The organism is Neisseria sp. P0004.S004 (assembly GCF_051963335.1).
Taxonomy (GTDB): Bacteria; Pseudomonadota; Gammaproteobacteria; order Burkholderiales; family Neisseriaceae; genus Neisseria.
In genome coordinates this window covers 226,480-282,382 of the sequence record NZ_JBQCUK010000001.1, presented here as the reverse complement: position 1 = coordinate 282,382, position 55,903 = coordinate 226,480, and the positions used below count along the sequence as shown (strand labels likewise).

The 55,903-nt window shown below is 50.2% G+C and carries 56 protein-coding genes (1 of these 56 cut by a window edge); 15 read left to right on the top strand and 41 right to left on the bottom strand.

Annotation, left to right across the window (positions count from 1 at the left end; all coding sequences use genetic code 11):
• From ptsP to ACTHRY_RS01370, 5 genes are all read right to left on the bottom strand, one after another.
• Positions 1-212: the 5' portion of a phosphoenolpyruvate--protein phosphotransferase gene (ptsP, locus tag ACTHRY_RS01390; protein WP_049323633.1), read on the bottom strand. It extends 1,552 nt beyond the left edge of the window; 212 of the gene's 1,764 nt are visible here — the first part of the coding sequence; it begins with the start codon at positions 210-212; its stop codon lies off the left edge, out of view.
• Complete coding sequence (locus tag ACTHRY_RS01385) at positions 212-481, bottom strand: HPr family phosphocarrier protein (protein ID WP_003747940.1); 270 nt, start codon at positions 479-481, stop codon at positions 212-214. The genes ptsP and ACTHRY_RS01385 overlap by 1 nt, the downstream gene beginning before the upstream one ends.
• Before the next feature lie 43 nt (positions 482-524).
• Positions 525-953, bottom strand: a complete 429-nt coding sequence (locus tag ACTHRY_RS01380) for a PTS sugar transporter subunit IIA (protein ID WP_003747942.1) — start codon at positions 951-953, stop codon at positions 525-527.
• 57 nt (positions 954-1,010) lie between these two features.
• Positions 1,011-1,574, bottom strand: a complete 564-nt coding sequence (locus ACTHRY_RS01375) for a hypoxanthine-guanine phosphoribosyltransferase (protein ID WP_049323632.1) — start codon at positions 1,572-1,574, stop codon at positions 1,011-1,013.
• A gap of 110 nt (positions 1,575-1,684) precedes the next feature.
• Entirely contained in the window at positions 1,685-3,214 is a 1,530-nt protein-coding gene (locus tag ACTHRY_RS01370) for an ABC transporter permease (protein WP_049323631.1), read from the bottom strand.
• A gap of 232 nt (positions 3,215-3,446) precedes the next feature.
• Between ACTHRY_RS01370 and ACTHRY_RS01365 the strand changes: the two genes are divergently transcribed.
• Together ACTHRY_RS01365 and pdxA are read left to right on the top strand one after the other, a co-directional pair.
• On the top strand, positions 3,447-3,977 hold the full coding sequence (locus ACTHRY_RS01365; protein ID WP_079453790.1) for a cytochrome b: 531 nt from the start codon (positions 3,447-3,449) through the stop codon (positions 3,975-3,977).
• A 157-nt stretch (positions 3,978-4,134) separates the two neighbouring features.
• Positions 4,135-5,139: a 4-hydroxythreonine-4-phosphate dehydrogenase PdxA gene (gene pdxA / locus ACTHRY_RS01360; protein WP_049323630.1), complete on the top strand. Its 1,005-nt coding sequence runs from the start codon at positions 4,135-4,137 to the stop codon at positions 5,137-5,139.
• Positions 5,140-5,330: 191 nt separating this feature from the next.
• Here the strand turns inward: pdxA and ACTHRY_RS01355 are convergent, their stop codons facing one another.
• The 10 genes from ACTHRY_RS01355 to galE all read right to left on the bottom strand — a co-directional run bounded on the left by ACTHRY_RS01355 (position 5,331) and on the right by galE (position 17,977).
• Entirely contained in the window at positions 5,331-6,326 is a 996-nt protein-coding gene (locus tag ACTHRY_RS01355) for a S49 family peptidase (RefSeq protein ID WP_003747953.1), read from the bottom strand.
• A 54-nt stretch (positions 6,327-6,380) separates the two neighbouring features.
• Positions 6,381-7,403 carry a lysozyme inhibitor LprI family protein gene (locus tag ACTHRY_RS01350; protein ID WP_049323628.1) on the bottom strand — a complete coding sequence of 341 codons (1,023 nt, stop codon included), beginning with the start codon at positions 7,401-7,403 and terminating at the stop codon, positions 6,381-6,383.
• A gap of 105 nt (positions 7,404-7,508) precedes the next feature.
• Positions 7,509-8,723 carry a sodium/glutamate symporter gene (gene gltS, locus ACTHRY_RS01345; protein WP_049323627.1) on the bottom strand — a complete coding sequence of 405 codons (1,215 nt, stop codon included), beginning with the start codon at positions 8,721-8,723 and terminating at the stop codon, positions 7,509-7,511.
• Positions 8,724-8,939: 216 nt separating this feature from the next.
• A complete protein-coding gene (locus tag ACTHRY_RS01340; protein ID WP_070822645.1) occupies positions 8,940-10,346 on the bottom strand; it encodes a tetratricopeptide repeat protein in 1,407 nt (468 codons plus the stop codon).
• Between the two features lie 361 nt (positions 10,347-10,707).
• Complete coding sequence (locus ACTHRY_RS01335; RefSeq protein ID WP_049323625.1) at positions 10,708-11,967, bottom strand: capsule biosynthesis protein; 1,260 nt, start codon at positions 11,965-11,967, stop codon at positions 10,708-10,710.
• Positions 11,968-12,103: 136 nt separating this feature from the next.
• Positions 12,104-14,218 (bottom strand): capsular polysaccharide biosynthesis protein, encoded by a 2,115-nt coding sequence (locus ACTHRY_RS01330; protein ID WP_049323624.1) that lies wholly within the window; start codon positions 14,216-14,218, stop codon positions 12,104-12,106.
• Between the two features lie 25 nt (positions 14,219-14,243).
• On the bottom strand, positions 14,244-14,783 hold the full coding sequence (gene rfbC / locus ACTHRY_RS01325) for a dTDP-4-dehydrorhamnose 3,5-epimerase (RefSeq protein ID WP_049323700.1): 540 nt from the start codon (positions 14,781-14,783) through the stop codon (positions 14,244-14,246).
• 53 nt (positions 14,784-14,836) lie between these two features.
• On the bottom strand, positions 14,837-15,703 hold the full coding sequence (gene rfbA / locus ACTHRY_RS01320) for a glucose-1-phosphate thymidylyltransferase RfbA (protein WP_049323623.1): 867 nt from the start codon (positions 15,701-15,703) through the stop codon (positions 14,837-14,839).
• 73 nt (positions 15,704-15,776) lie between these two features.
• Positions 15,777-16,844: a dTDP-glucose 4,6-dehydratase gene (rfbB, locus tag ACTHRY_RS01315; protein ID WP_049323622.1), complete on the bottom strand. Its 1,068-nt coding sequence runs from the start codon at positions 16,842-16,844 to the stop codon at positions 15,777-15,779.
• Positions 16,845-16,960: 116 nt separating this feature from the next.
• The gene (gene galE / locus ACTHRY_RS01310) at positions 16,961-17,977 is read right to left on the bottom strand and encodes a UDP-glucose 4-epimerase GalE (protein ID WP_440373975.1); all 1,017 of its coding nucleotides are present in this window, start codon (positions 17,975-17,977) and stop codon (positions 16,961-16,963) included.
• Positions 17,978-18,198: 221 nt separating this feature from the next.
• Between galE and ACTHRY_RS01305 the strand changes: the two genes are divergently transcribed.
• The 4 genes from ACTHRY_RS01305 (at position 18,199) to ACTHRY_RS01290 (ending at position 22,379) form a co-directional block, all read left to right on the top strand.
• Complete coding sequence (locus ACTHRY_RS01305; RefSeq protein WP_003747973.1) at positions 18,199-18,429, top strand: acyl carrier protein; 231 nt, start codon at positions 18,199-18,201, stop codon at positions 18,427-18,429.
• Positions 18,430-18,432: 3 nt separating this feature from the next.
• Entirely contained in the window at positions 18,433-19,872 is a 1,440-nt protein-coding gene (locus ACTHRY_RS01300) for an AMP-binding protein (protein WP_049323620.1), read from the top strand.
• 1 nt (position 19,873) lies between these two features.
• Positions 19,874-21,244, top strand: a complete 1,371-nt coding sequence (locus ACTHRY_RS01295; protein ID WP_049323619.1) for an XcbB/CpsF family capsular polysaccharide biosynthesis protein — start codon at positions 19,874-19,876, stop codon at positions 21,242-21,244.
• 85 nt (positions 21,245-21,329) lie between these two features.
• Entirely contained in the window at positions 21,330-22,379 is a 1,050-nt protein-coding gene (locus ACTHRY_RS01290; RefSeq protein ID WP_003747978.1) for an acyltransferase, read from the top strand.
• Positions 22,380-22,450: 71 nt separating this feature from the next.
• On the opposite strand, the gene ACTHRY_RS01285 is transcribed toward ACTHRY_RS01290, so the two are convergent.
• Positions 22,451-26,140, bottom strand: a complete 3,690-nt coding sequence (locus ACTHRY_RS01285; protein WP_049323618.1) for a CDP-glycerol glycerophosphotransferase family protein — start codon at positions 26,138-26,140, stop codon at positions 22,451-22,453.
• A gap of 18 nt (positions 26,141-26,158) precedes the next feature.
• Positions 26,159-27,262: a stealth family protein gene (locus ACTHRY_RS01280; RefSeq protein ID WP_049323616.1), complete on the bottom strand. Its 1,104-nt coding sequence runs from the start codon at positions 27,260-27,262 to the stop codon at positions 26,159-26,161.
• A 119-nt stretch (positions 27,263-27,381) separates the two neighbouring features.
• Between ACTHRY_RS01280 and ACTHRY_RS01275 the strand changes: the two genes are divergently transcribed.
• The 6 genes from ACTHRY_RS01275 (at position 27,382) to ACTHRY_RS01250 (ending at position 34,064) form a co-directional block, all read left to right on the top strand.
• Positions 27,382-28,560, top strand: coding sequence for a polysaccharide biosynthesis/export family protein (locus ACTHRY_RS01275; protein ID WP_049323615.1), 1,179 nt, complete (start codon positions 27,382-27,384; stop codon positions 28,558-28,560).
• Between the two features lie 11 nt (positions 28,561-28,571).
• Positions 28,572-29,741 carry a capsule biosynthesis protein gene (locus ACTHRY_RS01270; RefSeq protein ID WP_049323613.1) on the top strand — a complete coding sequence of 390 codons (1,170 nt, stop codon included), beginning with the start codon at positions 28,572-28,574 and terminating at the stop codon, positions 29,739-29,741.
• The gene (locus ACTHRY_RS01265) at positions 29,741-30,538 is read left to right on the top strand and encodes an ABC transporter permease (protein ID WP_049323612.1); all 798 of its coding nucleotides are present in this window, start codon (positions 29,741-29,743) and stop codon (positions 30,536-30,538) included. Before ACTHRY_RS01270 ends, ACTHRY_RS01265 begins: the two co-directional genes overlap by 1 nt.
• Entirely contained in the window at positions 30,535-31,185 is a 651-nt protein-coding gene (locus ACTHRY_RS01260; protein WP_003747991.1) for an ABC transporter ATP-binding protein, read from the top strand. The genes ACTHRY_RS01265 and ACTHRY_RS01260 overlap by 4 nt, the downstream gene beginning before the upstream one ends.
• 63 nt (positions 31,186-31,248) lie before the next feature.
• Positions 31,249-33,522: a Tex family protein gene (locus tag ACTHRY_RS01255; protein WP_049323611.1), complete on the top strand. Its 2,274-nt coding sequence runs from the start codon at positions 31,249-31,251 to the stop codon at positions 33,520-33,522.
• 200 nt (positions 33,523-33,722) lie between these two features.
• On the top strand, positions 33,723-34,064 hold the full coding sequence (locus ACTHRY_RS01250) for a hypothetical protein (RefSeq protein WP_049323610.1): 342 nt from the start codon (positions 33,723-33,725) through the stop codon (positions 34,062-34,064).
• Between the two features lie 57 nt (positions 34,065-34,121).
• On the opposite strand, the gene ACTHRY_RS01245 is transcribed toward ACTHRY_RS01250, so the two are convergent.
• Positions 34,122-35,012, bottom strand: a complete 891-nt coding sequence (locus tag ACTHRY_RS01245; protein ID WP_049323609.1) for a LysR family transcriptional regulator — start codon at positions 35,010-35,012, stop codon at positions 34,122-34,124.
• A 127-nt stretch (positions 35,013-35,139) separates the two neighbouring features.
• Here ACTHRY_RS01245 and ACTHRY_RS01240 point away from each other — a divergent pair, with 127 nt between their 5' ends.
• Entirely contained in the window at positions 35,140-35,535 is a 396-nt protein-coding gene (locus tag ACTHRY_RS01240; protein ID WP_049323608.1) for a DoxX family protein, read from the top strand.
• A gap of 15 nt (positions 35,536-35,550) precedes the next feature.
• Positions 35,551-36,156 (top strand): nitroreductase family protein, encoded by a 606-nt coding sequence (locus ACTHRY_RS01235; RefSeq protein ID WP_049323607.1) that lies wholly within the window; start codon positions 35,551-35,553, stop codon positions 36,154-36,156.
• Positions 36,157-36,255: 99 nt separating this feature from the next.
• Here ACTHRY_RS01235 and cysS read toward each other — a convergent pair whose 3' ends face one another.
• The 15 genes from cysS to rpmE all read right to left on the bottom strand — a co-directional run bounded on the left by cysS (position 36,256) and on the right by rpmE (position 48,340).
• Positions 36,256-37,677 carry a cysteine--tRNA ligase gene (gene cysS, locus ACTHRY_RS01230; RefSeq protein WP_049323606.1) on the bottom strand — a complete coding sequence of 474 codons (1,422 nt, stop codon included), beginning with the start codon at positions 37,675-37,677 and terminating at the stop codon, positions 36,256-36,258.
• A 78-nt stretch (positions 37,678-37,755) separates the two neighbouring features.
• Positions 37,756-38,247, bottom strand: coding sequence for a hypothetical protein (locus ACTHRY_RS01225; protein ID WP_049323604.1), 492 nt, complete (start codon positions 38,245-38,247; stop codon positions 37,756-37,758).
• 120 nt (positions 38,248-38,367) lie between these two features.
• Positions 38,368-39,522: a GTPase ObgE gene (obgE, locus tag ACTHRY_RS01220; RefSeq protein WP_049323600.1), complete on the bottom strand. Its 1,155-nt coding sequence runs from the start codon at positions 39,520-39,522 to the stop codon at positions 38,368-38,370.
• A 143-nt stretch (positions 39,523-39,665) separates the two neighbouring features.
• Positions 39,666-40,154 carry a peroxiredoxin family protein gene (locus tag ACTHRY_RS01215; protein ID WP_004519060.1) on the bottom strand — a complete coding sequence of 163 codons (489 nt, stop codon included), beginning with the start codon at positions 40,152-40,154 and terminating at the stop codon, positions 39,666-39,668.
• Complete coding sequence (locus ACTHRY_RS01210; RefSeq protein ID WP_003748005.1) at positions 40,151-40,534, bottom strand: acyl-CoA thioesterase; 384 nt, start codon at positions 40,532-40,534, stop codon at positions 40,151-40,153. Before ACTHRY_RS01210 ends, ACTHRY_RS01215 begins: the two co-directional genes overlap by 4 nt.
• Complete coding sequence (locus ACTHRY_RS01205) at positions 40,534-40,896, bottom strand: hypothetical protein (RefSeq protein WP_003681812.1); 363 nt, start codon at positions 40,894-40,896, stop codon at positions 40,534-40,536. Before ACTHRY_RS01205 ends, ACTHRY_RS01210 begins: the two co-directional genes overlap by 1 nt.
• Before the next feature lie 115 nt (positions 40,897-41,011).
• Entirely contained in the window at positions 41,012-41,836 is an 825-nt protein-coding gene (locus tag ACTHRY_RS01200; RefSeq protein ID WP_049359442.1) for an MlaA family lipoprotein, read from the bottom strand.
• Positions 41,833-42,111, bottom strand: a complete 279-nt coding sequence (locus ACTHRY_RS01195; protein ID WP_036493932.1) for an STAS domain-containing protein — start codon at positions 42,109-42,111, stop codon at positions 41,833-41,835. Before ACTHRY_RS01195 ends, ACTHRY_RS01200 begins: the two co-directional genes overlap by 4 nt.
• 63 nt (positions 42,112-42,174) lie before the next feature.
• The gene (locus ACTHRY_RS01190) at positions 42,175-42,765 is read right to left on the bottom strand and encodes an MlaC/ttg2D family ABC transporter substrate-binding protein (RefSeq protein ID WP_036492158.1); all 591 of its coding nucleotides are present in this window, start codon (positions 42,763-42,765) and stop codon (positions 42,175-42,177) included.
• Positions 42,766-42,797: 32 nt separating this feature from the next.
• The gene (gene mlaD, locus ACTHRY_RS01185; RefSeq protein WP_003681819.1) at positions 42,798-43,292 is read right to left on the bottom strand and encodes an outer membrane lipid asymmetry maintenance protein MlaD; all 495 of its coding nucleotides are present in this window, start codon (positions 43,290-43,292) and stop codon (positions 42,798-42,800) included.
• A gap of 49 nt (positions 43,293-43,341) precedes the next feature.
• Positions 43,342-44,118 carry a lipid asymmetry maintenance ABC transporter permease subunit MlaE gene (mlaE, locus tag ACTHRY_RS01180; RefSeq protein WP_049359439.1) on the bottom strand — a complete coding sequence of 259 codons (777 nt, stop codon included), beginning with the start codon at positions 44,116-44,118 and terminating at the stop codon, positions 43,342-43,344.
• 65 nt (positions 44,119-44,183) lie between these two features.
• Positions 44,184-44,984, bottom strand: coding sequence for an ABC transporter ATP-binding protein (locus tag ACTHRY_RS01175; RefSeq protein ID WP_049359437.1), 801 nt, complete (start codon positions 44,982-44,984; stop codon positions 44,184-44,186).
• A gap of 221 nt (positions 44,985-45,205) precedes the next feature.
• Positions 45,206-46,093 carry a hypothetical protein gene (locus ACTHRY_RS01170; RefSeq protein ID WP_239665061.1) on the bottom strand — a complete coding sequence of 296 codons (888 nt, stop codon included), beginning with the start codon at positions 46,091-46,093 and terminating at the stop codon, positions 45,206-45,208.
• A gap of 137 nt (positions 46,094-46,230) precedes the next feature.
• On the bottom strand, positions 46,231-47,889 hold the full coding sequence (locus ACTHRY_RS01165) for a membrane protein (protein WP_049359432.1): 1,659 nt from the start codon (positions 47,887-47,889) through the stop codon (positions 46,231-46,233).
• A 235-nt stretch (positions 47,890-48,124) separates the two neighbouring features.
• Entirely contained in the window at positions 48,125-48,340 is a 216-nt protein-coding gene (gene rpmE, locus ACTHRY_RS01160; protein WP_003681847.1) for a 50S ribosomal protein L31, read from the bottom strand.
• Between the two features lie 281 nt (positions 48,341-48,621).
• Between rpmE and ACTHRY_RS01155 the strand changes: the two genes are divergently transcribed.
• Complete coding sequence (locus ACTHRY_RS01155; RefSeq protein WP_036492142.1) at positions 48,622-49,155, top strand: acyltransferase; 534 nt, start codon at positions 48,622-48,624, stop codon at positions 49,153-49,155.
• A gap of 60 nt (positions 49,156-49,215) precedes the next feature.
• Here ACTHRY_RS01155 and ACTHRY_RS01150 read toward each other — a convergent pair whose 3' ends face one another.
• The 8 genes from ACTHRY_RS01150 to ACTHRY_RS01115 all read right to left on the bottom strand — a co-directional run bounded on the left by ACTHRY_RS01150 (position 49,216) and on the right by ACTHRY_RS01115 (position 55,504).
• A complete protein-coding gene (locus ACTHRY_RS01150; RefSeq protein WP_036492140.1) occupies positions 49,216-49,680 on the bottom strand; it encodes a four-helix bundle copper-binding protein in 465 nt (154 codons plus the stop codon).
• A gap of 214 nt (positions 49,681-49,894) precedes the next feature.
• Positions 49,895-50,749 (bottom strand): amino acid ABC transporter substrate-binding protein, encoded by an 855-nt coding sequence (locus ACTHRY_RS01145; RefSeq protein WP_036492138.1) that lies wholly within the window; start codon positions 50,747-50,749, stop codon positions 49,895-49,897.
• A 74-nt stretch (positions 50,750-50,823) separates the two neighbouring features.
• Positions 50,824-51,555 carry an amino acid ABC transporter ATP-binding protein gene (locus tag ACTHRY_RS01140; RefSeq protein WP_049323588.1) on the bottom strand — a complete coding sequence of 244 codons (732 nt, stop codon included), beginning with the start codon at positions 51,553-51,555 and terminating at the stop codon, positions 50,824-50,826.
• Between the two features lies 1 nt (position 51,556).
• Positions 51,557-52,225, bottom strand: a complete 669-nt coding sequence (locus tag ACTHRY_RS01135; RefSeq protein WP_003748034.1) for an amino acid ABC transporter permease — start codon at positions 52,223-52,225, stop codon at positions 51,557-51,559.
• On the bottom strand, positions 52,215-52,874 hold the full coding sequence (locus ACTHRY_RS01130; protein WP_049323587.1) for an amino acid ABC transporter permease: 660 nt from the start codon (positions 52,872-52,874) through the stop codon (positions 52,215-52,217). The genes ACTHRY_RS01135 and ACTHRY_RS01130 overlap by 11 nt, the downstream gene beginning before the upstream one ends.
• A gap of 164 nt (positions 52,875-53,038) precedes the next feature.
• Positions 53,039-54,256 carry an MFS transporter gene (locus ACTHRY_RS01125; protein ID WP_049323586.1) on the bottom strand — a complete coding sequence of 406 codons (1,218 nt, stop codon included), beginning with the start codon at positions 54,254-54,256 and terminating at the stop codon, positions 53,039-53,041.
• Positions 54,257-54,557: 301 nt separating this feature from the next.
• A complete protein-coding gene (locus tag ACTHRY_RS01120) occupies positions 54,558-54,986 on the bottom strand; it encodes a hypothetical protein (protein WP_036492127.1) in 429 nt (142 codons plus the stop codon).
• Between the two features lie 8 nt (positions 54,987-54,994).
• Positions 54,995-55,504 (bottom strand): outer membrane protein assembly factor BamE, encoded by a 510-nt coding sequence (locus ACTHRY_RS01115; RefSeq protein WP_049323584.1) that lies wholly within the window; start codon positions 55,502-55,504, stop codon positions 54,995-54,997.
• Between the last annotated feature and the right edge of the window lie 399 nt (positions 55,505-55,903).

Below are 55,903 nucleotides of genomic sequence, written 5' to 3'. Positions count from 1 at the left end.
TCGGTCGGGGCGTTTTCGGGAATCGCGCTGCGCAATTGTTCCAATTCTTTGCGCGTGGCTTTGATGGCGTTGTCGAAACGGGCGACTTCGGTATCAAGTTTGTCGGGATCGATGTCGTATTGGGGGACTTCCGTTGTGCCGCGCGTGATGAGGTGGGCGTGGCCGATGGCGATGCCTTTGCCTGCGGCCACACCGTGTAGGACGATGCTCATTATTCGCCCTCGCCGAAGTAGTCGTTGATGAGGTCGGTCAACGCCTGCATGGCGGCGGCTTCGTCTGCGCCGTCTGTTTCCAGCTCAATCACGGTGCCTTTGGCGGCGGCCAGCATCATCAGGCCCATGATGCTTTTGCCGTTGACGCGGTTGCCGTTTTTGGTAACCCAGACTTCGCTTTGGAATTGGGAGGCGGTTTGGGTGAATTTGCTGGAGGCGCGCGCGTGCAGGCCGAGTTTGTTGATGATTTCGATTTCTTGTTTGAGCATGGATTTCCCCTAATGGTTGTAAAGTAAATGTTTTCAGACGGCCTTAGCCGTTTTCTTTGCACACCAGGTCTTCGGGTGCGGATGTAATGGCGAAAATGCCCCGGATGGCGGCTTCTTTGACGGTTTCGGTGAAGTCGGAGAGGTTTTCGGCTTGTGATGAGTATTGGATGGCTTTAATCATCATCGGGGCGTTGAGGCCGGTCAGGATGGCGGATTTGTTTTCGCGCACCAGTCGGCGTGCGGCGTTGCACGGGGTGGCGCCGAAGATGTCGGTCATGATCAGTACGCCGCGGTTGTCGGGAAATTCCTGCAAGGCGGCGATGGCGTTATTGATGATGTCGTTTTGGTCTTCATTGGGCTGAACGCCGAGAATACGGACGTTTTCGGGAAAGCCGTTGGGGAAGAAATGGTGGGTCAGCCCTTGGTAGGCTTCGCCTATGGTTTCGTGCGTGATGATAAGCAGGCCGATCATGATGTGTTCCTAGTGTTGGTTTGAGGCCGTCTGAAAACCTTTCAGACGGCCTTGGTTTTATTTGTTGTTTAAGGCGTAGATTTCGCCGAGGTTGCGCCAGCAGTCGGCGGCATCCATGCCATAGCCGAAGACGTAGCGGTTGGGCACGTCCAAACCGATATAGTCGGCTTGGGTCGGTTTTTCTTTGTCGATCAGCTTGTTGGCAAATACGGCCGCACGGCAGCTCGCCGCGCCCATTTCCAACAGTTTTTCCTGAATGGCGGCCATGGTGTGGCCTTCGTCCAAGATGTCGTCCAAAACGACGACATGACGGCCTTTGATTTGCTCGGGGTCGGGCATGCGTTTCCAGTTGAACGCGCCGCCTGCGAGTTTGTCGCCGTAGCGGGAAACGTGGACGTAGTCAAAGTCCAGAGGGAAGCGCAACAGCGGCAGCAGCTGTCCTGTAAACACCACCGCTCCACCCATGACAGGCAGCAGCAGGGGGTATTTGTCGGCCAAGTCGCGGGTGATGTCGTCGGCAACTTTTTGCAGGGCCGCGCGGCATTGTTCTTGGTCAAACAGCAAGTCGGCATTGTCCAGCATGGCTTGGGTTTCAAGGCGTTTGGTTTCTAAGTCGGTCATGATAGGTCGTGTTGGTTACGGTTAAAAACAAATTATATAGCGGATTCAATCAATTTTCGATACAGGCCGCAATGGCGCATGGGAAGGGAGGAAATTGAAACCGAACGCGTTCAGACGGCCTTTTGTCCTTCTGCTTCGTCCACCAGCAAAAATGCCGCCAAAGCCAAAGCGGTCAATACGGCCGTCAACACCATCGCCCGTCCGTAATTGTCCGCACCGGCGCGCCCGAGATAATCGTAAATCAAGGTGGTCAGCGTCTGCCATTCGGGGCGCGACAGGAACAATGTGGCTGCAAATTCGCCGATACACGTTGCCGAAGCCAAAGTCAGGCCGCGCCGTAAGGCCGGTTTTAATAAAGGCGCGGTTACATAACAGGCCGTCTGAAAACCGTTTGCGCCCATGGTGTGCGCCGCCTCCGCATAATCTTTGGGCAAACCGTCCCACGCAGCCAATACGTCTTTAGCCACAAACGGATACGCCAACAGCGCGTAAGTCGCCGTCAGCAGCCACAGCGAAGCCGTCCATTGCGGATAGAGCAGCAAAACACCAAACGCGATGCACACGGGCGACACCATAAACGGTAAAAACATCAGCGCGCGCAACCACGCCATTTGCCGTGCCGCTGCCGCATACAGCACGCCCAAAACCGTCGCTGCCGCCACGGCTGCCGCAGAGAAACGGATCGTGTTCCACACTGCCGCCCACGTTTGCGCTTCCAGCAAAACCGCCCACGAAGAGCCTGCTGCTGCCGCCTTGAGCCACACCGCCGCCAAAGGCAGCAGGCAGCACAGCACCAACATGGCCAATACCGTTGCCGTCAGCCATTTTTCCCAAGCCCGTACCGGCGCGCGCGGAGGCAAAGGCGAGACCGACTTATCCACCGCCACGCGCTTGCTCCAATACGCATACAAACCACCGGCCGCCGCCGTAGCCGCCAGAACCAGCCACACCAACACCGACGCACGCGCCATGTCCAACTCGTACGCCACCAGCCGGTAGATTTCCACTTCCACCGTTGCAAAACGCTCGCCGCCGAGCAGCAAGGCCAGCCCGAAGCCTGAAAAGCAATATAAAAACACCAAGCACGCGCCGCCGGCAACCCATGCACGCACCACCGGCCATTCGACCCAGACAAACCGCCGCCACGCGTCCGCGCCCAAAGATTGCGCCGACAGCAACCGCGCCTGCGGCACACGCACAAATCCCTGATACGCCGAGCGTACCAAAACCGGCAGGTTGAAAAACACGTTGCCGTAAATCAGCAGCCACGGCGTGTCCTGCCAACCTGCCGCCAGCATGCCGTGTGCGCCAAACAAGGCCAGCACGCCCATGCCTGCCACCAAAGTCGGCATCACAAAAGGCAGCATCAGCAGGCGCAAAACCGTGCGCCGTCCGGCAAAGTCCATCCGCGCCAGCACCCACGCCGCAGGCACGCCCAAAGCCGTGACCAAGACGCAGGTCAAAACCGCCTGCGCCACCGTCCAGCCCAAGCGCAGGCGCATATAGTCATCAGCCACCACTTCCGCCCAAGCGCCCTCGCCGTCGTAAAACGCCAGCGACAGCAAAGGCGCGGCCACCATGACCGCCAAGAAACCCAAAGGCAGCAGCAACAGCGCACACCGCCGAACCCAAACCTGCATCGATGCGTACCCGAGAATAAAAACGCCTATTTTAGCCCGAGTTCGGCGCAGAAGGTGGTATTCCTGCCCTTGTTTTCAGACGGCCCGGGTAGTTGAACGGATAAAATCGTTGTTTCTTTAAAATTTTCAAATATTTACGAAATTTCTTCAAAAAGGCAACAAAATTGGTTGGGCATTTTTGATACAATCCGCCGCTTCAAAAAATCAAATAAATCAAAAACAAGGAAACATTATGACCACTACACGTCCCCAAACCTACGATACCGTCTCGCGCGCATTGCACTGGCTGACCGTACTCGGCTTCATCGGCATCCTGACCACCATCGCCATCTGGACCATTTATGACGGCGAAGAATGGGTCGGCGCACTCTTCGGCGTGCACAAATCCATCGGTTTCATCACGCTGCTGGTGATTATCGTGCGCATTGTTTGGGCCTTGATCAATGCGTCCAAACGTCCTGCCGCTGACAGCTTTGCCGCCAAAGCCGGCCACCTTGCCCTTTACGTCCTCATGCTTGCCGTTCCCGTTATCGGCATGATCCGCCAATACGGTAGCGGCCGCGGCCCGTTGAAAGTATTCGGTGTCCAAGTGATGCAGGGTTCGCCTGAAAAAATCGAATGGATGGCCAACCTCGGCAATATGGCGCATGGCAAACTCGGCTGGCTGCTCTTCGCGCTGGTCGCCGGCCACATTGCCATGGTCATCGTCCACCGCATTCAAGGCCACGACGTTTTGTACCGCATGATCGGCCGCCGTTCTTAAGTATAAAACGGTAAACAGACAAGGCCGTCTGAACACAGTTTGACCAAGCAAAAACTGTTTTCAGACGGCCTTTTTGTATTTGTGTTAATCTGCAAAAGTAGGGCAGGCATTTTGCCTGACTGTTGTCTAAATACTGTAAACCATACCGAGAAACACCATGACTGCTCCCATCCTCTCCATCACTTCCGGCGAACCGGCCGGCATCGGCCCCGACATCTGCCTTGATTTGGCTTTCGCCGACCTTCCTTGCCGCCCCGTTGTTTTGTGCGATAAAAACCTGTTGGCGCAAAGGGCCGAACAGCTCGGCAAATCCGTCATCCTGCGCGATTTTCAAGCTCAAGCGGCCGATCCGTTGCCCAAGGGCGAACTCGAAGTTCTGCATATTCCTTTAGATGCCGAATGTCGGGCGGGCGAACTCAATCCTGCCAATGCCGCGTATGTGCTCCGGCTGCTGGATACGGCGTATCAAGGCATTTCAGACGGCCTGTTTGCCGGTATGGTGACTGCGCCGCTGCATAAAGGCATCATCAACGATGCCCACGCAGGCAACGGCTTTTTCAGCGGCCATACCGAATACCTTGCCGAAAAAAGCCATACCGAACAAGTCGTCATGATGTTGACCGGCGGCGGCCTGCGCGTGGCGTTGGTGACCACCCATCTGCCGCTGAAAGACATTTCCGCCGCCATCACGAAGCCTTTAATCGAGTCGGTTGTCCGCATTCTTGAACACGACCTGCGTCATAAGTTCGGCATAGCCAAACCGGTCATCCTCGTTACCGGCCTCAATCCCCACGCCGGCGAAGGCGGCCATTTGGGACACGAAGAAATCGACACCATTATTCCGGCGCTTCATGCCCTGCAGGCCGAAGGCATAGACGCGCGCGGCCCTTATCCGGCCGATACCGTGTTCCAACCCTTCTTGCTCAAAGATGCCGATGCCGTCCTCGCCATGTATCACGACCAGGGCCTGCCGGTGCTCAAATACGCCGGTTTCGGCGAAGGCGTGAACATTACCCTCGGCCTGCCCTTTATCCGCACCTCCGTCGATCATGGCACGGCCTTGAATTTGGCAGGCACGGGCAAAGCCGATTCCGGCAGCCTGATGACCGCCGTCCGCGCCGCGCTCGATATGGCGCACAATATGCAGAAACAGGCCGTCTGAAGCGTGGAGGTTTGATCGTTTGTCGGCGTAAAGTGTTCCTGTAAGAGCATCATCAGGAAATATTTGCCTGTCGGTTGATAAAGCCGATGAGTGTTTGGACAATAATCAGCGTTTTATTTTAAAAACCATATATAACAAGGCCGTCTGAAGCCCCGATTTTTAGGGTTTCAGACGGCCTTTTGGTTTTTTGTTTACCAAATTTCAGACAAAGTTTCTTTGACTTTGGCCTTCACTTCCGCACCGAAGCGGCGGCTGAGCATTTTGCTGAAATCGTCTTGCGGCGTGTAGTTGACCAGCTCGGGGGCTTTGACGACATCGCGGGCGACGCTGTAAATGCTGCCGAAGTCGTCAATCAGGCCGACCTGTTTGGCTTCTTTGCCGGTATAGATGCGGCCGCTGAAAACGTCGGGATATTGCTTGTCTTTCAACCTTGCGCCGCGGCCGAGTTTGACGGCTTTGATGAATTCTTGGTGGATATCGCCCAACATACTTTCCCAAATTTGGGTTTGCGCCGGCGTTTCAGGTGTGAAAGGGTCGCCCATGCCTTTGTTGCTGCCGGCGGTTTTCAGACGGCGTTTGACACCGGCTTTGTCCATCAGGCCGGTAAAGTCGAAACCGCCGCCGATCACACCGATGCTGCCGACGATGCTGGAAGGATCGGCGTAGATTTTGTCGGCTGCGGCGGCAATGTAATAGCAGCCGGAAGCGCACATGTCTTCGGCAACGAGGTAAACGGGGATGTCTTTGTGTTCGGCTTTGAGGCGGCGGACTTCGTTAAAGGCCGTGTTGGACACGACAGGCGAACCGCCGGGGCTGTTGGCGCGGATGATGATGGCTTTGGCGTTGCCGTTTTCGTAGGCGGCTTCCATGCTGTCGCGCAGGATTTGGACTTGGTCGTCGATGTCGTTGCCGATTTCGCCGGTCAGGTCGATAACGGCGGTGTGTTCGCTGCGGGCTTGGACCGACGTGGTTTTTCCTTCTTCTTCCGCAAGACCGAAAATCAGGCTGAGGAAGATGAGGACGGCGACGCCGCGCCAGATGTTGCGCCAAATGCGGGCGCGGCGTTGTTCTTGGTAGGCGGCGAGAAGGACTTCGCGCAGGGTGTTGCGCTCCCAGTTGTCGACGGGGGTGGAGGCTGAAGAGGGTGTGTTTTGGGCATCGCCTTCACGGTGGATTCGGTATTGCATGATGTGATGTGCTTTCGTGCAGGCCGTCTGAATGTTCAGACGGCCTTATCGGTTTTAGTTGATGGAATAGCCGCGCAGGTATTGTGTGCGCTCGCGGGTCATGCGGGTTTCGCACTGCAGGCGCAGGTATTCTGTTTGTGCGGCGTTGTCTGCGGACGCGGCGGCTTGTTGGCAGTTGAGTTTTTTGCTTTGAATCCAGGCGCGTTGCTCGCCGAGGATTTGTTGTTTGACATCGCTGTCCAAGCCGCCCCAGAGGTCGTTGATTTCGCCGTCCGCCTGACGGTTTTGCGCGCGCGCGTTGTCGAGTTCGCTTTGGCTGAGGCCGGACGGCTCGTTGCGTTGGGTTTCATGGTCGGGGCGCAGGACTTCGTAATCTGAATCGTCGCCGTCATCGGTCAGGCCGGCAGTCTGGCTGGCGGCGTTGTTTTCAAGGATGTCTTGCGGATTGACAGTCGGCGGCTCTTCCGTGTTTTGGTTTTGCAGCAGTTTGATGGCCTGCTCTTTGGACACGGGTTTGCCGTCTATCATGACGATGCTTTTCACGCCGTAGGGCAGCAGGGTGGCGGAAAGGGTTTGGGCAGTGGAACTTAGGGTATTGTCTTCGAAAACCGGTTTGCCGTCTTTGTCGGGGGTATAGAGCAGGGTGGTGCTGAACGTGTTGTTTTCAAAGGTCAGGTTGCTGCCCATCAGTTTTTGTTCGAGCATGTCGGCCAACGGGGTGCTACCGTAAATCAGCGGGCTGTTGTCTATGGCCGTTTTGAGGATGGTGTCGGGAATACGGATTTTGAGGTTGGCGCGGCAGATGGCTTTGCCGTCGTCTTCGGTTTCTTTGGGGTCTTCAAGCAGGGTTTCTAATTCGAGGCCGGCGGCGATGATTTTGTCGGCATCGACGAATTGGCGGTTGTCATTGCGGGCGAAGGAGCGCGCTTGTTGTTTGAGGGTGTCTTCGATGGTGGTACGGATGTTTTGCAGTGTGGCCGGTTGGGCGCAATCAAGTGCGGCTTTGGGCTCTTCTTTGCTGCATGCGGCAAGCAGAATTGTGCTTAAAATCAATACGGAAGCGGTTTTTTTGTACATGTGTACTCCTGAAGGTGACGGCCTTTCAGACGGCCTGACGTGCCTATCATAGCAAAAGCACTTGCTGCAAGTAAATGCGGCAAGTGCTTTTCTATGTCGGACGTATCAGCCTTTGATGACGCTGACGAAGCCGGAGAGGATGGCGGCGTTGAGCAGGTCAACGAAGAACGCACCCACCATAGGCACAATCAGGAAGGCTTTGTGCGAAGGGCCGAAAGTTTGGGTAATGGACTGCATATTGGCAACGGCAGTCGGGGTGGCACCCAAACCGAAACCGCAGTGGCCGGCTGCCAAGACGGCGGCGTCGTAGTCGCGGCCCATGAAGACGTAGGTAACGAAGGTTGCGTACAAAATCATGACGACGGTTTGTACGGCCAGGATGATGGTTACCGGGCCTGCCAGACCGGTCAATTCCCACAGTTTCAGGTTCAGAAGAGCCATGGCGAGGAAGAGCGACAGGGAGGCGTTACCGAATACGTCGATGGCGCGGTCGAACATATTGACTTTGAAGGTTGCAGTCAGGACGTTGCGGATGACCACGCCGGCAAACAGACACCATACGAATTTAGGCAGGTCGAAGAAGGCTTTGTCGTAGCCGTCGACGATTTCGGCAAAAGCCAAACATGCGGCAAACATCGCGAGTGTTTCGACAGCGGAGTCAGCCGTAATCAGACGGGTGCGCTGTGCTTGTTCGAAGACGTCGTCGGCAGCATCGTTGTCGTCGGATTTGGCAGTTTTGACGACAGGTTTACGGCCCATTTTGTTGATCAGACGGCGTGCAACAGGCCCACCAATCAAACCGCCGAATACGAGGCCGAAGGTGGCGGAAGCCATACCCAAGCCGGTTGCACCGGTCAGGCCGAATTTGCTTTCAAAGTCAGGACCCCATGCGCCGGCTGTACCGTGACCGCCGGTCAGGGTAATCGAACCGGTAATCAGGCCGATCAGCGGATCCAGACCCAATGCGCTTGCCAAGCCGACACCGACGAAGTTTTGGACGATGATGAATGCACCCACCACGGCGGTAAAGATGACCAAAGGCAGGCCGCCCGCTTTCAAACGGGTGAAGTCCGCGCTCAAACCGATGGATGTAAAGAAGATGAGCATGAACGCATCTTGCAGCGGTTTTTCAAATTTGAAGCTGACGCCGTAGGCTTCGTGCAGGGCGAACAGGACGATAGCGGCAACTAGACCGCCGGCGACCGGCTCGGGAATATTGAAGTCTCGTAAGAATTTGATTTTTTGAACCAGAAATTTACCAACCAGCAACACGAGCGTGGCGGCAATCAGTGTGTAATAACTGTTGAATTCCCATTCCATGTTGTTTCACCTCCTAGAAATGTTTTTCCGAGTATCCGTTTCTTTCCGGATGCAGTGTGTTTCAACGCTTGGCGTTATCCGCCGAGTGTCATGGTATTGATGCGCGGACAAGGTGTTTCCGGAAAGAAATGAAAACGATGGCTTGTCCGTGAAAAATAACTGGCAAATATTAGGGGAATAGTTAAAGATTGTCAAAAAATGCGTGTGTAAATCTTTTCAGACGGCCTTTTTCCCGATGGCATGATGCGCTTCGCGGCGCCATTGTTCCAAGAGGGATGTTAATAACCCGGCCGAGGTATGCCCGTTGCCGATGGCGGCCTGCAGCCAGTAGCAGGCAGTCGGAACATGGCAGCTTACACCTTGCCCGTGATAGTAGAAACAGGCAAGGTGGTATTGGGCGGAAGGGTGGTTTTGTTCGGCAGCGATGGCGTACCAGTAGGCGGCCGCCCGAGGGTCTTGCGCCGTACCGAGGCCGTAATGGTAGATGCGGCCCAAGGCTGCCGCCGCGTTTTTATGATGGAACTCGGCCGCTTCCATGTAATTTTTGCGCGCGGCATTGTAGTCGGCAGGACGGCCGATGGCGCGGGCTTGTGCTTCAGCCAAACGGTATGCGGTCTCGGTTTGTTGCTGTTGCAGGGCGGCTGTTTTGATTTGTTCGTATTGTTGCGGATGGTACAGCGCGGCATCGCTGACGAGTTTTTGTGCGGCGGCGGCAGAACCCAGCGCGGCGGCACGGTGGTAGTAATCGTGCGCGACATGGTTGTCGGCTTTGATGCCGAGGCCGTAGCGGTAGAGGTCGCCCATGATTTTCAGGGCTTCGGGATGGTTTTTCTCGGCGGCGGCTTTGGCGTAGCGTGCCGCTTGGAACGGGTCTCGTTCGGAAAGTTCGCCGGTCAGGGCATATTGTGCCAGCTTGGCTTGAGCTTCCGCTTGTTCCTTGTCGGCGGCACGACGATACCATTCCAAGGCTTCGGGTCGGCGTTGGGCGGCAAGAAGGTCGGCCAGCAGGGTTTGTGCGGCGATATGGCCGGCTTGCGCGGCTTGTTCGAGGTATTGTTCGGCTTGTGCGTGGTCGGGGCTGATGCCTGTGCCGTAGAAGTAGATTTGACCGAGTTGCCAACAGGCGGCAGTCACGCCGAGGGCGGCCGCTTTTTCGTATTGTTCGACGGCTGTCGCAACGTCGCCTTGGCGTTGATGATGGCGTGCCAGATGGTAATACGCGGGCGCGGCATATCGGGCGGCGGCAAGCTCTGCCCAGTAGAGCGATTGTGGATCGTTGCGTTGCGCGTGGTAACGCATGAGGATTAATTGGGCTTCAGGGTGTCCCTGCTCACCCAGCCAGGCATATTCGTTAAGGAGCTGTCCGGTCGGGGTGCCGTTGTGTTCGCGCTGTTGCAGCAGGGTAAAGAGCGCTTTGGGGTGGCGTTGGGCCGCGGCGGCTTCCAACCATGAAAGTGCCTGCTCCGGTTGGCCGTTTTGCAGCAGATGGTTGCCCAATACGAAAGCAGCTTCCGCATAACCTTGCTCTGCCGCCTGTTGCAACAGGGGCAGGGCTTGGGCGGTATGGGATTGTTCCAAAAGGGCGGCGGCTTGCCGGTAGAGGATTTCAGGAGCGGCGGTCATGGTTTGCGGGCGGATAAAGTGGAAGACGGGTGCTGCGGCATATAGGCGGCGATGCCGGTCGATGGCTTTGTAAAAAAATAGGGTTCGGCACAGTTTTGCAGTTGCCTTACCGGCCTGTCTTTAAAGATGTTCGGCTTGTTGTATTATTTTCCTGGGGAAGCATCTCTATTCAGTGCGTTACAAAGCTTTCGGTTTGAGTCGGCATGCGTTCATGACAGCTTGGTCATTATACTGTTTTTGTAATTTATTGTTAATGATAAATGCGGTTTTTTATGGTTTGTTTACATGACGGCGGCTGGGATGTTGATTGTTTCAGGCCGTCTGAAATGTTTTTCAGACGGCCTGAATTATTTTTGCTAAGTCAGGTTGTCGGAGTGGAAGAGTCAGAGGTTTTTTTGTTGGGAAAAAAGACCTGACTGTAGAAGTTGCCGTTAATTTGGGTTACGTTGAGGTGGTACATACGGTAGGCATGGAACAGGTCGCTGTCAGGCGGCGTCGGATGATTCCAAAATTCTGCCAAGGTATTTTGGTCGGTTATGCCGGGAATGTCGTAATGGGCGCGGCCGAGGACTTTGACTGGCATGTTGTGGATCAAGCCGGACAGGCCGCTGGTGCTGTTGATGGTAACCATGCCGAGGCCGTGACGTAGGAAAACGGGCAGGGGGACATCATGGACGTAAGTGATACGGCCTTTGAGTTTGGGGTGTTTTTTGATAAAGCGTTTGATGTCGCGCGAGTAGTCGATAAAGCCGCGGTCCATCGGATGATGCTTGATGATGAGGTTGGTATCGGCAGGCGCGTGCGCGGCAAAGGAGGCCAAAACATGGAGCAGGAAGCTGCGGACGCTGGAAAAGTCGCAATGGATGCGGACTTGGCTGTCGTTGAATACCTGCAAGGGAACAATAAAAAACTTGCCGTATTTGCCCGCCTCCACGCGTTTGGCGATTTGGATGTCTTCAATATAGTAGTTCAAACGCTTGAGGATGGAGATTGACCACAGTTTGAGGTAATGGCCGACATTGGATGCGCGGTGGTGGATGTAGTTCGAGTATTTGTTCGAGTTGCGGAACAATTCGATATAGTAACGGACGGCGTTTTTGGCCATGGGCGTAAACCCGCCGCGTACCGGTGTCGGCGCTTTGTATTCTTGCCGGGCCAGCTTGGGGAATTGTTCCAGAAAAAAGTCGGCACGGCGCGGCAACGGAGAAAATGCGTTGACGCCGTCTTTTTCTAAGGTGATGTAGTAGGGGCGGAAATAGCCTTCTTCAAACGCCCAGAAACTGGCTTGGTTTTCGTTTGCAATTCGTTTGGCCAGGAGATGGTAGGGACGTGTGTCGCCAAAGCAGACAACGGCCTGGATGTGATGTTGAACGATGTATTCTTGCAAAAATTCAGGAAAGGCATCGTAGCTGTCGTTAAAAGCAACGGTATGCGCTTGAGTAGGCGGATAAAAATAGTCGTCGCCTGCATTAAAGTTGAATTTATGCACGGTTTTGCCGTTTGCGGTCAGCCAGTCGGCGAGGCGCTGAAAAAAGTTGCCGACAGGGCCTTGAAGCAGCAGGATGTTTTCTGCGCTTTCAAGTAAGTTTTGCAGGTTGTTTTGGAGGACGGGCTGTTTCATGTCGCAATGTGATTTTGTTTTTTGTGTAATAGTTTTGGGTTGAACTTTTAAGCATACGCCAAGCGTATTAACGATGCAAAGGCAATGATGCCGTAATTGAGGCCGGTTTATGATGCATTGTTAATTTTGATGGCATTTATTTAAAAGATCGATATAGTTGTTTGATTTTACCTAATTTTTTGGCAAAGTACCCGCGATGTAATCCGTTGTTGTTTTTTTGCATATTTTTTTGCCGTATCAGGATTTGGGCTGCAGTTTCCGCATTGATGGCCTGATGGGTTTCGGGATGGATGTAGTCGGGATAGTGGATGAGCGTGCCGGCGATCAGCTGCCAAAGTTCAAGTCTGCGGCTGCGGCGCGGAATGGGGAGCAGATCTTGGGTAAGTCCCCAACCTGCGTAAAAAGGCAGGCCGTAGCAGCTCACTTTTTTGCCGCGCAACAAGGCTTCAAAACCGGTTAGCGAAGTCATGGTATGTACTTCGTCTGCGTATTGGAGACAGGTCAGGATATCGGCTTGTTCGGCGGTTTGGTCGGCATATCGTGCAGCATCTTCAGGGGAAATATGGCCGATACGGTTACCGCTGACTACATCGGGATGCGGTTTGTAGATGATATAGGCATCGGGGTTGCGTTCGCGTACGGTACGGAGCAAATCCAGATTGCGATAGATTTGGGGCGAACCGTAGCGGATAGACGCATCATCTTCAACCTGACCGGGAACGAGAATTACGGTTTTGTCGGTTGATGGGGCGGTAAAGTCCGAGCTGCCAACGTTGTATTTGCTGATGTGGTTTTCGGTCAGCATTTTTTGCAGCTTCAAGGCAGTCTGAAAGTCTTGATTGTCAAAGTCTTGGTTTTGCAGGATATGTTCAAGACGGGACGGGGTTTCGGCGTTGAAATAAATGCCCATATCGTCGGTAACGAGCGACAGCGGCGGGACTAAATTAGAACCGAGTCCGACCGAACGGATAAAGCCGTCTTCCATACGCAGCAGGGGGATGTGGCGTTGTTCGGCAAAACGGACGATGGCCTCTTTGCCGTTGCCCCAGGCAAGGATGCGTGCATCGTCGGACAGTTTGACCCCGTCCAGTTTTTGGGTGGAGGAGATAAATTTCAGACGGCATGAGGGTACGTTAAAGAACGGTTTGGCAACTGCGCGTTTCCACAAAGACATGCCGACGCAATACAACTCGCCACGCAATTTGTCGTTTTTGCGTTTGACCGTCGCCAGATAGTCGATGACATCAAAGAGGCTGCCTGCTTCACCAGTATTGGGGTTGAGGTAGCGGCTGTATTGCAGATAGGCTGCGGCGAAGAGTTGTAGCAAGTTGCGGGTGGCGCGGCGCTGGGTTTGGACAAGGCGGTTGATTTCAGGATGGCGGTCGTCGCTTACGCCCCATCCGGCATACCACGGCAGGCCGAAGGTGGTCAGCGGTTTACCGCACAAAAGCGCCTCAAAACCCATTTGCGAGGTAACGCAATAAACTTTATCGACGTTTTGCAACAAAGAAATCGGATTGATGTCTTCTGCCAAAAGATGGACGCGGTGTTGCTGCGCCAGCCGGGTCAGATAGCCTTGTTTTTTGCCGCACAAAACATCGGGATGGGTTTTAACCCAGATATCGGCTTGCGGGTTTTCATTCAAGACCGTCTGAAACATCAATTCAAACGTAGAGGCGTCTGCACCGCCATATTGGATGGCCATATCGCCGAAGGTTTGGTCAATGATGAGGACGGTTTCAGGTTTGGATGGGGAACGTAAAGGATGATCGTCTGAAAGTTCGGGCGCGTGGTTGTATTTGGATAGATGATGTCGCAGGATGAAATCCATCGCCTGTCGCGCTTGAGCCAAGGTTTCAGACGGCATGGTATCGGCGGCGAGAAGCAGTTGCTCCAAACGCGAAGGACGCGTGGTGTCGTAGTAGATACCGATGTCGTCATAGACGATGGAGTAGGGCGGATAACCGGCGACGCCCAGGCCGAGCGAGCGTAAAAAGCCGTCTTCCAAAGCAATAAAGGGAAGCTGGTGTTCAGCGGCGAAAGCACGCGCTTTGTGTGTCGTCGGGCGCAAACCCCAACCGACGACAGCCTCCGCTCCTTTTCCGTCTTTGCAGATATGAAATTCAGGCAATAGGGTGGAGAGATGGGGGATTTTGCGGATGCCGCGAGAGGGGATATAGGCGTTTTTCACAATGCGTTTTCGTCGATTATTGTTATTAATGGATTGTAGGCCGTCTGAAAAGAGGAACATTCTTTCAGACGGCCTGAATTATTTTTTAAAACGTGACGGCTTCGGCCAATACTTTGCCTGCCAAGTCTTTAGGCGACAGGTTCGGCTCGCCTTGTAGCGGCCAGTCGATGCCGACGCTCGGATCATTCCAAATCAGCGAGTGTTCGGCTTTGGGGTTGTAATAATCCGTGCATTTATAGACGAACTCGGCTTCGTCGCTCAGTACATAGAAACCATGTGCGAAACCTTCGGGTACCCACAGTTGGCGTTTGTTTTCTGCGGACAGAATTTCGCCCACCCATTTGCCGAAAGTGGGGGAGTCTTTACGCATATCGACGGCTACGTCGAATACTTCGCCGACAACCACGCGCACGAGTTTGCCTTGTGTGTTTTCAGTTTGATAGTGCAGGCCGCGCAATACGCCTTTGCTGGATTTGGAGTGGTTTTCCTGCACGAAGGTGCGGTCGCAGACTTGGGTTTTGAACCACTCGTCGCGGAAGGTTTCCATAAAAAAGCCGCGCGCGTCGCCGAAGACTTGCGGCTCAAGCAGTTTTACGTCAGGAATGGCGGTATCAATGATGTTCATCGTTTTATCTTTCATCTAAAGGCCGTCTGAAATATTTCAGACGGCCTCAAACATTATTTTTTCAACAGGCGCAGCAAATATTGGCCGTATTGGTTTTTTGCCATCGGGCGCGCCAGCTCTTCCAGTTTTTCATCGGAAAGCCAACCGTTACGCCAAGCGATTTCTTCCAGGCAGGCGATTTGCAGGTCTTGGATGTTTTGCACGGTTTGCACGAATGAAGCGGCTTCGTGCAGGCTCTCGTGGGTGCCAGTGTCCAGCCATGCGAAACCGCGTCCCAAAAGTTGTACCGACAATGAACCGTCTTCTAAATACATTTGGTTGAGATCGGAAATTTCCAATTCGCCGCGGGCGGACGGTTTGATTTGTTTGGCGAACTCGATGACGCGTTGGTCGTAGAAGTACAAGCCGGTTACCGCCCAATCGGATTTGGGCTGTTGCGGTTTTTCTTCGATGGATAAGGCATTGAAGTTTTCATCAAATTCAACCACGCCGAAACGCTCGGGGTCTTTGACCTGATAACCGAATACGGTTGCGCCGTGGGTCTTGGCGGCGGCCTGTTTCAATGTTTGCGTAAACGATTGGCCGTAGAAAATATTGTCACCCAAAACCAAGCAAACATTGTCGTTGCCGATAAATTCTTCGCCGATGATAAATGCCTGTGCCAAGCCGTCCGGACTGGGTTGCACGGCATAACTGATGGAAATGCCGAAATCGCTGCCGTCGCCGAGCAGGCGTTTGAAAGAGGCGTTGTCTTCGGGCGTGGTAATCACCAAAATATCGCGGATTCCTGCCAACATCAATACGGACAGGGGATAGTAAATCATGGGCTTGTCGTATACGGGCAGCAGTTGTTTGGATACGCCGCGCGTGATGGGGTAGAGGCGTGTGCCGCTGCCGCCGGCGAGGATAATGCCTTTCATGGGTTTTCTCCTGAGTAGTGTGTGTTTGCGTGATTTTCAGACGGCCTAATATGGGAACAGGCCGTCTGAAAACTTATTTTCCAGTGCCTAAACGTTCCAAACGGTAGCTGCCGTTCAATACGTTTTGCCACCAGGTTTTGTTGTCTAAATACCATTGCACTGTTTTGCGGATACCGGATTCGAATGTTTCCTGCGGTTTCCAGCCCAGTTCCCTGCCGATTTTGGCGGCATCGATGGCGTAGCGCACGTCATGGCCGGGGCGGTCTTGTACGAAAGTAATCAAATCTTCATAACGCGCCACGCCGGCTGGTTTTTCAGGAACAAGCTCTTCCAGCAGGGCGCAGATGGTTTTGACCACTTCAATATTGGCTTTTTCATTGTGGCCGCCGATATTGTAGGTTTCGCCGACAACGCCTTCGGTAACAACCTGATACAGCGCGCGCGCGTGGTCTTCGACAAACAGCCAGTCGCGGATTTGCATTCCGTCGCCGTAAACGGGCAGCGGTTTGCCGTCGAGCGCGTTCAGAATCATCAATGGAATGAGTTTTTCCGGGAAATGGTAAGGGCCGTAGTTGTTGGAGCAGTTGGTTACAATGGTCGGCAAACCGTAAGTACGCAACCATGCGCGGACGAGGTGGTCGCTGGACGCCTTGGAAGCGGAGTAGGGGCTGGACGGCGCATATGGCGTGGTTTCGGTGAACAAATCGTCCGTACCGTGCAAATCGCCATAAACTTCATCGGTGGAAATATGGTGGAAGCGGAAGGCTTCGCTCTTTTCAGACGGCATTTGTTGCCAGTAGGCGCGTGCCGCTTCAAGCAGATTGAATGTGCCGACGATATTGGTTTGGATAAACTCGCCTGCCGAATCGATAGAGCGGTCGACATGGCTTTCCGCAGCCAAGTGCATCACGGCATCCGGCTGGTGTTGTGCGAATACGCGGTCGAGTTCGGCGCGGTTGCAAATATCCACTTGCTCAAAAGCATAGCGAGGATTATCGGCTACCTCGGCCAAAGATTCCAAATTGCCGGCATAAGTCAGCTTATCGACATTGACGACAGAGTTTTGGGTGTTTTGGATAATATGACGGACAACGGCAGAACCGATAAAGCCCGCGCCGCCGGTAACAAGGATTTTTTTCATAAGTTTCAGAGGATAGTCAAAATAATATAAACGGATTATAGCAGACAGAATGTGTGTTTTTCAGATAAAGAGGCCGTCTGAAAACATCTCTTTCAGACGGCCTGTATCAGGTCAACTCAATCGTCGTAGCCATTTGGGTTATTGCTGACCCAACGCCATGAGTCTTCCATCATCTGCGCCAAATCACGCTTGGTTTCCCAACCGGTTTGTGCTTTGGTGTAGGCAGGGTCGGCGTAGAAACAGGCCAAATCGCCATCGCGACGCGGTTTGATTTGGAACGGAATAGTCAAACCGGAGGCCGCCTCAAAGGCACGGATGATTTCCAATACCGAATAAGCACGTCCCGAACCCAAATTAAACAGGTGTACGCCCGAAACATCGCTTTTCGCCTGCATCGCCGCCACATGGCCTTCCGCCAAATCCATCACATGGATATAGTCGCGCATACCCGTACCATCGGGAGTAGGGTAGTCGTCGCCGAAAACTGACAATTGCGGCAGCTTGCCTGAAGCCACTTGGCAGATATAAGGCAGCAGATTGTTTGGGATACCGTTTGGCTGCTCGCCGATCAAACCGCTTTCATGCGCACCGATAGGGTTGAAATAGCGCAACAAAATCACGCTCCAGCGCGGATCGGCCTTTTGAATATCCGTCAAAATGCGCTCCACCATAGACTTCGACGTACCGTAAGGGCTGGTCGTATCTCCCGGTTGCATATCTTCCGTATAAGGCACTTTACCCGGATCGCCGTAAACCGTAGCAGATGAGCTGAACACAATCTTAAATACACCGGCACGCGCCATTTCTTCAGCCAAAACCAAGCTGCCCGACACATTGTTGTCATAGTATTTCATTGGCTCGGCCACGCTTTCACCGACTGCCTTCAAGCCGGCAAAATGAATGACGGCATCAATATCGTGTTCGGCAAAGATTTGACGCAACACTTCACGATCACGGATATCCCCTTGGTAAAAAGGCACAGACTTGCCGGTAATCTTTTCCAAGCGCGGGAGGATGTTGGCAGACGAATTGCACAAATTGTCCAAAATCACGGCATTAAAGCCTAATTTCAACAGGGAAACAACGGTATGGGAGCCGATGAAGCCGGTACCGCCGGTAATAAGAATAGTCATTGGTTTTCCTTAATTAAAATTGTGTTTGGAAGTCGTGAAACCGGTTGGCTGAAAATACAAACGCTTTCAGATGACCTGATGTAAATGTTGTCAAAGAGGGATTGCTTTATTTGGATATTGTATATTTAGTTACCTGAAAAGTAAAAAAATATGGGATAATCACAGTGTTATGCACAGGGTGCAAAGCGTTATCATTTCAATTTTAATAAAAGGATCTTACCATGTCAGTATCTAACGAAGTTTTGGCGTTGATTTCACAAGTTGCACAAAAACAAGTGTCAGCAAATGAAGAATTGTTGTCTACAGGACTTATTGATTCCGTGAGCGCAATGGATTTGGTTATGGCCATCAAACAAAAATTTGATGTTGATTTGCCGTTTGAGCAATTGGTTGATATTTTGGCAAATTCAGCCAATATCATTCAATATGTTGAAAATAATTACAAAGGCTAAATCATGAAACAATTAAATGAATTCCAAAATCTTGATGATTTTTTGGAATACCGTTTCAACCAAACTTCGGGAAAAGCGTTAGTTAATGATACTCAGGAATGTTCTTGGGAAGAGTTGCGCGTAAAAATAGCCACATTTATCGAGGCTTACAAAAGCATAGCAGATATTACCAAAAACATTCCTTTGGTGTTGCACGGCCATAAAGAAATTGATTTTGCAGTGGCAATTTATGCCTGCTTATTAAACAAAATCCCTTTTATTCCGGTGGATAGTATTTATCCTGAAAGCCGTCTGAACAATATCTGCCAACTGTCGAAAGCACGCTTTGTGTACCGTTCGGCAACGCAAACTTTTGAAAAGCAGACTGATGAAGAAGTAGAGCTGGCTGAAAAAGATTTGGCTTACATCATGTTTACTTCAGGAACAACCGGCGCACCTAAGGGTGTGCAAATCGGTCGTGAAGCTGTATTCAACCTGATGAAATGGATGAAAGAGCAGCTTAATTTAGCCGCACCTAATGTGTTTATGAATCAGGCTCCGTTTGCATTTGATTTGTCAATGTACGAAATCTTTGGCAACTTGGCTTATGGTGGTTGTATTGTCATGAACAGTCGTGATGCTATTTCTAATCCTGCCACCTGGATTGATTTTTTGGCCAAACAACAAATTACTACTTGGGTTTCCACGCCTTCTTTTGCCATGCAGCAGCTGCTTAACCCTAAATGTAGTCAGGCTACTTTACCGAGTTTGAAAGAATTTTTGTTCTGTGGCGAAAAACTTGGCAAACCGGTAGTAAATATGATTTTTCAAAAATTTCCCGGTGTCCGTGTTATCAATACCTATGGTCCGACTGAGGCTACTGTAGCAACAACTTACGTTGATATTACACCTGATATGCTGGCGGCAGAAGAAGAGTTGCCTGTAGGCGTTGCCGTGCTTAATTCCAAATTAGTGATTGTTGACGAAGAGATTTGGATTAGCGGTAACCATGTGATGCGTGGCTATCTGAACAACGAAACTGAAAATGCCAAACGTTTGGTCGTACACAGTGCAGATAACCGTACTTATAAAACAGGTGACTACGGTTTTGAAAAAAATGGATTGTTCTATGTACAAGGCCGTAAAGACGAGCAGATTAAGCTCAATGGCTACCGTATCGAACTTTCAGAAATTGAAGAAAAAATCCTTAACCTTAAGGAATTTGCCTTTGATAATGTGGCAGTAGTGGCTTTGAAACGCAACACAGGCGCAGTATTGCGTTTGGTGTGTTTCTATACAGCCAAGCAAAGTGGAGATACTCAGGCGATCAAAGACGCATTAGTACAAAATTTACCGTCTTACATGATGCCGTCTGAATTTATTCACATTGATGAAATTCCAGTCAGCACCAACCACAAAACCGACAAAAAAGCATTGTTGGAAAAATATCAACAGGGTTTATAAAATGGATTTATATAAAATTCAGCAAAACATCTTACGAAAAGCCAAGATTGATCCTCAAAAGGTTAACGCTTGGATTTATAACAATCAAAGTATAGTGTTTGATTTTCTGTTGAACGACTATTTTGTCAGCGTCAGTTATACGGCAGTAGGTCAAACTTTTAACTTTATTGAGCGTAATAAGAGCAAAGTTTCTAAGATTTCCGGCTTCCATAAATTTCTGAAATATATTTCAGAAGTTTATGGAAGTTACCCACAATCGGTTAATCAAGAAAAGACAGTATTGTCTTTTAAATTTGCTGAAGCCGATTGGGCAAAAATCGAGGATAAATTTAGTGAGATTTTAGAAGTTACTTCCATTTATCTTGGCAGCGAACTGTGCTACATCCTGAATGTTGAAAAAAATAAAGGCATTAATTTAGCCGAGTACTTGGATAAGCCGGAAGTTGAATACATTGGTGTTAAAGGCGACAGTAATGAGTTTTTCCTAAGCTATGCTCGGAATCATGGTCTAAGTGATTATGTTTATGAGCTAAATAATAGAGGCTTTTTGGCTGTTGAACACAAAATGGGCGTAAGTGTGTTCCGTCGTGTGAATAAGCACAGTTATAAAGATCTTTTGGCTTATTTCCCAGACTCTTTCCATGAGTTGGAAAATGTCATTTATACTGTTGAAGCACCGAAAGTATTGAGTGCCAACAAGAAAAACCTATTGGTGTTGTTCTCTTATACCAATAAGAGCAATGAGAATATGGTTGACCGTTATTATAGCCACCCATTTCCATTTATCAGCAACAGTATTATGCCAAATACTTACATTATCCGTATGGCTGATGTATCGGACGCGTTTGGCAGTCATGGGTTGAATACAAAGTTTGATGAAAATATCGAAGACAATATCCAGCGTTTCATTAAGAGCCTGATGAGTATTTATGGCGTAGATAAGAAAAACGTAGTCATTTGCGGTGCATCATCAGGCGGTACAGGGGCGGTATATCACGGCTTAATTGGTGGGTACAAAACCTTTGCAATCGACCCATTTTTGGGCAACCATAAATACTATGGTGGCAAAGATCCATTGTATCTGCATTCTATCCGTACGCCGATTTTGGAGACTTTCAAAAAGCTACCAGATGTAATTGATCATAACCTTGAAAATCAAGTGGTCATTTCATCGGCTAAGGTATCAGAGTTTTATCCGGATATTAAAGAGTTGAAAGAAGCATTGCCTACAGTTGTATTATGCGAGTTTGACTTTGAAAAAATTCAAAAGCACATAGATTTTTCAGGCAACACAGTATTCTTGTCCAATACCATTATCAATAATTTGCTGTTGGACATCCATATCACTGATTCGGACATTAATCTGAACTAAATGCGAAGTAAATAGACAGTAAGTTTTAAATTTACTGTCTATTTTTTTAAGATTTGAACCATATTTATCATGTTTGGGGAATGTAATGGTAGATAAAACGACTGAAGAATTTCAGCAAGAAATTCTTAAAAATATCAAATTAAAAAATACGTCTGTTGATATTTATTATCAGCAGAATGTGTACTGCAATTTCAAATCTGACCGTGAAACACCATTTTCTGTCAGTTTAAATTTAGTTTGGCAAAAGATTTTCCTGTTTTATCGTAATAAAAGTGAGATAGATAATATCGGAGAAATGTTTCCAAACTTCAGTTTATCTAAGCAGGATGGGGATAATGTATACATTTATGATGTCAGTGCTTTGGATTTTGCCCAAACCTGTGCGGTCTTTATCAAATTGGCCGAACGTGCGGAACAATATTTTTCTGAACGGCCAGTAGTTAACAGCCGTAAAAAAGAAGTGATGTCAGGTAATTATATCGACACTTCCGGAAATAAAATTACTGCACCTGATAATCTGCGAAACTGTCATTTCCAATTTCTAGGAGGAGGTGGGAATGAAGTTGTTATCCACCCTAATGCAAACTTGCGTAATGTATTTTTAGAATTTTTAGGCAAGGATAGCAAAGTCTATATTGGAGAAAATGTTTCTATGCAAGGCCAATGGTGTTTGGGAGTAGGCTGTACGATTAACATCGGCAGTAAAACTACTAGTACCAATCCGGTTTATATTACTGTTGCCGAACATACAACCTTGTCCATTGGTGAAGATTGTATGTTTGCCACTAATAATCAAATCCGTACTGATGATGCACACCCGATTTATGATGTTCATACTGGAAAACGTTTAAATGTTTCTAAAGACGTTACCATTGGAGACAGAGTGTGGGTAGCCTATGGCGCAACAATTTGGGGTGGTACAAAGATTGGTAGCGGTAGTATTGTTGGTGCATTTTCGGTAGTGAAAAAACATTTTCCTAATAACTGCGTTATTGCAGGTGTGCCGGCTAAAGTCATACGCAAAGATGTATTTTGGGAACGCAATAATGTTTTATATACAGATATAGATGAAGGTAAGGATTTGGCAGAAATGAATCATGTCACCTATATCAATTCAACAGTGGAACTTGATTAGTGCATCTAACAGTAAAGGCCGTCTGAAAACATAAAAGTTTTCAGACGGCCTTTTTTAAGATAAGACAAAGGTTATTCTAAACAAGCCAATTGTTTTTTCAGACACTCAGCCTGTAATGCCTTGTCACCTTTAGCTTCGGCTATTTCAGCTGCCAGTTTCCAATATGCTGCTGTGTCTTGTAGAGAGAGACTGTCAAAATAACGTTGTGCTGCCTGATGGTTTTTCAGACGGCATAAAGCAGTTGTATAAAGATACATCGTTTCCGGTGAGGCTTGTGCAAAATCAGCCAATATTTTGGTGACAGACTCCCAATCTTGGTTTTGGGCAAGTTTTTCAGCTTCATACAAGGCCAAAGACGGATTCTCGGGATATTTTTGGCGCAGTTGAGCCAATAGATATCTTTCACCGTCAGTGTTACCGGCAGCGTACATTTTTTTCAGATAATCGACTGTTAAATCTTCAGGAATTAAGAGCAGATTTTCTTCAAAGGCACGGTTAAGCTGGGTAAATAGTTTTTCAGAATCACCGCGTAATTTTGCCAGTCTTGCAATGGCGATACGGCAACTTGGATCATTTTGAGTATGTTTTTCAAAAGCAACCAAATACTGATGCGCGCCTTGTAAGTTACCAAGTTTCATGCAGAGGTAAGAAGCCAACAGCTCGGGTTTGAGATAGCCTTTTTGGCGATCGTCCAAGCTATCAATATACGTTTTCAGTAAAGCCAATGCTACAAAATAATTCTGCTCCGATAGCTTTTGTGCTACGGTCAACAAAGGTTGATATGAATCGGGTAAGTCTGTACCTATCCGGGCAAACAGTTTTTCAGACGGCCTTTTTGCTTGGTGAAACGAGGCTGCAAGTAATGCGACAAGTAAATCATTTTGCGTTCCTATATGCTCGTTTTCAGCAAAAAATTCCGCCCCTTTAACGGCATTACCGATATATAAGTCCATTTTCGCATACCAGTAACCTGCGGTATCGGGATAATCAGGTAACAGGTTTTGCAAAGTATCAAACTGGTTGCTCTCAAATAAAGCGTTCAGATAACGATGGCGATAATCAGCTGTTTCTTCCGCATTCAGACGGCCTGTATCAAGCAGAGTTTGGATACGGCTTGCAGCCAAGTCCCATACCTGATGATTTTCTGCTTGCTCAATCATATTGATTAAAATCGGCAGATTGTCAGCGGTTTCGGCATGGTCAAGAGCAGTAATAGCTTGATACACACGTTCGCAGTTGCCACCTTCCTGGAAGGGGAAAGTATCGCGGATGCGAGCAAGATATTCGGGTTTGGCATGTCCTGATTTTAAAATGCTTTCTAATTCAGTCAGCGTTTCATGCTGATTGATGGTAATAGGGCCAAATCCGTCAGTTTCGTAAGAGAAATAGCCTTTTTGATAGGTGTGCGTACCTGAAAAGAAGGCTTCTTTATCAAATTGATAGTAAATAATTGCCTTATTCAGATAGGCCATGTCAAATGCTACTGATGAGTAGTCGGTAATCAATACGGCACAACGTCCGAAAAGATACTGGATACTTTCAGTTTCACGCAGTCCACTCCAGATTTTTATATAGGTAGGGACATTCATTACTTCCAAATAGGGCTCGATATTTGGGTGTGGTGCAAAAATTACTTCGTAGCCGTAGGTTTCTGCCATTTCCTTCAGGCGCTGGTCGTGAAGCAGAGCCTGCCAGTAACGGGCATAGTCAGTTTCCATAAAAGCGCTGTTGAGCGTACGAGTATTGCTACCTGTACCGATATTTTGACCGACAATGTTATTGCGCCAAGTTGGCATAATCAGGATCTTGCGACTGTCGGGCTTATTTTTTGATAGTAAGGAGTCGTAGCGTGGAAATCCAGTTAGTGCTACTTCTTTTTCGGTCAGCTTGTAGGTATTGAAGTCAGCCTTAATCGAGCGACTTTCTGGCTCAGTAGTGGTAATGAAACAGTGTAGGTTTTGTTTGCTATTTGTCCATGCAGAAAGATTGTCTTTGGTTACTCCGTGCTGAAGAAAGACAAATTTTTTGCTGTGTTCGTATAAATCCCCAAAATAATTGTTGATGTGTTTTTCCAAATGACTGGAAATGATTTTTTCAGCTTTACGCAAATGTCGTTCATATTCACTACCGCCGAATTCTACAAGTTTGAAGCCTTCTTGTTCGAGACGGTTCCAGTCTGGGGCAGTTTTGTTAAGTACGAAATAGCAAGTTTGTTCAGGGTGGTTCTGCATCATATAACGATAAAAATGCTCGGCGTTGTCATCGGCTTTGGTTTCCCTGTCCATCAAGAGCCAACTGCCGTCTGAAAGGTATTTTTCAGACGGCGTAAATAAACCGGTAAGTTCATTTAATGCGATGCCGTGCATAAAGGTTTTACCTTTAATCGAAATTCGCATTGCTTTTTTGTTGAGTAGGATATTAATTTTGGCGTTGTCTGCAACGTCACCATAGGGAATCCACAAACGTTTTTCGTAAACAAATAATTGTTCATTTAGCTTATTGACCACGCTTTTTGCATAGACAGGAATAAGATCACGCCCATCGGCTTGCACAGAATATGGCTGGTCAAAATAGGTAAAATAGCTGATAAGGAACTGTTTGCGTTCACGATCGATATTTTCGACATAGGCGATTTGGAATGGTGGCTCGCTCTGTTTGAACATTCCAAGCATACCAACTTTATGGAATAGCCATACTCCCGCCAAGCCAAATTCCATAATATTTTTTTGATCAATATAATTAAAAACCTGCTGCATTAGATCATAAAAATGTGATTTTTGTTTAGTATTTAACAAATCTAGACGTTCAGGTCTATTAAGCAATTGTTGGATATACCAAGCCATATCATATAATGCGGTTTTTTGTATTGAGGAGGGTACATGCCCTAAGCGGTTTTTATAGTTTTGAAGCATAGGCAAGAAGCCATACTCAAAAACATTAGAAAACTTTTCTACTTTTTGCCAAGAAGTATCTAAAGTGGATGTGCCACTTTCACGTTTGCGATAGAAATAGACGGCATCTCTGTCAAACACAGCTTTTGCGTCCTGCAAATCTAATAAATAGTCTGCAATAAATTTGCCATCTTCAAAGTTTGGCTTAACATTGTGGTTAAACACCAAATTCTGTTTTTTAATATGGCTGACTCTGAAAAAGGTTGAGGCAGCAGACATATTGATAAATTTATCGAGCTTAGCAACATCAATAACGTGGGTTTTGTTAAAACGGAATCTTAGAGGATGACTGTCTTTAATGATATTTTGATTTTCAAAGAAAAACTTCATGTTAGTAGCTACAGTTACCGCCGACGGATGTTGGCTAATTTGAGTATCTACTGATTTGAAGTAGTCAGGGTGAAGATAATCGTCAGGGTCAGTAAATACTACCCATTCAGTTTGTGTATGTTGCAAACCCAGATTGCGTGCCGAGGCCTGGCCGCCATTTTCTTTGTAAAAATAATGGATATTTTGGGGAAACTTGGCTTGCCATCGTTTGATGATTTCTGCCGAATGGTCGGTTGATCCATCATCTACTAGAATGATTTGAATGTGTTTTTTGAAATTCAAGCTTTGTTTGACGATACTGTCAAAGTATTCATCAAGGTATTTTTCGACGTTATAAACGGCCGAAACGATTGTAAATTGATTATTACCTTCGTATTTTAAGGGAAGGTATTTTTTGAGTTTCATTACGCGTTTGGCGTACATGTCGCGGAAAAAGAGTTTAGGGTCTCGTAAGAGCTTCCGAAATTTTTTATTGTTCATTTTTTTGACCTTTTATTTTTATTTGGTTTTGAAGTAATTTTCCAGCATTTGAATCAGTTTGTCCTGGTAGTTTTCAATCTGTTGCTGGCTGTGAAAATCGTTGGCACAAAAAGAGTGTGGCTGCCGCCCATTTTTTTTATTTTCTAAGAGCTTGATATATTGTGCAGGCGCTTTGTTGGAGCGGATATTAAAATAATAACATATTTCATTACCTACTGTAGATTTCCTGTTTAAAAACATCAGCCAAGGTACGAGGAAGGTGGCAAGATTGAGATCGTGGTTAGAACGGAAACGGTTGGATAAAAAGGCTTCAATCTCAGTACGGTAGTGCTGCCAAGCAAATTGAAAGCTGCTTTTATGCAGTGGGATATAGGTGTGTACTAACGGACGGTCGATGCGGCAGTCGTAGTGCTGTTGTAATAGTGCGATACAGTTTTTTGAGGCGGAAAGAGTGGGTGTATCGGTTCCTCTTTCGGACATTTGTTTTAGGCTCTTGTCTGCAATAAAAAGTGAGGCAATGCCGTTGGCGTGAAAGAAGTGTTCCTTCGGTAATGGACGGGCAACAAATACATCATCGTTAAAATAGATGAAGTGTTCATTTAGATTGGGAATGTTGTGCAGGTGTGCTTCGATTACATGCGAATTGAAGGTGGGCAGGTATTGCGGGTCAATGATTTGACTGTGATCTATTATGCTGACGTTGGGATAGTCGACAGGATTGAGCCAATCGGGGCGTTGGTTGTCGGTAATGATGTAGATATGGTTAACCCACGGCAGGAAGGTACGCACGCTGTGAAGTGAATAGTAAAGTTCGTTGTGGTTGCTGAAACGGGCTTCGTCATTATTGTGGAGTGCGTCTTGTTCGGCAGTAGGGCTATGTTGGCGGCGGCGTTGCTGCCATTTGGGATCTTGATTATTTACCCATGTGAAAACGACATCAACTTTAATAGGGGTAAGGTTGATACTATTTTCAAGTTCGGCTAAATACAGGGTGTTGTCGATAATGACCGGTTCGTCAGACTCTGTTGTACGCTGTTCGGCGTTGCGGACAGGGTATCTTTTGTTGAGATAGTCGCGGAAGAATACACCTGGTTGTCGAATCAGTTTTTTAAGTTTCCTCATGACGGTATTCGCTGTAATGTGATGTTTTTTGATACTTATGTCAGGTTTTCAGACGGCCTAATATTTCATCAGGTGTTATAATGGTCGTGCTTAATTAAAAGTATAGTGAGATTTAATCGATGTTGAAAGCAGAATGTCTTACCCGCAGGGGCATGTTATTGTTGTGTGTCAGCCTGTTAGCCGCATGCTCTTCTCTTCCTAATTCCGGCCCAAGTACACGAAATGTTGTTGCTTTGGGGCAACAGCCGGCTACAGCCGAAGTGCCGGAGGTGGAATTAATTGATGTGAATGGCGCGGTGGCTCAGTCACTATATCAAGCGCAAGTTAATCAGTCATTTGCTCAGTTGGGCGATGGTACATCATCAATAGGGGCTATCAATATAGGTGATGTACTGGATATTACGATTTGGGAAGCTCCTCCGGCTGTGTTGTTCGGTGGGGCTTTGTCGTCTACCGGTTCGGGTAATGCGCAGCAAACGAAGCTGCCTGAACAGATGGTCAGCTCTTCAGGTACGATTTCTGTGCCGTTTATCGGCGATGTGTCTGTCCTCGGTAAAACACCGGTTCAGGTGCAAAATATTATCAAAAGCCGTCTGAAAAAAATGGCGAACCAGCCGCAGGTAATGGTGCGCATGGTGCAAAATAATGCGGCGAATGTATCGGTTATCCGCGCGGGTAACAGTGTGCGTATGCCTTTGACGGCTGCAGGCGAGCGTGTGTTGGATGCGGTGGCTGCGGTGGGCGGTTCGACTGCGAATGTTCAGGATACGAACGTACAGCTGACACGTGGCAATGTTGTCAGAACGATTGCTTTGGAAGATTTGGTGGCGCATCCGCGTCAAAACATTCTGTTGCGTCGCGGTGATGTGGTCACAATGATTACTAATCCGAGCACATTTACTTCTATGGGTGCGGTCGGTCATACGCAGCAGATTGGTTTCTCTGTGAAGGGCTTGTCTTTGGCTGAGGCTGTGGGACGTATGGGCGGTTTGCAGGATTATCGTGCAGATGCGCGTGGCGTATTTGTATTCCGCTATGCGCCTTTGTCCGAGCTGCCCCCTGAGAAGCAATCCAAATGGGCTGAAAAGGGTTATGGCGATCGTGCGGAGATTCCTGTGGTCTACCGTTTGAACCTGGCAGATGCGAATTCTATGTTTTGGATGCAGCGTTTCCCTGTGAAGGATAAGGACGTGGTGTACGTATCGAATGCGCCGATGGCTGAAGTACGCAAGTTCTTGTCATTTGTGTTCTCGCCTGTGGTTAGCGGTGCGAACAGTATTAATAATTTAGTGAATTAATGGGGAAAATAATGTCTGAGCAAGTTTCTGCAAATGTGGATGTGAAACCGGAACAACCGGCTCCCGAAAAGAAAAAAGCCAAGAAGTCTTGGTTGCGTAAGATTAATCCGTTGCTTTTGGTAACGGTTGTCGTGCCGACTTTGTGTTCCGGTGTGTATTACGGACTATTTGCTTCTGATCAGTTCACATCCCAGTCCAGCTTTGTGGTGCGTTCTCCTAAGAGCCAATCGTCTTTGAACGGCTTGGGCGCTATTTTGCAGGGGTCTGGTTTCTCTCGTGCGCAAGACGATATTTATACCGTGCAGGAATATATGCAGTCGCGTTCGGCTTTGGACGCGTTGCGTAAGAAAATGCCCGTTCGTGATTTTTATGAAAAAGAAGGCGACATCTTCAGCCGTTTTAATGGTTTTGGCCTGCGTGGCGAGGATGAGGCCTTTTATCAATACTACCGCGATAAGGTAGCCATCCATTTTGACTCTGTCTCAGGCATTTCCAATTTGAGCGTTACATCGTTCAATGCCGGTGAATCTCAAAAGATCAATGATGCTTTGCTCAAACAGGGTGAGGTATTGATCAACCAGCTGAACGAGCGTGCCCGTCAGGACACGATTCGTTATGCTCAGGAAGTGGTCAATTCGGCTGAAGAGAAAGTTAAAGAAGCTTCGGCTCAATTGACGAAATTCCGTGTGTCCAACGGTATTTTCGACTTGAAGGCGCAATCTGATGTGCAAATGGGTTTGGTATCCAAATTGCAGGACGAGTTGATTGTCATTCAAACCCAGCTTGACCAGGTAAAAGCCGTTACTCCTGAAAACCCGCAAATTCCGGGTCTGATTGCGCGTGAGAAGAGCTTGCGTAAAGAAATTTCGCAACAAATGAAAGCGATTTCCGGCGGCGGCGAGGGTTCGTTGTCCAATCAAGCGGCGGAATATCAACGAGTTTATCTGGAAAACGAATTGGCCGAGAAACAATTGGCTGCGGCGATGACTTCTTTGGAAAGTGCAAAAGCGGAAGCGGATCGTCAGCAGCTGTATTTGGAAGTGATTTCCCAACCGAACAAACCTGACTTGGCGCATGAGCCAAACCGTCTTTACAACATCGTGGCAACGTTTGTCATCGGTTTGATTGTCTATGGCATTGCCGTGTTGCTGTCTGCAAGTATCCGTGAGCATAAAAACTGATGAAAGAGCTACATAAAACATCGTTTTTGGAGTCGCTGCTTATCCAAAAAAGGGTAATCGGCGCACTCTTAATGCGTGAAATTATTACTCGCTACGGTCGTAATAACATTGGTTTTTTGTGGTTGTTTGTCGAACCTTTGCTGCTGACTTTGGTTATGGTGTTGATGTGGAAATTTTTCCGCATGCACAACGTGTCAGCTTTGAATATCGTGGCATTCACGCTGACAGGCTATCCGATGATGATGATGTGGCGTAATGCTTCCAATCGTGCTATCGGTTCGATTTCGGCCAACACAAGCCTGCTGTATCACCGAAATGTACGCGTTTTGGATACCATTTTTGCGCGTATGTTGTTGGAGATTGCCGGCGCCACCATTGCGCAGGTCGTGATTATGTTCGCATTGGTCATCATTGGTTGGATTGATGTACCGGCAGATATTTTCTATATGTTGTTGGCTTGGCTTTTGATGGCAATGTTTGCCGTTGGATTGGGGCTGGTCATCTGTTCGGTCGCGTTTCACTTTGAGCCGTTTGGTAAGGTTTGGAGTACCATCAGTTTTGTGATGATGCCTTTGTCCGGCGTGTTTTTCTTCGTGCACAACCTGCCTCAGCAGTTGCAACATTATGTGCTGATGATTCCGATGGTGCATGGTACAGAAATGTTCCGTGCCGGATATTTTGGTGACAGCGTCACGACTTACGAAAATCCTTGGTATATTTTGTTGTGTAACTTGGTTTTGCTGCTGCTTGGTTTGGCGATGGTGGCGAGATTCAGCAAAGGGGTTGAGCCGCAATGATTTCAGTTGAACACGTTTCCAAACGGTATCTGACCCGCCAAGGTTGGCGGACAGTCTTGCACGATATCAACTTCAAAATGGAGAAGGGCGAGAAAATCGGTATTCTCGGCCGTAACGGTGCAGGTAAATCGACGCTCATCCGTTTGATCAGTGGCGTTGAGCCGCCGACTACGGGCGAAATCAAGCGTACGATGAGTATTTCTTGGCCTTTGGCATTCTCCGGTGCGTTCCAAGGCAGTCTGACCGGTATGGACAATTTGCGTTTCATCTGCCGGATTTACAATGTCGATATCGATTATGTGAAGAACTTTACCGAAGAGTTTTCCGAGCTGGGTCAATATCTTTATGAGCCGGTCAAGCGTTATTCTTCAGGTATGAAGGCACGTTTGGCATTTGCTTTGTCGTTGGCGGTAGAGTTTGACTGCTATCTGATTGACGAAGTGATTGCAGTTGGCGACTCGCGCTTTGCCGATAAATGTAAGTACGAGTTGTTTGAAAAGCGCAAAGACCGTTCTATCATCTTGGTGTCGCACAGCCACAGCGCCATGAAGCAATATTGCGATAATGCGATGGTGCTGGAAAAAGGGCATATGTACCAGTTTGAAGATATGGACAAAGCCTACGAATATTATAATTCGCTGCCTTAAAGCGATTGTTTTTAAATCAGGCCGTCTGAAATTTCAGACGGCCTGTCCGTTGGAATTCTATTGATGAACATTACTCAAATTCTTTCCCAAGAACTCTCCGCTACCGCCGCGCAAATCACCGCCGCCGTCGAGCTTTTGGACGACGGCGCGACTGTGCCGTTTATCGCCCGCTACCGCAAGGAGGCCACGGGCGGGCTGGATGATACGCAGTTGCGCCAGCTTGCCGAGCGGCTGCAATATCTGCGCGAGTTGGAAGAGCGTAAGGCTGTTGTGTTAAAAAGCATTGAAGAGCAAGGCAAACTTTCAGACGACCTCAAAGCGCAAATCGAAGCCGCCGACAACAAAACCGCGCTGGAAGACCTGTATCTGCCCTACAAACCCAAACGCCGCACCAAAGCGCAAATCGCGCGCGAACACGGGTTGCAACCGCTGGCGGACGCGCTGCTTGCCGAGCAGCCGCAGGACGTGGAAGCCACCGCACAAGGCTACCTGAACGAAAACGTCCCCGACACCAAAGCCGCACTGGACGGCGCGCGCGCGATTCTGATGGAACAGTTTGCCGAAGATGCGGAACTCATCGGCACGCTGCGCGATAAGTTGTGGAACGAAGCCGAAATCCACGCGCAAGTCGTTGAAGGCAAGGAAACCGAAGGCGAAAAATTCAGTGATTATTTCGACCATCGCGAACCTATTCGCACCATGCCCAGCCACCGCGCGCTGGCGGTATTACGCGGCCGCAACGAAGGCGTGTTGAACATCGCGCTCAAATACCAGCCCGACGACACGCCGATTACGCAGCAAAGCGAATACGAACAACTCATCGCCCGCCGCTTCAAGGTTTCAGACGACCACAAATGGCTGCGCGACACCGTGCGCCTGACTTGGCGCGCGAAAATCTTTTTGTCGCTGGAACTGGAAGCCTTAGGTCGTCTGAAAGAAGCCGCCGACACCGACGCGATTACCGTGTTCGCCCGAAATCTCAAAGACTTGCTGCTCGCCGCGCCCGCCGGACGGCTGACTACTTTGGGTCTCGACCCCGGCTACCGTAACGGCGTGAAATGCGCCGTGGTGGACGACACGGGCAAGCTACTGGATACCGTCATCGTCTATTTGCATCAAGAAAACAATATGTTGGCAACGTTGTCGCGCCTGATTAAACAGCACGGTGTGAAGCTCATCGCCATCGGCAACGGCACCGCCAGCCGTGAAACCGACAAAATCGCGGGCGAACTGGTGCGTGAAATGTCGAAAATGGGGCTGCATAAAATCGTCGTTTCCGAAGCTGGCGCGTCGATTTATTCCGCGTCCGAACTGGCAGCGCGCGAGTTCCCCGACTTGGACGTTTCCCTGCGCGGCGCAGTATCCATTGCCCGCAGGCTGCAAGACCCGCTTGCCGAGTTGGTCAAAATCGACCCCAAATCCATCGGCGTGGGCCAGTATCAGCACGACGTGAACCAAAGCCAGCTTGCCAAATCGTTGGACGCGGTGGTTGAAGACTGCGTGAACGCCGTCGGCGTGGACGTGAATACCGCCTCCGCCCCACTCTTGGCACGGATTTCCGGTTTGAATCAAACCCTTGCTCAAAACATTGTCGCCTACCGCGATGAAAACGGCGCGTTCGACAGCCGCAAAAAATTGCTGAAAGTACCGCGTTTGGGTGAAAAAACCTTCGAGCAGGCGGCAGGCTTTTTGCGGATTAACGGCGGCAAAGAGCCGCTGGACGCGAGCGCCGTCCACCCCGAAGCCTATCCCGTCGTCGCTAAAATGCTGGCGCAACAAGGCATTACCGCCGCCGAACTCATCGGCAACCGCGAGCGCGTGAAGCAAATCAAAGCGTCCGACTTCACCGACGAACGCTTCGGCCTGCCGACCATTTTGGACATCCTGTCCGAGCTGGAAAAACCCGGACGCGACCCGCGCGGCGAGTTTCAGACGGCCTCCTTCGCCGAAGGCATCCACGAAATCAGTGACTTGCAAGTCGGCATGATACTCGAAGGCGTGGTTTCCAACGTCGCCAACTTCGGCGCGTTCGTAGACATCGGCGTCCATCAGGACGGCCTGGTGCACATCTCAGCCCTGTCCAATAAATTCGTCCAAGACCCGCGCGAAGTGGTGAAAGCCGGCGACGTGGTAAAAGTGAAAGTGCTGGAAGTCGACGCCGCACGCAAACGCATCGCGCTGACCATGCGTTTGGATGACGAACCGGGCGGCGCAGCCAAAGGCAACAGGCTGTCTGAAACCCGACATCAAGAACGCCGTGACCGCAAACCCCAACGCAACGACTGCGCCCCGACCAATTCGGCAATGGCAGATGCGTTTGCGAAGTTGAAGCGGTAAGGTAGAAAACCAATTAAAGGTCGTCTGAAAAGTGATGTTCAGACGGCCTTTATCGTATGGGGCGAATTAGATAATTGATGGAGTGGAGATAGTGATGCGTCTATTGAATGTTACCGATACATTTTGTAGTAGGCACATGCAAACAAGCGTATAGTTCCAAATATTACAAACTCATCATCACAACCTTAGGAGTTCAAACCATGAAACCTGTTTTGTTTGCCGCGCTGATTTCCTGTTTCTCCGTTGCGGCCTATGCAGCTTGTACCGACAGCCAGCAGCAGTGCGTGATTTATAAAAACGGTAATGTTGCGACAGAAGGCGGCTGTACAGTCAATAAGTGTCAGAATGCTGATGCGCAAGTGTTGAAATGGAAGCTGAAAAACGATAAAGGCGTAACCGTTGAAATCGGTAAAAACGGTAAGGTTTTGGTGAATAAGAAACCGGGTGCGAAAGCGAACAACAGTAATGCGTCAGGCATGGGTTTGACATGCTATGCCGCCGATGCGGACAAACGTGAACAATTCTGCTCGACCAATTATTGATTGGATTGTTGCTTTGATTAAAGGCCGTCTGAAAAGTGTTTCAGACGGCCTTGATGTTTATCCTTCCGATATTTTTTCATTGAAGAAGTCGATAAAGCTGCGCACTTTCGCGCTGAGAAAGGCCCTGTCGACATAGGTGGCGTTCAGTTGGTCTGTCCAGATGGTGTAATCGGGCAGGAGTTGGACCAATGTGCCGTCCTTCAATTCCTGCTGAACTGCCCAAAGGGGCTGATAGCCTATGCCTGCTCCTGCTTTAATCAGCTCGCGTATCATCAGTGTGTTGTCGCTGCGGATAACCGGGGAGAGATGGAGAATGGCTTTTTCTCCGGTAATGCGGTGGGTAATCTCCCAGTTTTGTTGACTGGTATAGGAAGGCAGGATGGCTTGATGCTGCATGACGGCTTCGGGCGTATCGGGTGTGCCGTGTCGGGCCAGATAGTCGGGAGCGGCAAGCAGGACGAACTCGATTTTGGCCAGCGGTTTGACGATCAGCGAAGGGGAGGGGGTTTTGGAAACGCGTAAGGCGAGGTCGAAACCTTCGGCAATGAGGTCGATATGGCGGTTGTCGAGGACGAGGTCAAGCGTGACTTTGGGATAACGCTGGCGGTATTCTGCTAGCCATGCGCTCATATTGCCGCCTGCAAACCATAGGGGCATGGTAACGCGCAACATACCTTGCGGCGTGTCGGTACCGCCTGCCGCTTTTTGGGCAGCGGTGTCCAAGGTATCCAGCGCGTAGCTGCACTGGCGGTAGTATTCTTCGCCTGCTTCGGTCAGGTGGAGGTTGCGGCTGTTGCGGTGTAAGAGCTTGGCTTGAATGGTGTTTTCCAGATGGCTGACGTGTTTGCTGGCCATGGCGGTGGAGATGTCGAGCTGATCGGCAGCACGGGTAAAACTGCCGCTTTGAACCACTTGGCGGAAAACTTTTAGGCTAAATAGGGTATCCATGATTTCTTATTAGGAAACGTTGTATCAATAATTCGAGTATATATCTCTTACTGGGAATTATCTATACTGCACTTATTGAAATTGCTCCCTACCTCTTCAGGTAGCCATTAAAATAAGGATTATTAAGATGTCAGCCCTCAAATCATTCCAACCTGTTGTATTGTCTGTCTTGCGTATTGTTACGGCGTATTTGTTTTTGCTGCATGGTACGGCCAAGTTTTTCAGTTTTCCGATGTCTATGGGCGGTGCGCCCGAAGGCTTGATGCTGGTGGCCGGTGTTTTGGAAATTGTCGGCGGTATCTTATTGATATTGGGCCTGTTTACGCGTCCGGCCGCGTTTATTTTGTCAGGTCAGATGGCAGCCGCCTACTTTATGGCGCACGCGTCTTCTGGTAATGTTTTGTTCCCATTGGCTAACCATGGTGAATCTGCCGTTTTGTTCTGCTTCGTGTTTTTGTACCTGGCAGTAGCCGGCGGTGGAGTGTGGGCTTTGGATAACGTTTTTGGTAAAGATAAAGATTAATTTAAGGAAAAGATCATGACTTATTCTGTTTTGCAACAAGCTGCTGAAACCCGTCGTTCTATCTATGCATTGAACAACACCCTGCCTCTGTCCAATGAGGAAGTAACCAAAATCATCGAACACGCCGTTTTGCATACGCCGTCTTCTTTTAATTCGCAATCTGCCCGAGTGGTCGTATTGTTTGGCGAAGAACATACCAAAGTGTGGCATTTTGTCGAAGAAGCTTTGCGTGCGGTTGTCCCTGCCGAGCAGTTTGAAGCCACTGCACAAAAACTGAACTTGTTTAAAGCAGGCGCGGCGACAGTTTTGTTCTTTGAAGATCAAGATGTTGTCAAAGGCTTGCAAGAGCAGTTCCCATCTTATGCGGCCAATTTCCCGATCTGGGCGGATCAGGCAAATGCCATGGTTCAATATGCCGTGTGGACAACATTGGCGGCTGCCGGTATCGGCGCCAATCTGCAACACTACAATCCGCTGCCTGATGCGGCCATCGCCAAAGAATGGAACCTGCCGGAAAGCTGGTTATTGCGTGCGCAAATGGTGATTGGCGGTATCGCGGCTCCAGCCGGTGAAAAAACCTTCCAACCAATCGAAGGCCGTCTGAAAGTATTCGGCGCATAAATGAAATGATGTTTTAAATAAAGGGTGTTTTTTGAAATACCAAAATTAAAAAGGCCGTCTGAAAACAGTTTCAGACGGCCTTTTATCTATGCCATGAAATCAACCGCGGCGCCAAGTTGTACCGCCGGCGTTGTCTTCCAGAATGATTTTGTGTTCGTTCAGAAGGTCGCGGATGCGGTCGGATTCCGCCCAGTTTTTATCCGCGCGCGCCTGTTTGCGGCGGGCGATTAAGTCTTCGATTTCTTCGTTGGAGAGGCCGTCTGAAACCGCGCCGCCTTGCAGAAACTCAATCGGATCGCGTTGCAGCAGACCGATGATGCCGCCCAAGGCTTTCAGGCAGCCCGCGAGGTGCGCATCATTGGTTTTGTTTACTTCGCCTGCCAGTTCGAATAACACGGCAATGGCTTCGACCGTACCGAAATCGTCGTTCATGGCGGCGTAGAAGCGGCGAGTGTAGTCGTTGGCGTTTTCAGATAAATCAAACTCAGCCGCTGGTGTGTTTTTCAAGGTGGTGTACAGACGGGTCAGTGCGCCTTTTGCGTCGTCCAGATGCGCGTCGGAGTAGTTCAGCGGGCTGCGGTAGTGGGCGCGCAGGATGAAGAAGCGCACGACTTCGGGGTCGTATTGTTTCAACACTTCGCGGATGGTGAAAAAGTTGCCCAGCGATTTGGACATTTTTTCGCCGTCCACGCGGATGAAGCCGTTGTGCAGCCAGTATTTGACGTGGCTGGCAATACTTTGCCCGTGGTGGGTTTGCGCGTGGTCATGGCCGCAGGTATGCCCTGTCGCGCCGACACTTTGGGCGATTTCGTTTTCGTGGTGCGGGAATTGCAAATCCGCGCCGCCGCCGTGGATGTCGAAAGTATCGCCGAACAGGTTTTCACTCATGGCAGAGCATTCAATATGCCAACCCGGACGGCCATTGCCCCACGGGCTTTCCCATGCCGGCTCACCTGCTTTGGCTGCTTTCCACAACACAAAATCAAGCGGATCACGTTTGAAACCATCCACTTCCACACGCTCGCCTGCGCGCAGGTCGTCCAACGATTTACCTGATAATTGTCCGTAAGCGGCAAACTCGCGCACGGCATAGTAAACGTCGCCGTTAGCGGCAGGATATGCCTTGCCGTTTTGAATCAGGGTTTCAATCATGGCAATCATTTGCAGAATGTTTTCCGTCGCCTTCGGCTCGATGTCGGGACGCAACACACCCAAAGCATCGGCATCTTCGTGCATAGCCTGAATGAAACGCGCAGTCAGATCGCCGATGGTTTCGCCGTTTTCAGCCGCACGGGCGATGATTTTGTCGTCGATGTCGGTAATATTGCGCACATAAGTGAGCGGATAACCGCACTCGCGCAACCAACGGGCAATCATGTCAAACACAACCATCACACGGGCATGGCCTAAGTGACAGTAGTCGTAAACGGTCATACCGCAAACGTACATACGTACGTTTTTAGGGTCGATGGGGGTGAAGGGTTCTTTTTGACGGGTAAGGGTGTTGTAGATGGTGGTCATGGTGTTTGGTATTGGATAAAAAAGTTATGCATTAGGGCATTAGAAGTATGCTTTATTGAAATGGGAAAAACAGATAATTTATTGTTTCTTTGTTGGTAATGTGATTTTTTCAGTCGGCACATTATGCTTTTGTGCATATTCGCACGCAATAGCATGTGATTTTTTTTTCAATGATAATGGTAGTTTAGATTCTGTTAGCGTAGAGTTACCTCTGAGTAAAGGTTGCTCATATTGCGTAGCTAATCCTCCTAAAGAGGTTAGCTGTGGTTGTTGGCAATCTTTGATAATCATATGGGAAGATAAAGAATGGATTTTTCCTCCCTTATTAAAATGCGTAATAACTATTCCACTTAAATAAACAACTGTTTTATTGTTTGGTAGAGTGAGTACGGATTTTTCTAGGCTTTCCGAGAGTAAATATGCAGGTAGATTGTCATGTGTATCAATCAGTATCCAGTTTTTGGGTGTTACAAAAGTATCGCCGTTGGCTTGATATGAATTTGTTTGTGAGATAGTTGAGCAAGCAGCTAATAAAGTTATCGGAATAAAAATAGAAATTTTGTTTAACATAGTTTTCCTTTGTTAAATGGCTTGGGCTGTTATACCTCATTAAGTAATCTTTTTGTATCTTACGATACGGTTGATATGTTTTCAGACGGCCTTTCTATCCAACAGGCCGTCTGAAAACATTTATTCTGCTTTAAACACGCTCATATCCGTTTTAGGTTGCTGCTCGACAATTTCGGCTTTTGCGGCTGCCTGCTCCGCTTCGGCTTTCTCCGCTTCGATGCGTTTTTTCTCGGTCAGGTATTGGTTGATTTGGTGTACCAATTCCTGCGTGCCTTGGTGGGTCAGGGCACTGATTTGGAAGAGGCGCGGGGTTTCCATGTCGAATTGGAAGCGGTCGTCTGGTTTGGGGTAATCCCAGCCGATGGCTTCGAGGAAGGCGGCGGTACGCGCTTGGGCTTCTTCTTCGTCGAGCATGTCGAGTTTGTTCAGCACCAGCCAGCGCGGTTTGTCGTAGAGTTCTTCGTCGTATTTGCGCAGTTCGTTGATAATAGCGAGGGCTTCTTCGGCGGGATTGACGGTTTCGTCGAAGGGGGCCAAATCAACAACGTGCAGCAGCAGGCCGGTGCGCGATAGGTGTTTGAGGAAGCGGTGGCCGAGGCCTGCGCCTTCTGCCGCGCCTTCAATCAGGCCGGGGATGTCTGCCATGACGAAGCTGTGGTTTTCGTCGATGCGCACGACGCCTAAGTTCGGATGCAGGGTGGTGAAGGGGTAGTTGGCGATTTTGGGACGTGCGGCGGATACGGCGGTAATCAGGGTGGATTTTCCGGCGTTGGGCATGCCTAACAAGCCGACATCGGCGAGGACTTTAAGCTCAAGTTGCAGGGAACGGGTTTCGCCTTCTTCGCCGGGCGTGGATTGTTTGGGCGCGCGGTTGACGGATGATTTGAAGTGGATATTGCCCAAGCCGCCTTTGCCGCCTTTGGCGAGGCAGACGCGCTGGCCGTGGTGAGTGAGGTCGGCGACGATTTCGTCAGTGTCGAGGTCGCGGATGAGGGTGCCGACGGGCATTTTGAGGACAATGTCGTCCGCCCCTGCGCCGTAGCGGTCGGAGCCGTGGCCTTTTTCGCCGTTTTTGGCTTGGTAGCGTTTGACGAAGCGGTATTCGACGAGGGTGTTGGTGTTTTCGTCGGCCTCTGCCCAGACGCTACCGCCTTTGCCGCCGTCGCCGCCGTCAGGGCCGCCGCGGGGTACGAATTTTTCGCGGCGGAAACTGGTTGCGCCATTACCGCCTTTGCCTGCGGCGACTTCGATTTTTGCTTCGTCGATAAATTTCATGGTGTTCTCTTATGGGTATTCGATTGTTTCAGACGGCCTTTGTTAATAGAGGAGCTTGGTGTCTGAACGGATAAAATGTTGCTTATTATAAAGGATATTTCGGTTTTAGGCCGTCTGAAATATGGTTTCAGACGGCCTTGGATTTATTGGGCGAGGGCTTGGTCGATTTCTTGATAGAGTTGGGTGAAATTGGGTTCGCCAACGTAGGTTTTGAGGATGTTGCCGTTTTTGTCGATCAGGACGGAAGTCGGGTAAACCTGTGTGCCAAAGGCTTTTGCAGCAGTTTTGTCGGCATCGTACATGACGGTGAAAGGAAGCCCGTATTCTTTGACGTACTGATGGACGCTTTCGATAGGGTCGATGGGCTGGGCAATGCCGAGGACTTGGAAGTTTTTGCCTTGATAGTCTTGGGCAGTTTTGATGATTTTAGGCATTTCGCTCACGCAGCCGGGGCAGGAGGGAAACCAGAAGTTGATGAGGGTAACTTTGTCTTTCAAATCGGCATTGGTAATGGTTTTGCCTTGCAGGTCGGGCAGTGCGAAATCAGGGGCGGCTTTGTTGCTGGGAATAAGGACGAAGGCAAGAAGCGCGCCAATCGTGGCAACGACAAGGAGTGTGAGTATTTTTTTCATGATGTAAGGTTTTGAATGGCGTGAGCTAAGGTTTGGGGAACGCTGATGCTGCGGCCGCTTTCGCTGCTGACGGGCATAAGGGTCACTTCGGCTTCGATGGCGGCTTTGCCGTTGGGCAGGGTCGCGGTTTGGCTGAGGATGATGTGGCGTGTGCCGATGTCTTTCAGACGGCCTGTAAAGGTTAAAACATCGCCTTCGAGCGACGGGCGGCGATAGCGGATATCAACGCGTGCAACAACGAGCATGATGCCTTTGAGTTCGGACAGAAGGTCATGCTCTTGAAAAAACGTCCAGCGCGCTTCTTCAAGAAATTCGAGATAGCGCGCATTGTTGACGTGGCCATAGCCGTCGAGGTGGTAGTTGCGGACGGTCAGTTTCATCAGTTGAGATTGATGGGTTGGAACTCTTCGCGTGCGATTGGTTCGTGTTCGAGGTCGGTAATCACGGTGGAGAGTTGGATGTCGAACCATTCGTTGAAAATGTCGGCGTCCAAATCCGGCCATTCGCTTTCGTCTTCGCACCAGTCGGCCAATTCGGCAGCAAAAATGTCTTCAAAACGCGCTTCGATTTCGTCCCATACTTCGTCGGCAGTTTCGCACGGGCGAACGAGGTAGGAATTGGCATCAGCTTGGATATCTTCAAGCGTCAGGCCGTCCAAGTGATTGCCGGGCAGGGATTTCAGCCAGTTCCAAAAAGGATCGAGGGGGATAAGCAGGAAGACGCTGCGGTTGACTTCGTACATGATGTTTTCCTTGGTTTCTGTATAATTGAATGATATAGCAAAGGTGGGGGGACTGGCTATCTTTTGGGGGATAAAGGCCGTCTGAATTTCAGACGGCCTTTATTTTTGGAAACAATCAGGGATTTTCTGATGGTGTTTGATACAGGGTTTGGGGATTGGCTGTATCGGGAATTTCTGCCGGAGCGGATTGGGGTGCTACCGGTTCGGAAGTGGTGTTGCTGTCCACCAAGTCGTCGATGTCGATGTTGTCGTCTTCGCTTTGAGGGAGTGTGCCGCCTGTTTGTTGGGAGCGGACTTTCATGTAAAGGTCGCGTGTGTAGCTGTATTTGTCGATGGCTGCGCCTTCGAGGCTGTCGGTCAGGTCGAGCAGTTCTTCACGGGTATTGATGGCTTGCTGGCCGGTTGTGCCCCAGCGTCCTGCTCTGGTGTGGAAGACGGCGTTTTTAACCGGATAGACGGTGGTTACGGCGTTGCCGACGGTATCGCGTACGGTCGACGGGCCGAGTAGGGGGACAACGAAGTAGTTGCTGTTTTTCCAGCCCCATGAGGCGAAGGTGTCGCCGAGGGTGTTTTTATTGCTGGGTACGCCGCCTGCACCGGCTACGTCGATTAAACCGCCAAGGCCGAAGGTGGTGTTGATGCCGACGCGGACGAGGTCTTCGCTGGCGCGTTTGACGTCAAGGCGCAGAACGTTGCTGCCGAAGCTGACGACATCGCGCAGGTTGTTGAAGAAGTTGCTCACGCCGGTACGCACTGGTTTGGGCGTTATTTTGCGATAGCCGCGTGCGACAGGGGAAAGGACGTATTTGTCTGCTTTGTCGTTGAACTTGGAAACGGTACGGTTGTAGCCTTCGTAAGGGTCGGCCGGATTGCGTTCGGCCAGTGCGGGAGCGGAGGCTATGCTGATGAGGAGGCAGAGTGAAGCGGTGGTTTTTTTCATGATTGCAACCAGTCTTTGATTTCGTAAAGTTCGGCCAGTGCGCGGACGGAATCGGGAATGTTTTGAATGGTCGGTTTTTTGTCTGTCCGGCGCAGAGCGTTGAGCAGCAGGGAAACACAGGCGGAATCTGCTTTGCCTACTTGGCTGAAGTCTATGCTGTCTGTTTCTTTCAGACGGCATTGTTGTTCGTAGCGCGCAAAGGCGGAGGCAGTCAGGGTTTTGACGGTAACGTCGCCGCTGATGTAGAGCGTGCCGTTGCGGATTTCTGTTTGCATGGTGTCTTTATGATGTAAGGCACCATGCCGTCTGAACATCAGGCGGCATGGTGTGTGGGTGGATTATTTACCGCCGTTTTTGGCTTTCAAGTCGGCAATCAGGCCGTCGATGCCTTTGGCTTTAATGGTTTCGCCGAATTGGTTGCGGTATACGGTAACCAAGCTTGCGCCTTCTACTGCGACATTGTATGCGCGGTATTTGTTGCCGCTTTGGTAGGTGGTGAAGTCCATGTTGACCGGTTTTTGGCCGGAAACGTTGATTTCGGCGCGGACAACGATTTCTTTACCGCCTTTGTTTACGACAGGGTTGTCTTTGATGTTGACCTTGGCATTTTTGAATTTCAGCATGGTGCCGGAGTAGGTGCGGATCAGCAGGGTTTGGAACTCTTTGGTCAATGCTTGTTTTTGTGCGTCAGTCGCAGTGCGCCATGGGTTGCCGACGGCCAAAGCGGTCATGCGTTGGAAGTCGAAGTAAGGGATGGCGTAAGCTTCGGCTTTTTGGCGTGCGGTGTTGGCATCGCCGCTGTTGAGGATTTTCAGCACTTGAACGGAGTTTTCACGGACTTGGTTGACTGCGTCGGCAGGAGAGGCAAATGCCATGCTGATGCTCAATACGCCGATGCTCAATGCGCTGATGAAGGATGTTTTTTTCATGGGAGTGTCCTGAATATTGGGTTGATATGTGTTTATTGTTCGTTTTGACCGGCAGATTCACTGTCTGCGTTTTTCTCGGCAAAGCTGGTCATGAATTTGCCGATAAGGTTTTCCAAAACCATGGCGGAGCTGGTGACGGTAATGGTGTCGCCTGCCGCCAAAGAATCGGTATCGCCGCCTTGTTGCAGGCCGATGTATTGTTCGCCTAATAATCCTGAAGTCAGGATTTGTGCGGAAACGTCGCTGCTGAACTGATATTGGCTGTCCAGATTGAGGGCGACTTTTGCCTGATAGGATTTAGGGTCGAGCTGAATGGAGGCAACACGGCCCACCAGTACGCCTGCGGATTTGACCGGCGCGTTGGTTTTCAAGCCGCCGATATCGCTGAAATCGGCATAGACGGTGTAGGTTTGTGATGATTTGCCGAACGATTGTCCGCCGGCGGCGCGGAAGGCGAGAAAGCCGATAGCGGCCGCGCCCAGTAAGACAAACAGTCCTACCCAAAATTCCAAAGCATTTTTTTTCATGTGCTATTGTCCTTGTTTCATTCTTTTTAAGTGTCGTTTCAGACGGCCTTTAGTCGGTAAACATCCATGCGGTCAACATGAAGTCGACAGCGAGGATGGTCAGGGCGGAAGACACTACGGTGCGTGTACTGGCGCGCAAAATACCTTCGGAAGTCGGTACGCAGTGGAAGCCCTGATGTACGGCGATTAACGTAACGGCTACGCCGAAAGCGGCGGATTTGATTAAGCCGTTGAGTACGTCGTAATGGAAGGTAATGTTGTTTTGCATTTGAGACCAGAAAATACCGCCGTCCAAACCCAGCCATTCGACGCCGACCAAATACGCGCCGTAAATGCCGGCAACGTTGAAAATCGAAGCCAGCAAAGGCATGGAAAACACGCCCGCCCAAAAGCGCGGCGCAACCACGCGTGCCACGGGGTCGACCGCCATCACGTTCATTGCTTCAAGCTGCTCGGTGGTTTTCATCAAGCCGATTTCGCTGGTCATGGCGCCGCCTGCGCTGCTGGCAAACAGAATGGCCGCCAATACGGGACCCAATTCGCGCAACAGGGAAGCGGCAACCATATAGCCTAAAATATCGGCGGATTTGAATTTTGCCAGCTGCGTATAGCCTTGCAAGCCCAATACCATGCCGACAAACAGGCCGGACACGGCGACAATCAGGACGGACAACACGCCTGCAAAGTAAATCTGGCGGATGCTCAGGCGCGGACGGGCAAACGCCGTGCCTGATTTGGCCAGGATCTGCAGGAAAAACAGCGTAATGCTGCCCAGCGATTGGATGAAGCCGAGGGTTTTTGCCCCGACGGAACGGATAAAATTCATAGGTTTCAGTTGATTGGTTAAATGGTTTTCAGACGGCCTTGTTTAAGTTTCAGGCCGTCTGAACATCAGCCCAGCAAGTCTTGTTTTAAAGTCGTTTGCGCCGGATAGCGGTAGGCGACAGGGCCGTCTGCCAAACCGCCGACAAACTGGCGTACCCAAGGCGAGTCGAGTTCGCGCATTTCTTCGGGCGAGCCGGAGAACATGATTTCGCCGTGTGCCAGGAAAATGACTTGATCGACGATTTCCAGCGATTTTTCAATATCATGCGTTACCATCACGCTGGTTGAGCGCAGGGCTTTATTGGCACGGCTGATGAGGTGGGCGATAACGCCCAACGAAATCGGGTCAAGACCGGTAAAAGGCTCGTCGTATAACATGATTTCAGGGTCGAGCGCAATCGTACGCGCGAGGGCGACGCGGCGCGACATACCGCCGGAAAGCTCGGAAGGCATCAGGTTTTCAACACCGCGCAAACCGACTGCATTCAGTTTCAGCAATACTAAATCGCGAATGACCGCTTCGGGCAAATCCGTCAGCTCGCGCATGGGGAAGGCGATGTTGTCGAAGACGGATAAGTCGGTGAACAATGCACCGTGTTGGAACAAAACGCCCATGCGGCGGCGGTGTTCGTACAGCTCCTGCGCCGAAAATGCGGCCAAATCACGCCCTTCAATCAGCACTTTGCCCGATTGCGGGCGGATTTGACCCGTAATCAGGCGCATCAGCGTGGTTTTGCCGCTGCCCGAACCACCCATTACGGCGGCGAAATTGCCTTGTGGAATGCTGAAGTTGATGTTGTTCAGAATAGGACGGTCGCCATATGCGAAGGCAACGTCTTTCATTTCGATGAAGGGTGTGGAACTCATGCAGGAGGGGAGTGTCGAAAAATGTATTTTAATTACGGGTATTGTAAAGGGTATTGGATATTCGGGCAATTTTCAGACGGCCTGCGCTTAGGAATAACGGGTAAAAACGTGTGAAAGAATGCAGAAGCGTTGGTGCTACGGTCGTTTGTTGTATGTTGTGTCAAACATACAGACAGATGTGTAGGTAAATAAAGAGGCGGGCAAACATGCCCGCCTTGTTTTTAATATTTCTGCAAACCTTCTACCTTAATTTCTTTGGCATTGGCATGGATGAAGGCTTGAGTCGCTTTCATCGTGGCTTGGATGCGCGGATCGTTCCAGCGCACGATTTGGTTGTTTTCATCGCGCTTGTCCGACCAGATAATCACGCCGTCGGTGTATTTTTTACTGATTTCAAGCATTTTGCGCCAGCGGACGGGGTCGATGAACTGTTTGAAATAAGGGCTGTTGGTGGCCGAATAATATTGCGGCCAGATGTAGCCGATGATTTTTTTGTTGGGAAAGCGTTGATGGATGTCGTCAACGGCGGTTTTCACGTCTTTTTCCCATTGCACCAAATCGGGGGAAGTGATGTAGAACACAGGATTGGCATAGTCGCTGATGGCGGCGGTGGGCGCACGGCGTTTGCTGACTTGCCGCCATTTGGCCAAGATGGCTTCGTTGTCAACGTTGGGGCGGTAGTGGCGGATGCCATGCAGGTGTTCGGAAGGCATGCCGTAGTTGCTGATGAAGGCGCGCGGGTTTTCTTCTCTGAAGATTTGATACATCCGTGCGAAGTCGGTTCTCAATTCGTCAGGGGTTAGCAGTTGACCGTCTTTTTCGGCAAACCAGCTTTCGATGTCGGTAGAAATGGTGTGGTAGCCTTCGCGGCGCGATTGTTTGGCCAATTCGCGGATACGCGCTTCGTTGAGTACGCCGTGTTTGCGTTTGCCTGTCGGATCGGGTTTGACCAGCTCGCTTTCGTAAACCAAGAATACTTTGGAGAGTTTGTCGGCAGTCAGGTCGGGTTTGCCGACGTAGTCCATGCGGTCGTAGATGATGAAATCTTTGGCATGAGCGGAGAGGGCGGTTAATAAGAGGACGAGGGGCAAAAGGCGGTTGGGTTTCATGTTTTTAGGCAGATAAGGGAAAAGGGCCATTGTACGGGAAGCGGCGTTAAAGTAAGTCAAAGGCCGTCTGAAAGGATAAAAGTTCTTTCAGACGGCCTTTGTTGAACTGGGATATTCGGTTTTGAGGCTGGTGCGGTTTACTGCGCCGCAGTTTTTTCCAGTAATAGGAAAGTCTCGGCTTTGTTGCGCGGTCTTGCGCCTTGCCACAAGGTTTGCCAGCCCGAAGGTGCGCCGATATTGGCGGCTTGGCGGATGAGGCGGTAGCGACAGGACGGGTTGTCGGTCGTGGTTTTAATATGGCTGTATTGTGTCCACGCGATGCGTGTGCGCTGGTCTTGGCCGTCGATATTGATACATTCGAGGCCGTCTGAAAGCTGCTGTTTCAATTCGGAAGAAAGCGCGGCTTCCATTTGGTGCACTACCGGCGCATGGCTTTTGGCGGCGTTGAGCCACGGTAAAAACAGGGTCATCAGCAAGGCCCAGGCCAAAGTAACGCCAGCTGCCCAGTTGGTGACGGCTTGGCGGCCGCGGATGTTTTTACGCGTAATCGCCCAAAGCCATAACGGGGTAAACAGCAGGGCGACGGCCATCGGAATCGGGTCGATGTCGGGGATGTAATACGGGCTGAAATAGGCGGCGCGTTCGGCCAGTTTGGCAGGCCAGCCGTAGTTCATGGCGAAGAAGCCCAGCCACAGGAACACGGCAATCAAACCGAATGCCATGATGCCGAACCAGTTAATAAATGCCGCTGCGCCGCGACGCAGGCCGTCCAGTTGTGCTGCGCCGAGCAGGGCGAGCGGCGGCAGCAGCCAAACGAGGTTGTCTTGCAGGCGTTGCGGATTGATGGCGAGCAGGGCTGTCATGATAACCAGCCACGACAGGCTCAGAATGCCCCAGTTTTTATCGTGGATACGCGTGCGGCTGAGCGTCCATGCCGCCAGCGGCCAAGCAGGCAGGGCAAACCACAGCAGGTTTTTCAGATAATAGGGCAGGTTGAAGGCCGTCTGAATCTGATGGAAGCCGCCGAATACGCCTAAGGAATAATGGTTGAACCAAATATCAAACCATTCGGGATGGGTTCTGGATAAAACCAGCGGATACAGAATCAGCAGGGGCAGGGAAACGACGATGGCGCCAATCAGGGTCAGCAGATAGCGTTTGCTCTGCCAAGTGGGATGGAACGACAGGGCAAATGCTAAAAATATCATGGCCGCGGTCAGCAGATAGCCTGAGGAAAGGGAGAGTAAAACCCAGCCGCCGCACAACAGCAAAATGGCAATAATGACGCGGCGGCGTGCCAGTGAAAAACCGCACAGAATCAATCCAAATGCGGCAAAAGCGGCCGACATGGGATTGAGGAAGTGGGCGATGGGCAGCAAACCGATACTGCCGATAAGGATTAAGACAACGCTGCGACCGTGGTGTCTGCCGAGAAAGTTGAAACCGGCAAAACCGCAGGCGGTCAGTCCGACGGCGGTGAATACCACGCCGGCAAAGCGCGCGGCATCATAGGCATCGGCCGCCCAAGGCGAAAACAGGGTTTGGAATGCGGTTGCCGCCCACAAAAAAGCCGGGGAGATGGTAAAGTCGGGTTGGCCGAAGATTTGCGCAACCAGCAGGCTGCCGCCGTTTTTCATGGATTCGGAGGCGGTAAAGAGGGAGGGTTCGGCAGGGTTCCACAAGTCATGCGAGAACACGCCCGGCCACAGCCAGGCAAAGGCCATCAGCAGCAGAAGCCACGGTTTTTCATGGGTTTTTTGGGGGCGGCGCGGATCGGGCGGTGTGTAAGTCAGCATGGAAGGTCAAAAAACGGTTGGTTTGAATAGCAATGGTACAGGGTTTGACGGGTTTGCGCGATATGCCGGACCGGAGAGCTTTGTAAAATAATGCTTACGGCTCGTTTTTATCGGGTGTTTGGAATGATATGGCATTCGGTTGACGACAAAAAGCTCAGGCCGTCTGAAAGAAAGGTTTCAGACGGCCTGAATGCAAAAAAGACTGCACGAAGCAGTCTTTTTGACAAAGCGGCAATTAGCGTTTGAACAGGTTGCCGAATTTGTTGTTGAATTTGTCCACGCGACCGGTAGTGTCGACGATTTTTTGAGTACCGGTGTAGAAAGGGTGGCACAGAGAGCAAACCTCAACGTTGAAGCTATCTTTTTCCATTGCGGATTTGGTCACGAATTTGTTGCCGCAAGAGCAGGTAACGTTGATTTCGTGGTAGTTCGGGTGAATACCTTGTTTCATTTGATTTCCTTTCGATTAAGCGGGCACAGGGGTTTTGCCTGTACTTCAGTTAAGCGTGGGATTTTCGCTATTTTTGGCTGTTTCGTCAAGCGGATATTTTGCGTAGCGGGCAGTTTCGCAACAGGCGAGAACAGTTTAGAATAGAGTTTCAAACCAAATATTGTGTAATCGGGCTGTAATTCAACTGAAAAGAGGATGTAAAGCCTCTTCTAGATGTGAAACTTTAAGAAAAATAATAGTCTGATTAATATTTACGCTTTTACGAACAGGAGACGGAATCCATGCAAAAAAGGATATTGACGCGTATTTTGCGTGTCTGGGGAGGAATGTTGCCTCCGTCTTATTGCAAACCCTTCGGCCGGATTGCGCAAAAATTCCGCGCCGCTTTGGCTGCGTGCATTTCCCCAAACATCGGCAAAAACGTCAATATTGAAAAAGGCGGATATGTTTTTCCGGATACGGTAATCGGCGACAATTCGGGTATCGGCGTCAATTGCGAAATCTGCCACGGCCTGACCCTCGGCAAGAACGTGATGATGGGACCGGAATGCCTGTTTTATTCGACCAACCACAAATTCAACCCTGAAACCCGCCGCTTTGAAGGCTATACGGACATCCGTCCGATTGTGATTGAAGACGATGTCTGGATTGGTCGACGTGCGATTATCATGGGCGGCGTTACCATCGGCAAGGGCGCGGTAATCGGCGCAGGTTCGGTGGTTACCAAAGATGTGCCGCCTTATTGCGTGGCCGCGGGCAATCCTGCGGTTGTGAAGAAAAAGCTGTTGGATGAGCAAGAGCTCGCAGCAGAATAGCGTGAACGAAACCAAAAACAAAAGGCCGTCTGAATTTCAGACGGCCTTTTTTAATATTGATTAAGCGGCAATTTTTTCGCATTCTTTAATGCAGGCCAAGCAAGATTCGTAGCAGGCTTTGCATTCTGCGTGGTGGCCGGCGTGTTCTTTGCAGGCGGCGGAACATTGTTTGCAGGCTTCGATGCACACTTTCGCCAAAGACGGGGTCAGGCGTGAATTTTGGGCGGCGAGGTTTTGCAAGGTGCCGCACAGTGCCAGCATTTGATTGACGCCGGCTGCGCAGTCTTTCATGGAGGTATCGCCTTCGCTCAACAGGGCGATGCAGTGCGCCAGGCAGATTTGGCCGGCTTCAACGCAATGTGCGGCGGCTTTACGCGCGGCTTCGTAGGCACGGGGGGCGGAATGTGCGTGTTCGCCGTGGCCGGCATGGTGTGCATGGCCTGCGTGGTCGTGTGCACGGGCGAATGAGGCGGCTGCGGTGAGGGAGACGGCGGCTGCGCTGCCGATAAATTGACGACGGTTCATCATAGTTTCCTTTTTGCTTTGTAGAAATATCGGACGAATTATTTCATCCGTTATTAAAAGGTTATCATGTTATTCGTTTTTAAACAACGGGCCGTCTGAAGGTGTCGAGAACACGTTCAGACGGCCTGTCGTTGGATATGATATTTGTTAAATGAATCACAAATCGAATGGCTGAAATACGGGAAAGTGACTTTTTGCCGAGAAAATAGTCAGTTTATTCCGCTAACAATTCTTCCGGTTTGACTTTCTCGCCATACACGGGCAAGAGGGTTTTTTCATAGGCGGCTTTCAGACGGCCGTCTTTTTTCATGGCGGCGATTTCGCCGTTGACCCAGTTCAGGAGGTCGGTGTTGCCTTTTTGAACAGCCGGGGCGATGAATTCGGCAGGGCCGAGGTTGCCGATGGCGACTTCAAAATTCGGGTTTTCTTTTGCCCATGCCCACAGCAGGGCGTTGTCGTGGGCGAGTGCTACGCCGCGACCGTCTTTCAGTGCGTCGAAGGTTTCGGTATTTTGGTCGAATTTCAGCAGTTTGACTTCAGGATGGCTTTTGGTGAAGAAGGCGTCGGCGGTGGTGCCTTTGTTGACCAGCAGGGTTTGGTCTTTCAATTGCGCAACGTCGGTAATCGGTTTGTCTTTTGGGGAAACCACACCCAAGGCCACTTTCATGTAAGGATCGGCGAAATCGACGGCTTCGGCGCGTTCGGGTGTTTTGGTGAAGTTGGCGAGGATGAGGTCGACTTTGCCGGAACGGACGTATTCGACACGGTTTGCGGCCTCGGTCAGGACGAATTCGACTTTGTCGGGGCTGCCGAGCAGGTCTTTGGCCAGGTCTTTGGCGATTTCAACGTCAAAGCCTTGGTTTTTGCCGTTGGCGTCAACATAGCCGAACGGAGGCTTGTCGCCGAATACGCCGATACGGATGACGCCTTTTTCTTTGATGGCGGCAACGGTTGCCGCGCCGCTGCTTTGTGAAGATTGGGCATCGCCGGAGCCGCCTCCGCAAGCAGTCAGGCCGACGGCGATGGCGGCGGAGGCGAGGAGGGCTTTAAATTTGGCGTTCAATTGCATGAGTGTTTCCTTTTCAAATGTTTGGTTGAAAGTGGAGGCCGTCTGAAAAAGGGTTGGACGGCCTGAAAATAAAATCAGTAGTCCATGCCTGCCAAGAATTGGCGGGCGCGTTCGCTTTTGGGGGCGGAGAAGAAGGTCTCGGGGTCGGTCGATTCGACGATGCCGCCTTTGTCCATGAAGACGATGCGGTCGGCAACTTTGCGGGCAAACCCCATTTCATGTGTTACGATGAGCATGCTCATGCCTTCATGGGCGAGTTCTAAAACCACTTCCAAGACCTCGCGCACCATTTCGGGGTCGAGTGCGGCGGTGATTTCGTCCAGCAGGATGACTTCCGGATTCAGGCACAGGGCGCGGACAATGGCGATGCGTTGTTTCTGTCCGCCGGAGAGTTCGCGCGGATAGGCGTTTTTGCGGTCGAGCAGGCCGACGCGTTCCAACAGTTTGTCAGCTTGTGCCTCTGCTTCGGCACGGTTGCGGTTTTGTACTTTCACCGGGCCTAAGAGGATGTTTTCGATGACGGTCATGTGGGCAAACAGTTCATAGCTTTGAAAAACCATGCCGACTTTTTGCCGGGCGGTTTGCCAGGAAACGTCTTTGCCGAATTCGCCGACCCCATCCATCACGATGCTGCCGCCTTGGTGCGGCTCCAAACCGTTGACGCAGCGCAGGAGGGTGGATTTGCCGCAGCCGGACGGGCCCAGCAGTACGATGACTTCGCCTTTTTCCAAGTCCAAGTCTAAGGATTGAATGGCGGTTACGTTGCCGTATTGTTTGTGCAGGTTGCGGATGCTCAGTAAAGCCATGTCAGTGTTCCCATTTTTGTTCAAGTTTTGCCGCCAGCAGCGACAGCGGCCAGCAACAGAAGAAATACAGCATAAAAATCAGGCCGTAAACCCAAAATGAAGCATTGGGTTGCGTCAGCAGCGAGTTTTCGATGATTTGCTGGCCGACTTTGACGACTTCGATGACGCCGATAAGGGAGGCGAGCGAGCTGGTTTTGATCATGCGCGTAAACAGATTGACGGCGCCGGGCAATACGCGGCGGATGCTTTGCGGCAGCTCGATGTAGCGGAATACCTGCCCGCGGCTCAAACCGAGTGCCAGGCCAGATTCGACCTGGTGTTTTTCAATCGATTCCAATGCGCCGCGGACCAAATCGCCCATTTCGGCGATGCCCCACATGGTAAATACCCAGACGCAGACCCAAAATCCGTCGATGTGGATGCCTGTCCAGACGGATAGGCCGAAATACAGGCCGAACAGCCACACCAAAATCGGCACGATTCGGATGGTTTCGAGATAAAACCGTCCGATAAAGCGGATGAGCCGGTTGGGCGAACGTAAAACCAAGCCGAACAGCGTACCCAATACGCAGGAGGCGGCAACGGAGGCCAGGGAAATCTGCGCCGTCAGCAACAGGCCTTCGCCCAAGCGTGCCGCGTTTTGTCCTTCAAACAGCCAGTCAAACACCATATTTTGCACTCCGTACGCGGTTTTCGGCCCAGCGCGCCAGAAGCGAAACGGGCAGAAGGATGATCAGGTAGCTGGCAAACAGCAGGAACAAGGCTTCGTTGGTTTTGTAGTCCATGCCGATGATGTCTTTGGTAACGAACAGCAATTCCGCAATGCCGACCGCGCTGACGATAGATGTTTCTTTCATCAAAAACAATACGTTTGCGCTGATGGCGGGAACGGCGACCGCCCATGCCTGAGGCAATTCGACATAGCGGAACACTTGAAAGCGGCTCAAACCGATGGCCTTGCCCGCTTCGATCTGCCCTTTGGGGACGGCCAGAATACCGGCACGGATGGCTTCCGCCATGTAGCTTGCGCCCAAGAAAACCAGTGCGATTACGCCGCAGGTAAAACCGTCCCATTTAATGCCCATTTTCGGCAGGCCGTAATACAGGAAAAACAATTGGATCAGCAGGGGCGTATTGCGCGACAGCTCGATATAGGCGCGTGCCAATGCGTAGAAGGGGCGGATGCGGTATGCCGTAACCACAGCAACGGGCAGGCCGAACAGCAACGACAAAACGACGCCATATACCGACAATTCCAGCGTCAGCTTTGCCGCATCGACGAATTTGGGGATGGCATCGATCAGATAAGACCAGTTCATCAGAGTCAGACAATCAGCATGATAAAGGCAGTATTTTAACGGGTTTGTAAGGGAGTGTTAAATAATGGATAGGAATATCGATTGTGGATAAAACACAAAAAATGGAATAAGGCAAAGGCCGTCTGAAACGTTTCAGACGGCCTTGAAATGCCAAGGTTTCCGCATCAGGCGGCAGCCGCTTTCCGTTCATGAATCAGTAAATTCAACAGGGCGGCCGCACCTGCCAAGACTGCGTCGGCGTACCACATCCAGCCGTAATCGTTGAAGCGCGTGATGACGATGCCGCCGATGTACGAACCCAAAAAGCCGCCGATTTGGTGGCTCAACATGGTCAACCCGAAGAGGGTGGCCAAGTAGCGCGTGCCGAAAAGTTTGCCGGTGATGGCGGCGGTGGGGGCGACGGTTGCCAACCAAGTGAAACCGAGTCCGGCGGCGAAAAGATAGAAGTTCAAATCGGTTTTAGGTGCGGCCAGATAAATCAATATCATGGCGACACGCGAAGCATATAAACCGAAGAGGACGTATTTGCCCAAAAATCTGCCGGTACACCAGCCTGAAAAAATACAGCCGGCGATGTTTGCCAAACCAATAATGGCAATAGAGGTCGAAGCGACCGTAGCAGGGAGGCCGCAAAGTGAAATTTCGGTCGGCAGATGAGTAACCAAAAAGGCGATGTGGAAACCGCAGGTAAAGAAACCCAAATGCAGCAAGATATAGCTGCGGTTGGCGAAAGCCTTGCAGATGGCCTGCTTCAGGGTTTGGCCGTCATCGTCGGTATGGACGGTATGAGCAGCATGTTTGCCGCCGGCCAACCACCAAGAAATCGGCAAAATCAAGATGGCTATGACTGCCCAAACATAAAATGTCCCCGTCCAGCCGACGTGGGGCAGGGCAATCAAACCTTGAACCAGCGGCGCGAACAAAAATTGCCCTGCGGACCCGCCTGCATTGACCAAGCCGGAAGCCAAGCCGCGCCGATGAAGCGGCGTTTTGGCAGCGACCTGTCCCATAATGATGGAAAATCCGCCCGAGCCCGTACCGAATGCCAACAATAAACCTATACCCAGCATCAGCCCCCAATAAGTTGGCATTTGCGGCACCATCAGACAGGCGGCAATCAACAGAACTGTACCGCCGGCTAAAACCTTAAACGCGCCGAAACGGTCGGCCAACGCGCCCGACAAGGGTTGCGATATGCCCCACATCAATTGGAAAACGGCAATAATCAGGCTGAACTGGGTCATGCTCAACTCGGTCGAGTTGACGACGGGCAGGACAAAAAGCCCTAAAGTCATCCTCATGCCGATGGTAATCAGCAGAATGGAGGCGGCAGCGGCAATCAGCAGCCACAAATTGGGTAGTTTGGCAGAAGAATCGGTCATGATGTTTGTGTGTGTAAGGGGCAGGGAATAAAAGCTATTTCTGCCGCTATATGATTTATTTGATTTCTCGGCGGGCCGATATATAAACGCGCGATTCTAGCATTGGGCAAGAAACGGCATAAATAACCGTTGGTTCTTTGGATATGGTAAAAAAGTGATATGGCTTGAGGATGAGTAGAGAATGAAGCGGCCAAATATTCTTTGTTTGGTACTGACGGAGCAAGCAAATACCGTTGAATTTTCGTTTGAGAAGAAAGGCCGTCTGAAAAGTTTCAGACGGCCTTTGTTTGACTGACTTACATCAGATGATTTCCAAAATGAAATACTGACGCAGTTTTTCGTACACATTATTTTGTACGTTGATACAACCATTGGTTATGATGCGATCGGCCACATTGGGAGAAGCGATGCGTTCCATGCGCCTTTCCTGCGGCTTGAGCGTCCATACCCTGTGTAACGCAAACAGAAAGTCATTTTCTTCTTTGAAGCCGATAACCTCGCCACCGTAACCCGGTTTGCTGGTCATCATCGGCGTCATATTGAATTTGCCTTTCGGTGTGGTCTTACCGATCAATACCGGATGGCACTGACCGTCATCGGCAAAGCAAAGCTCCGCCTTGGCTGTATTGACCACGACTTTTTTGCGTTGGATATAGTCGCTGACAGCATCGGCAGCGGCCAAAGAATTCAGGCCTGCTGCCAAGGCTATACCCAATAGGATCCGTTTCAAATTTGTCCTTATTGACGGATGCGTTTAGGAGCTTCTTTAATGATCTCGCGGATGATCACTTGAGGCTCTTGTTTAGGTGCAGGAGGAGGACATACGGCATCTTTAGGGAATACCGGATTCCAGAAGAAGCTGCGTGCAAATTTGTCTTTGTCGAAGATCACTTTGTATTGGCAAGTAGTGATGCCTTCAACGCCGGAAGTGTTTTCAGGGTCAACGCCTACGCCTGGGGTGTAGAAGTGGAACAGGTAGTCCCATTCACGCACGCCGACCATGCCTTCGTCGTAGTGAGGACGGCCAAGGATTTTGTAGATGTCGTCTTTGGTCAGGCCGGGACGCATTTGATCCAACTCGTCAAAAGTCGGGAATGTACCGCGGTCTTTGTTGAAGGTCAGGGAGTAAGGTTTAGGGAAGCGTGGCTCGTCGGTAGTGCCTTCAGGAGTGATTTTGCTCTTAGTAGCACAGGCGGCCAGCAGGCCGGTAGCCAGCAGGGCAAAGCCCACTTTTGCGATTTTTTTCATGTGATAATCCTTTTATTGATTTTACTGGCCGAACTTTTCAGACGGCCTGTTAGTGCCGGCAGCGAGTTTGCCGGTTTACCCAAATAATGTTGTGCTTCTTAAAGATGTACCCGACGGTTTGACAAACAGAACATCGGCACATTCCGGCAGGGCATTGCGCCTTATCTCCGTTGTATCCGCCTGAATCGGCAGAACCGTTCAGACGGCCTGACTGACATTTATTGTCACTTTGTAACAATTTCACTGCGAGTAAGGCTTGGGGTTTGGAGATGTCCGGTTTTCGATAAATCAGGTTGTATTGCGTAATACCTTGTTATCTTTGTGCTTTAGTTCATTTTGGCATTTGCCGGAGATTAGGTACTTAATCTTTCGGGTGTTATCCCTGCAAATTGTATGCCA

Excerpts from the sequence above, each read along its gene's own strand:
- ACTHRY_RS01385 (WP_003747940.1), bottom strand. The coding sequence starts at position 481 with ATGCTCAAACAAGAAATCGAAATCATCAACAAACTCGGCCTGCACGCG.
- ACTHRY_RS01380 (WP_003747942.1), bottom strand. The coding sequence starts at position 953 with ATGATCGGCCTGCTTATCATCACGCACGAAACCATAGGCGAAGCCTAC.
- ACTHRY_RS01375 (WP_049323632.1), bottom strand. The coding sequence starts at position 1,574 with ATGACCGACTTAGAAACCAAACGCCTTGAAACCCAAGCCATGCTGGAC.
- ACTHRY_RS01370 (WP_049323631.1), bottom strand. The coding sequence starts at position 3,214 with ATGCAGGTTTGGGTTCGGCGGTGTGCGCTGTTGCTGCTGCCTTTGGGT.
- ACTHRY_RS01365 (WP_079453790.1), top strand. The coding sequence starts at position 3,447 with ATGACCACTACACGTCCCCAAACCTACGATACCGTCTCGCGCGCATTG.
- pdxA (WP_049323630.1), top strand. The coding sequence starts at position 4,135 with ATGACTGCTCCCATCCTCTCCATCACTTCCGGCGAACCGGCCGGCATC.
- ACTHRY_RS01355 (WP_003747953.1), bottom strand. The coding sequence starts at position 6,326 with ATGCAATACCGAATCCACCGTGAAGGCGATGCCCAAAACACACCCTCT.
- ACTHRY_RS01350 (WP_049323628.1), bottom strand. The coding sequence starts at position 7,403 with ATGTACAAAAAAACCGCTTCCGTATTGATTTTAAGCACAATTCTGCTT.
- gltS (WP_049323627.1), bottom strand. The coding sequence starts at position 8,723 with ATGGAATGGGAATTCAACAGTTATTACACACTGATTGCCGCCACGCTC.
- ACTHRY_RS01340 (WP_070822645.1), bottom strand. The coding sequence starts at position 10,346 with ATGACCGCCGCTCCTGAAATCCTCTACCGGCAAGCCGCCGCCCTTTTG.
- ACTHRY_RS01335 (WP_049323625.1), bottom strand. The coding sequence starts at position 11,967 with ATGAAACAGCCCGTCCTCCAAAACAACCTGCAAAACTTACTTGAAAGC.
- ACTHRY_RS01330 (WP_049323624.1), bottom strand. The coding sequence starts at position 14,218 with ATGTTCCTCTTTTCAGACGGCCTACAATCCATTAATAACAATAATCGA.
- rfbC (WP_049323700.1), bottom strand. The coding sequence starts at position 14,783 with ATGAACATCATTGATACCGCCATTCCTGACGTAAAACTGCTTGAGCCG.
- rfbA (WP_049323623.1), bottom strand. The coding sequence starts at position 15,703 with ATGAAAGGCATTATCCTCGCCGGCGGCAGCGGCACACGCCTCTACCCC.
- rfbB (WP_049323622.1), bottom strand. The coding sequence starts at position 16,844 with ATGAAAAAAATCCTTGTTACCGGCGGCGCGGGCTTTATCGGTTCTGCC.
- galE (WP_440373975.1), bottom strand. The coding sequence starts at position 17,977 with ATGACTATTCTTATTACCGGCGGTACCGGCTTCATCGGCTCCCATACC.
- ACTHRY_RS01305 (WP_003747973.1), top strand. The coding sequence starts at position 18,199 with ATGTCAGTATCTAACGAAGTTTTGGCGTTGATTTCACAAGTTGCACAA.
- ACTHRY_RS01300 (WP_049323620.1), top strand. The coding sequence starts at position 18,433 with ATGAAACAATTAAATGAATTCCAAAATCTTGATGATTTTTTGGAATAC.
- ACTHRY_RS01295 (WP_049323619.1), top strand. The coding sequence starts at position 19,874 with ATGGATTTATATAAAATTCAGCAAAACATCTTACGAAAAGCCAAGATT.
- ACTHRY_RS01290 (WP_003747978.1), top strand. The coding sequence starts at position 21,330 with ATGGTAGATAAAACGACTGAAGAATTTCAGCAAGAAATTCTTAAAAAT.
- ACTHRY_RS01285 (WP_049323618.1), bottom strand. The coding sequence starts at position 26,140 with ATGAACAATAAAAAATTTCGGAAGCTCTTACGAGACCCTAAACTCTTT.
- ACTHRY_RS01280 (WP_049323616.1), bottom strand. The coding sequence starts at position 27,262 with ATGAGGAAACTTAAAAAACTGATTCGACAACCAGGTGTATTCTTCCGC.
- ACTHRY_RS01275 (WP_049323615.1), top strand. The coding sequence starts at position 27,382 with ATGTTGAAAGCAGAATGTCTTACCCGCAGGGGCATGTTATTGTTGTGT.
- ACTHRY_RS01270 (WP_049323613.1), top strand. The coding sequence starts at position 28,572 with ATGTCTGAGCAAGTTTCTGCAAATGTGGATGTGAAACCGGAACAACCG.
- ACTHRY_RS01265 (WP_049323612.1), top strand. The coding sequence starts at position 29,741 with ATGAAAGAGCTACATAAAACATCGTTTTTGGAGTCGCTGCTTATCCAA.
- ACTHRY_RS01260 (WP_003747991.1), top strand. The coding sequence starts at position 30,535 with ATGATTTCAGTTGAACACGTTTCCAAACGGTATCTGACCCGCCAAGGT.
- ACTHRY_RS01255 (WP_049323611.1), top strand. The coding sequence starts at position 31,249 with ATGAACATTACTCAAATTCTTTCCCAAGAACTCTCCGCTACCGCCGCG.
- ACTHRY_RS01250 (WP_049323610.1), top strand. The coding sequence starts at position 33,723 with ATGAAACCTGTTTTGTTTGCCGCGCTGATTTCCTGTTTCTCCGTTGCG.
- ACTHRY_RS01245 (WP_049323609.1), bottom strand. The coding sequence starts at position 35,012 with ATGGATACCCTATTTAGCCTAAAAGTTTTCCGCCAAGTGGTTCAAAGC.
- ACTHRY_RS01240 (WP_049323608.1), top strand. The coding sequence starts at position 35,140 with ATGTCAGCCCTCAAATCATTCCAACCTGTTGTATTGTCTGTCTTGCGT.
- ACTHRY_RS01235 (WP_049323607.1), top strand. The coding sequence starts at position 35,551 with ATGACTTATTCTGTTTTGCAACAAGCTGCTGAAACCCGTCGTTCTATC.
- cysS (WP_049323606.1), bottom strand. The coding sequence starts at position 37,677 with ATGACCACCATCTACAACACCCTTACCCGTCAAAAAGAACCCTTCACC.
- ACTHRY_RS01225 (WP_049323604.1), bottom strand. The coding sequence starts at position 38,247 with ATGTTAAACAAAATTTCTATTTTTATTCCGATAACTTTATTAGCTGCT.
- obgE (WP_049323600.1), bottom strand. The coding sequence starts at position 39,522 with ATGAAATTTATCGACGAAGCAAAAATCGAAGTCGCCGCAGGCAAAGGC.
- ACTHRY_RS01215 (WP_004519060.1), bottom strand. The coding sequence starts at position 40,154 with ATGAAAAAAATACTCACACTCCTTGTCGTTGCCACGATTGGCGCGCTT.
- ACTHRY_RS01210 (WP_003748005.1), bottom strand. The coding sequence starts at position 40,534 with ATGAAACTGACCGTCCGCAACTACCACCTCGACGGCTATGGCCACGTC.
- ACTHRY_RS01205 (WP_003681812.1), bottom strand. The coding sequence starts at position 40,896 with ATGTACGAAGTCAACCGCAGCGTCTTCCTGCTTATCCCCCTCGATCCT.
- ACTHRY_RS01200 (WP_049359442.1), bottom strand. The coding sequence starts at position 41,836 with ATGAAAAAAACCACCGCTTCACTCTGCCTCCTCATCAGCATAGCCTCC.
- ACTHRY_RS01195 (WP_036493932.1), bottom strand. The coding sequence starts at position 42,111 with ATGCAAACAGAAATCCGCAACGGCACGCTCTACATCAGCGGCGACGTT.
- ACTHRY_RS01190 (WP_036492158.1), bottom strand. The coding sequence starts at position 42,765 with ATGAAAAAAACATCCTTCATCAGCGCATTGAGCATCGGCGTATTGAGC.
- mlaD (WP_003681819.1), bottom strand. The coding sequence starts at position 43,292 with ATGAAAAAAAATGCTTTGGAATTTTGGGTAGGACTGTTTGTCTTACTG.
- mlaE (WP_049359439.1), bottom strand. The coding sequence starts at position 44,118 with ATGAATTTTATCCGTTCCGTCGGGGCAAAAACCCTCGGCTTCATCCAA.
- ACTHRY_RS01175 (WP_049359437.1), bottom strand. The coding sequence starts at position 44,984 with ATGAGTTCCACACCCTTCATCGAAATGAAAGACGTTGCCTTCGCATAT.
- ACTHRY_RS01170 (WP_239665061.1), bottom strand. The coding sequence starts at position 46,093 with ATGAAACCCAACCGCCTTTTGCCCCTCGTCCTCTTATTAACCGCCCTC.
- ACTHRY_RS01165 (WP_049359432.1), bottom strand. The coding sequence starts at position 47,889 with ATGCTGACTTACACACCGCCCGATCCGCGCCGCCCCCAAAAAACCCAT.
- rpmE (WP_003681847.1), bottom strand. The coding sequence starts at position 48,340 with ATGAAACAAGGTATTCACCCGAACTACCACGAAATCAACGTTACCTGC.
- ACTHRY_RS01155 (WP_036492142.1), top strand. The coding sequence starts at position 48,622 with ATGCAAAAAAGGATATTGACGCGTATTTTGCGTGTCTGGGGAGGAATG.
- ACTHRY_RS01150 (WP_036492140.1), bottom strand. The coding sequence starts at position 49,680 with ATGAACCGTCGTCAATTTATCGGCAGCGCAGCCGCCGTCTCCCTCACC.
- ACTHRY_RS01145 (WP_036492138.1), bottom strand. The coding sequence starts at position 50,749 with ATGCAATTGAACGCCAAATTTAAAGCCCTCCTCGCCTCCGCCGCCATC.
- ACTHRY_RS01140 (WP_049323588.1), bottom strand. The coding sequence starts at position 51,555 with ATGGCTTTACTGAGCATCCGCAACCTGCACAAACAATACGGCAACGTA.
- ACTHRY_RS01135 (WP_003748034.1), bottom strand. The coding sequence starts at position 52,225 with ATGGTGTTTGACTGGCTGTTTGAAGGACAAAACGCGGCACGCTTGGGC.
- ACTHRY_RS01130 (WP_049323587.1), bottom strand. The coding sequence starts at position 52,874 with ATGAACTGGTCTTATCTGATCGATGCCATCCCCAAATTCGTCGATGCG.
- ACTHRY_RS01125 (WP_049323586.1), bottom strand. The coding sequence starts at position 54,256 with ATGACCGATTCTTCTGCCAAACTACCCAATTTGTGGCTGCTGATTGCC.
- ACTHRY_RS01115 (WP_049323584.1), bottom strand. The coding sequence starts at position 55,504 with ATGAAAAAAATCGCAAAAGTGGGCTTTGCCCTGCTGGCTACCGGCCTG.